Consider the following 57,269-nt stretch of genomic DNA (forward strand, 5'->3'; position numbering starts at 1 on the left):
GTTTAAATCTAGCGGGTTTCTTCAGGTGCAGTGGCTTCGGGGTCGACAGGTGCCTCGGCGGCGCCATCCACGCGATGCAATGCCACTTGGCGGATCGACAGGCGAATCTCCGCCGGCAGCACGCGTTTGGCCGCGCCTTCGGCCAGTTCGCCGAGCAGGTCGTGATAACTCAGTTTGCCGGCCTCGTCGCGGCGCAGCACATCTTGCTCCAGCAAGGTCTGGATGAAATGTCGGAAAAGGCTCTTGTCGAAGAATTCCGGGGCGTTGAGGCCATGCAGGATCGACAGGCGCTGGGCCATGATCGTGCACAGGTCTTCCAGTTCTTCGGCGCTGATGCTGTTCTGGCCGCTGTTGAGCAGCAGCGAAATCGCCATGTAGAAGCGTTGCAGGGTTTGCGCGATGGTTTTGGACAGCAGGGTCAACAGTACAAAATGCCGCGAACTCGGCGCCGGGCGCAGGTACACGTTGTTCTCGAAGCGCAGCAGCCCTTGCTCGACAAAGGCCTCCAGCCATTGGTCGATCACCGTGTCCAGCTCTTCCAGCGACCAGCGAATGAACAGTTCCGATTGCAGGTACGGGTACAGCGCGTGGGTGTAACGCAGGATCTGCTCGCGGCTCATCCGCGAGCTGCTCTGGAAGAAGCTCGCCAGCAGCGCCGGCAGGGCAAAGATGTGCAGCACGTTGTTGCGGTAATAGGTCATCAGGACGGCATTCTGCTCGTCCAGGTACAGAATCTTGCCCAGGGCGTCGCTCTGCTCCGACAGCAGGTCCATGTCCTTGACGTGCTTGATCAGCGCCAGACCATCGCCGTCGGGCAGGGTGGTGTGGGGCGAGTAGGGCACGCGGCGCAGCAGCGCCAGGTACAGGTCCAGTTGGCGCGCCATGGCTTGTTCGTCCAGGGCCAGGCGGGTGGTGGACAGCAATGCCAGGGCCACCAGGTTGACCGGGTTTACCGCCGCGGCTTCGTTCAAGTGGCGTGCCACTTGTTCGCCGAGGCGGTTGGTGGTTTCGTTGAGCCAGGCCGGTTTGTAGTTCGGGCCCAGGTCCTGGGCGCGCCAGCCCGGTTGTTCGCTGTCGAGGAATTCGGCCAGCTTGATGGGTTCGCCGAAGTTGACTGCAACCTGACCAAAACGCTGCTTGAGCGCGCCGACCACCTTGAAGATGTCGAAGATCGACTCTTTCTTCTTGCTCGCACCGCGTAGCTCGCCCAGGTAGGTGCGGCCTTCCAGTACGCGTTCATAACCGATGTAAACCGGCACAAATACGATGGGCATGCGCGAAGAACGCAAGAAGCTGCGCAGGGTGATCGCCAGCATTCCGGTCTTTGGTTGCAGCATGCGCCCGGTGCGCGAACGGCCGCCTTCGACGAAGTACTCCACCGGGAAGCCCTTGGTGAACAAGGTGTGCAGGTATTCGTTGAACACTGAGGTGTACAGCGGGTTGCCCTTGAAGGTGCGGCGCATGAAAAACGCACCGCCACGGCGCAGCAGGCTGCCGATCACCGGCATATTCAGGTTGATGCCGGCGGCGATGTGCGGTGGGGTCAGGCCATTCTTGAACAGCAGGTAGGACAGCAACAGGTAGTCGATGTGGCTGCGGTGGCACGGTACGTAGATCACCTCATAACCCTGGGCAACCTTTTGCACACCCTCGATGTTGTTGACCTTGATGCCGTCGTAGATCTTGTTCCAGAACCAGCTCAGCACCACTTCGAGGAAGCGGATTGCGGTGTAGGTGTAGTCCGAGGCGATCTCGTTGCCGTAGCGCAGGGCCTGGGCCTTGGCTTTTTCCGGGCTGATCTTCTCCCGTTCGGCCTCATCGGCAATGGCCTGGCGCACCAGCGGCATGTTGACCAAGCCCTTCACCAGGTTGCGGCGGTGTGACAAATCGGGACCGATCACCGCCGTCTTCAGGTTACGAAAGTGCACGCGCAGGATGCGTTGGGCCATGCGCACGGTACGTTCGTGGCCTTTATTGTGCTCGATCAATTCACGCAGGTTGATAGGCGCGGAGAATTGCACCCGAGTCTTGCGACCCAGGATCAGGATGCTTAACAAGCGGCGTAGACGCCCGGTGACCGCCCAGCTGTCGGCAAACAACAGCTTCCACGGGCTGGACTCGCTCTCGGGGGATTGGCCCCAGAACACGCTGACCGGAATGATTTGTGCATTCTCTTCGGCGTGCTCGGTGAGGGTGCCGACCAAACGGGTCAGTGTGGGCGGCGCGCCGCGCTTGTCCTGGCGGCCGAGCCAGTCCGGCTCCGGCGTCAGGTAGAAGAACGCCGCGGGTTCCATCAACGGGCCGACCGAGACCGGCAGCACCGGGCGCGGCAGGCCGGCCTTGGTGCACTCGGCATCGACCACGGCCAATTCGGTGAGGGAGGGTGATTGCAGGACATAGAACACCGGCCGGCTGCGGTCCAGGTTAAGGGTCAGGGACGACTGGTTGATCGTCTCCGAGCGGACCCAGAGGTACAACAGTCGGCGCAAGGTGCCGAACACTAGACGGCGAAACGGGGAACGGGTCATAGGCGTGCTGCTTCAAGTGGAAAAAACCGAGCAGGCGCTCGGGCGAGTAGTGTGCCGTATTCGCCGAAAATCGGCAAAAAAGCAGCGATGTAAACTTGAGTTGATCGTTTTTGAGCCTGTCTTATACTCGGCAGTTCAATGCGAGCGGCTCAACAATAAAAATGCATGTGGGAGTAAGACAGATGGCAACGCGTGAAACCGGCAATGTGAAGTGGTTCAACGATGCAAAGGGCTATGGGTTTATCCAGCGCGAAGACGGTAAGGACGTGTTTGTGCACTACCGCGCCATTCGCGGCGAAGGCCACCGCTCCCTGGCCGAGGGCCAGCAGGTGGAATACGCCGTGGTGACCGGCGAGAAGGGGTTGCAGGCGGAGGATGTGGTCGGTCTATAAAGCCCCTGGCTGGGTAACCCAACCAACTGTGGGAGCTGGCTTGCCTGCGATGCAGACACCTCGGTCTATTCAGTAAGACCGTAGTGATGCCATCGCAGGCAAGCCAGCTCCCACAGTTTGATTGGGTTCACCATTCAGGATCAGGCAGTTTTCCAGGTGATCTGTTCTTCACCGTCTTCGCTGATCCGAATCCAGGTGTCAGCGCTTTCCTCACCTTCTTCCTCAACCCAGGTCCCCGGTGCACAACGCACTTCCACGTTCAGCGCAACAAATGCAGCGCGGGCGCAGGCGATGTCGTCATCCCATGGGGTCTGGTCGCTTTCCAGGTACAGACTGTTCCATTTGCCGACAGCTTTCGGCAGCCAGGTGACAGGCACGTTGCCGGCCTTGCATTTGTAGGTCTGGCCTTTCTGGACCCAGTCGGAGCACGGACCCAGGGCGGCGCCCAGCCAGGCGGCGATGGCCTTGTGGTCGACGTCGGCGTCCTTCAGGTAAATCTCGATATCGGGTTGGCGCATGGATGTTCCTCGTTGCGGGATTCGAAAATCCATTCGCGGATACTGGAAAGTTATTTATTGAAGCACGAAATAGTCGTAGCGCATCGACACAGTGACCACCAGCGGCTCGGCCGCCTCGATCACCTGTGCGCGGCGCTCGGCGCTGGCACGCCAGCCGTGCGGGGTCATGGCCAGCAGGTTGGCGCGGTCCTGGGGCTCGGCCAGGCTCAGGGTGAACGCCAACGTCTCGCTGTGCGCCAGGCTCATACCGTCCGGCACCAGGGCCAGGTGCTTGTCGTCGGTGTACTCACGCACTTCGTCGTACAGACGCTCGCGCAGCTCCATCAGGTGGCCGCTGGTCGGGCCGACTTTCATCAAGCCGCCACCGGGGCTGAGCAGGCGCTTGGCCTCTTCCCAGTCCAGTGGGCTGAACACGCTGGCGAGGAACTGGCAACTGCCTGACGCCAACGGCACACGGGCCATGCTGGCGATCAACCAGGTCAGCGCCGGGTTGCGCTTGCAGGCACGCTTGACCGCTTCCTTGGAGATATCCAGTGCATAGCCGTCGGCGTGGGGCAAGGCGTCGGCGATCTGCGCGGTGTAGTAACCCTCGCCACAGCCGATGTCGACCCAGCGCGCCGGCGCACGTTCAGCGGCCAGCTCGGCCAGGCGCTGGGCCACTGGCGCGTAGTGCCCGGCGTTGAGGAAGTCGCGGCGCGCTTCCACCATCGCCAGGTTATCGCCGGGGTCGCGGCTGTTCTTGTGCTGCACCGGCAACAGGTTCAGGTAACCCTGGCGTGCGCGGTCGAAACGATGCCCTGCCGGGCACGCCACACCATTGTCCACCGCGTTCAGCGGTGCGCTGCAAATGGGGCAGGCCAGCATCAGGCGAGCAACTTGATCAGGGTCTGGTAGTAGATTTCGGTCAGCACATCGAGGTCGCTGGCGAGGATGCGTTCATTGACCTGGTGGATCGTCGCGTTGACCGGGCCCAGCTCGACCACTTGGGTGCCCAATGTGGCGATGAATCGCCCATCGGAGGTACCGCCGCTGGTGGACGCCTGGGTTTCGCGACCGGTGATCGCCTTGATGCTGGCCGACACGGCATCCAGTAGCGCACCCGGTTCGGTGAGGAACGGCAGGCCCGACAGCGCCCACTCCACGTGCCAGTCCAGGCCGTGTTTGTCGAGAATCTCGGCAACCCGCTGCTGCAGGCCTTCGACGGTGGATTCGGTGGAGAAGCGGAAGTTGAACACCGCCTTCAGGTCACCGGGGATCACGTTGGTCGCGCCGGTGCCGGAATTGAGGTTGGAGATCTGGAAGCTGGTGGGTGGGAAGAAGGCGTTGCCGTCATCCCAGTGCTCGGCGGCCAATTCGGCCAGGGCCGGCGCCGCCAAGTGGATCGGGTTCTTCGCCAGGTGCGGGTAGGCCACGTGGCCTTGGACACCGCGTACCGTCAGCGTGGCACCGAGGGAACCGCGACGACCGTTCTTGACCACATCGCCCACCAGCGTGGTGCTCGACGGTTCGCCAACGATGCACCAGTCCAGGCGCTCCTTGCGTGCGGCCAGGCGTTCGATCACGGCCTTGGTGCCGTGGTGCGCCGGACCTTCTTCATCGCTGGTGATCAGGAAAGCCACCGAGCCCTTGTGGTCCGGGTAATCGGTGACGAAACGTTCAGCCGCCACCAACATGGCCGCCAGGCTGCCTTTCATGTCCGCCGCGCCGCGCCCGCAGAGCATGCCGTTTTCATCGATCAGCGCGTCGAACGGATCGTTCTGCCACGCCTGCACCGGGCCGGTCGGTACCACGTCGGTGTGGCCGGCAAAACACAGCACCGGGCCATCGTGTTTGCCATGGGTGGCCCAGAAGTTGTCCACGTCCTCGATGCGCATCGGTTCCAGCGCAAAACCGGCGTCGCCCAGGCGCTGCATCATCAGCTTCTGGCAATCGGCGTCGATCGGCGTCACGGAGGGGCGACGGATCAGGTCGATGGCAAGTTGAAGGGTCGGCGAAAGGTCGGCATGGGCCGTCATGGGGAAACTCCGGAAAGCGTGTAATGGGCGCAGGACGAATGTGGAATACAACCTGTGAAGTGGCGCAGAGCCAGGTGGGAGCTGGCTTGCCTGCGATGCAGACACCTCGGTCTATCAGTCAGAACGCGGTGATGCTATCGCGGGCAAGCCCGCTCCCACGTGAAAGCAGTGGTCCAGGCCAAGTCTTGCAAAACGGCCGTTATCTTATAGCAAAACGGCGGCCAGAGGCCGCCGTTTAGTGCATTGCGCAAGTTTTTACGCGGCTGTGACGGGCTCAGCCTTCGCCGAAGGTTTCGGCAGCGACGACAGGAACGCCATGATCAGCGCCGCCACGTACGGCAGCGACTGCACCAGCAGCATCACCACCCAGAAGCGGATGTCATTGCTTGGCAGGCCCTGCACCAGGTAGATCCCCAGTGCCGCGCCCCACAACAGCAGCATGATGAACATCTCTTCGCGGGCTTCGGAGATGGCTACCCAGAAGCCGTGGTTATCCGCGTTTTTCGGTGTGCGGAAGAACGGAATGCTGGTGGTGAAGAAACCGTACAGCACCGCTTTGGCAATGGTGTGCGACAACGCCAGACCGGCCAGGGCCGCACAGAACGCATCCTTCAAGTTCACGCCTACCGCTCGACGGTAGAGGAAGATGATCTTGCCCACCTTGAACACAAACAACGCCAACGGCGGGATTGCGAAAATCAGCAGCGGCGGATCAACCCGCGTCGGCACAATGATCATTGCCGCCGACCATAACAACGCGCCAACGGTGAAGAAAATATTCATGCCATCCGCCACCCACGGCAACCAGCCCGCGAGGAAGTGGTAGCGCTGGCCACGGGTCAGCTCGGTGTCCTTGCCGCGCAGCAGGCTGGCGGTGTGGCGCTTGATGATCTGGATCGCGCCGTAGGCCCAGCGGAAACGCTGTTTTTTGAAGTCGATAAAGGTATCCGGCATCAAGCCTTTGCCGTAGCTGTCGTGGTAATACGCCGCCGACAGACCCTTCTCGAATACGCGTAGGCCCAGTTCGGCATCTTCGCAGATGCACCAGTCAGCCCATCCCAATTCCTCAAGCACCGAGCGACGGGTCATGGTCATGGTGCCGTGCTGGATGATCGCGTCACGGTCGTTGCGGGTGACCATGCCGATATGGAAGAAGCCCTTGTATTCCGCGTAGCAGAGCTTCTTGAAGGTGCTTTCGTTCTGGTCGCGGTAGTCCTGCGGCGATTGCACCACGGCGATTTTCGGATCGGCGAAGTGCGGCACCATGTGCTTGAGCCAGTTTGGCGACACGCAGTAGTCGGAGTCGATCACTGCGATCACTTCGGCATCCTTGGCGGTGTGCGGGATCAGGTAGTTCAGCGCGCCACCCTTGAAGCCAGCCAAAGGCGCGACGTGGAAGAACTTGAAGCGCGGGCCCAGGGTTTCGCAGTAGTCGCGCACCGGTTCCCATACCGCCGGGTCCTTGGTGTTGTTGTCGATGATCAGGACTTCGTAGTCCGGGTAATCGAGGGCGGCCAGGGCGTCGAGGGTCTGTTTGACCATTTCCGGCGGCTCGTTGTAGCACGGCACATGGATCGACACTTTCGGGCGGTAGTCCGAATCCCCTTCAACCGGCAGGAATTCACGCCGACGCTTGTGGGTCCACACCGCTTCCGCCAGTTCATGGGCTTCGGTCAGCAACACGATAAACACACCCAGGGCGCCGAGCGCGAGAAGGATGCCCACGGTGACACTGAACCAGGTGCTGTATTGCTGGCTGTAGTCGTAGCCGATCCACACCAGCACCGAACCGCAGAGGAACGCGATAAAGGTCAGGAAGGTGCGACCACGCTGGCGCAAGGCCGAGCCGTCGATCATCAACAGGGTCAGGGACAGCAGCGCGAGTACTACCGAACCGATGGCCAGCACGCGCCATTGCGGAATCGCGACCACGGGCCCTTCAAAGTTGAATTTCTGCTGGCGTGCAGCGTTGTACACGCCCCAGTAAGCACCCGCCGAGCCTTCGTCGCTGACTTTCCACGGCTGATCGAAGGCCTCGATCACGAAGTAGTTGAAGCCCTGGCGGTTCAGTTTGTTCACCAGCGTACGCAGGTAGATAGCCTGGTCGGCCGGGGAGGTTTCATTGCCTCCGCGCATGCGGCCGTTGCTCGGCCAGCCTACTTCCGAGAGCAGCAGCGGCTTTTTCGGGAACAGTTTCTTCAGGTCCCGGGCGCGGTCGAGTACGTACTGGCCGGCCTTGTCCATCGGGATGTATTCCCAGAACGGCAGGATGTGCGCGGCGATCAGGTCGACGTGCTTGGCCAGTTGTGGGTTCTTCTCCCAGATGTCCCATTGCTCGGAGGTTGTCACCGGCACTTTTACAGCGGCGCGCACTCGATCCAGCAGCACGATCAGCGCTTCTGGCGTGATGTCCTTACGGAACACCGCCTCGTTACCGACCACCACCCGCACTACGCTGCGCGAGGTGTTGGCGATTTCGATGGCTCGCTGGATTTCCCGCTCGTTGCGCTCAAGGTCCGGGCTGATCCAGATCCCGAGGGTCACGCGCAGGCCGAATTCTTCCGCCAACTTGGGGATATCCCCCAGGGTGCCGTCGACCGAATAAGTACGGATGTTGTCCGTCAGCTTGCTCATGATCTCAAGGTCACGACGCATCTGATCGTCGGTCGGGAATTGATTTTTCTGGGGGTACTGGCCTTGCTGGAACGGCGAGTAGGAAAAACCGGAGATCTGTTCAGGCCAGTTGGGGGTGGTGACGGGGCGGTTGATCAGCGCCCAGAAACCGGTGAACAGCGCGGCAATTGCCAGCACGATCACCAGGTTGAGTCCAAATTTACGCGATGCCATGGCTATTTCGGGTTCCAAAGGGTGTGGAACGAAAAGAGGTGTCGGCCTGCGCCGAACGGCGCGCATCCTACACCGGCCCCTCCCTGACCGTACAGCAAGCAGAGAAAAACCGGACATTAGTCAGCGAAAGGCCATCTAAGTTCTTTACTTGTAGCTTGTCGCTTCGAACTTGTCGCTCTGTAGTCCATAATGCGCGCCGGTTTTTGGGGTAATGGTCATGAGTACAGAAGATCCACGGTTTGCAGGCGTCGCCCGCTTGTATGGCATTGAAGGCCTGGAGCGCTTGAAAGCGGCCCATGTGGCGATCGTCGGCGTCGGCGGCGTGGGCTCGTGGGCGGCGGAAGCCATCGCCCGTTGTGGGGTGGGTGAGATCTCGCTGTTTGATTTGGATGATGTCTGCGTCAGCAACAGCAACCGCCAGTTGCACGCGCTGGACAGCACCGTGGGCAAGCCCAAGGTCGAGGTGATGGCAGAACGCCTGCGCGGCATCAATCCGGATTGCACGGTGCATGCGGTGGCGGACTTCGTGACCCGCGACACCATGGCTGAATACATCACGCCCACTATTGATTGCGTGATCGACTGCATCGACGCGGTCAACGCCAAGGCTGCGTTGATCGCCTGGTGCAAGCGCCGCAAGATCCAGATCATCACCACCGGCGGCGCCGGCGGGCAGATCGACCCGACACTGATCCAGGTCTGCGACTTGAACCGTACGTTCAATGATCCGCTGGCCTCGAAAGTGCGTTCCACCTTGCGTCGCGACTATGGGTTCTCACGTACCGTGACCCGCCACTACAGCGTGCCGTGCGTGTTTTCAACCGAACAGCTGCGTTATCCCAAGCCGGACGGCAGCATTTGTTTGCAGAAGAGTTTTGTCGGGGACGGCGTGAAACTGGACTGCGCGGGTGGGTTTGGTGCGGTGATGATGGTGACGGCCACCTTCGGCATGGTCGCGGCCACCAAGGCGGTCGATAAGATCGTGGCCGGTGTGCGCAGGCCATCCGAGCGGGTCAAACCCACTTAAATCTTAATGCCGTGCACCGCTTGAAATGTGGGAGCTGGCTTGCCTGCGATAGCATCACTGCGGTCTGACTGACAGACCGAGTTGCCTGCATCGCAGGCAAGCCAGCTCCCACTTAGTTTGGTGTATGGCTTAGTGCACGCATGCGCTGCAGCACGGCATTCAGGCCATTGCTGCGCGACGGTGAGAGTTGGCGGGACAGGCCCAACTGGTTGAACCAGTCAGGCAGATCCACCGCCTGCAATTCTGTGGCGGACAACCCATTGACCCGCGCCAACAGCAACGCCACCAACCCGCGGATCATGCGTGCCTCGCTGCTGGCGGCGAACTGCCAGTGGCCATCGTGCAAGCGGCCGACCAGCCACACCAGGCTCTCGCAGCCCTGCACGAGATTAGCCTCGACTTTATCCTCATCGGCCATGGCAGGCAGACGCTCGCCCCATTGCATCAGCATCCGCGCGCGTTGCTCCCAACTGCCGACGGCCTGAAAAGCTTCCAGTGCAGCCACTGCATCAACCGGCAGGCTCATCGCAACATATCCAAGGCTTGGTCCAGCGCCTCAAAGAAACGCTCCAGATCGTCGGAATCGTTATACAGCGCCAGGGACACACGGATCGCCCCCGACAAGTGCATCGCTTTGAGCAGCGGCATGGCGCAGTGATGACCGGCGCGCACGGCAATGCCTTGCTCGGTGAGCAGGTGCGCGAGGTCGGCGTTATGCACACCTTCGACGACAAAACTGACCAACGCCACTTGGGGCGAACCCAGCACGTGTACGCCATTGCGGGCTTTCAGCCCGCGCAACAGGTAGTCATGCAACGCCGCCTCATGGGCGATCACTGCCTGCTGATCCAGCGAACTCAGGTAATCCAGGCTGGCGCCCAGGCCAATCACGCTGGCAATCGGCGGTGTGCCGGCCTCAAAACCCAGCGGCGCGGGGCGGAAGCTGGCGCTGTGGTAATCGGCCTGCTGCACCATCTCGCCGCCGAACTGCCAGTGGCGCAGGTGGTGCAGGGCTTCATTGCGCCCAAACAGCACGCCGACGCCGTCCGGGCCGTACAGCTTGTGGCTGGAAAACACATAGAAGTCGCAACCCAGGGCCTGTACGTCATGGCGGCCATGAACGATGCCTTGGGCGCCGTCGATCACGGTCAGGGCACCGTGTGGCTGGGCCAATGCCAGCAGGGCTTCCAGCGGCTGCCAGGCGCCGAGCACGTTGGACAACTGGCTCACTGCCAGCAGGCGCGTGCGCGGGCCGATCAACTCGGCGGCGGCGTGCAGGTCGATGACGCCGTCATCACCCAGTGGCAACACCACCAGCGTCAGTGCGCGTCGCTTGGCCAGTTGCTGCCAGGGCAACAGGTTGGCGTGGTGTTCCAGGGCGCTGATGACAATTTCATCGCCCGCGTTGAATAAGTGCTCAAGGCCATAAGCCAAGAGGTTCAGCGCAGACGTCGCGCCGTGGGTAAACACAATCTGCCCGCTGTCGCCTGCATTCAACCACTGCGCGACCTTGCTGCGGCTGTCTTCGAACGCCTGGGTCGCATGGGCACCTGGCAAATGCTGGGCACGGTGCACATTGGCTGCGCCGTTGGCGTAGTAATGGCTGATGGCATCCAACAAGGCCTGGGGCTTTTGCGTGGTGGCGGCGTTGTCCAGGTAAGTCTGGTCTTGCCGCTGCAGGGTGGCGATGGCCGGGAAGTCGGCGCGCCAGGGGGAGGGCACTAGCATGGTGTTCAAGACTCGTATAAGCGAGCCCCAGGGTCGGGGCCCGCTAGTGGCATCGAGTGGCTGCTTAGTTGTGAGCGTGCAGCGCTTCGTTCAGTTCGATGGCCGATTTGTGGGTTTTGCACTCCACGGCACCGGTCTCGGAGTTGCGACGGAACAGCAGGTCCGACTGGCCGGCCAGCTCGCGAGCCTTGACCACTTTGACCAGTTGGTTCTGCTCGTCCAGCAGCGCAACCTTGGTGCCGGCGGTGACGTAAAGGCCCGACTCCACGGTGTTACGGTCGCCCAACGGGATACCGATACCGGCGTTGGCGCCGATCAGGCAGCCTTCACCGACCTTGATCACGATATTGCCGCCGCCCGACAGCGTGCCCATGGTGGAGCAACCGCCACCCAGGTCCGAACCCTTGCCGACGAACACGCCTGCCGATACACGGCCTTCGATCATGCCCGGGCCTTCGGTGCCGGCGTTGAAGTTGACGAAGCCTTCGTGCATCACGGTAGTGCCTTCGCCCACGTAGGCACCCAGGCGGATACGCGCGGCATCAGCGATACGTACACCGCTCGGCACCACGTAGTCGGTCATTTTCGGGAACTTGTCCACCGAGAACACTTCCAGCAGTTCGCCACGCAGGCGCGCTTCCAGCTGGCGTTCGGCCAGTTCGGCGATGTCGATCGCGCCTTGGCTGGTCCAGGCTACGTTCGGCAACTGCGGGAATACACCGGCCAGGCTCAGGCCATGGGGCTTGACCAGGCGGTGGGACAGCAGGTGCAGCTTGAGGTAAGCCTCAGGCGTGGAGGTCAGTGCGGCGTCTTCGGCCAGCAGGGTGGCGACCAGCGGCGTGTGGCTTTCGGCCAGGCGATTGAGCAACGCGGCTTGGGTAGCGTCGACATTCTTCAGTGCATCAGCCAGTTGCAGCGCTTGGCTGATGGTGAAAGTGATGGCCTGGTTGCCTTCGGTGTAGCCGAGGATCGGCGCAACGGCGGCGACGATTTCTGCCGACGGGTTGAGCAGCGGTTGTGCGTAAAACACTTCCAGCCAAGCACCTTGGCGGTTCTGAGTGCCAACGCCGAAGCCCAGGCTGAACAGGGAATGGGACATGCTGTTACCTCTACAAAAATGGTAAGGGCTGGCCTACTTGAGGGCCGCCGAATAACTATCTGGCTTGAAGCCAATCAGGGTTCTGTCACCGAGATCAAGCACCGGGCGCTTGATCATCGAGGGTTGTGCGAGCATCAATTCAATGGCTTTCGACTGATCGAGATCGGCTTTGCGTTCGTCTTCGAGTTTGCGAAAGGTGGTGCCCGCACGGTTCAAAACCACCTGCCAACCGTGCTCGTTGCACCATTGGGTCAAGTGTTCGCGGTCGATACCGGCCGTTTTGTAATCGTGGAACTCATAGTTGACGCCGTGCTCATCGAGCCAGGTGCGCGCCTTTTTCATGGTGTCGCAGGCTTTGATGCCGAAAAGGTGCAACGTTTTGCTTGAAGCGGTCAAGGAATTGCCCCCCTTTGGACCAAGTGGAAACGAAAGGTCACGGATTATGCCATGACCAGCGGGCCGGTGCCCCTCGTCATGCTGGTGTGCGACGTATGTGCAAATGCCGGCCGGCAGCATGGGCGGTAACATAGCTGGGTAATATGGCACTTCAAAGGCGAGTTGTTGCCTGATGTGTGTCGTTGCAAGTCGATTGTCCGGGAAACCCGCTTTATGCAAACCGCCTACACCGTTCTTATCCTGCTGATGCTGGTCAGCGTTTCGCGTCTTGTCGGGCGTGTCATTCCTCTGCCGTTGCCTCTGGTCCAGATTGCCGCCGGTGCCTTGCTCGCCTGGCCTACGCTTGGCCTGCACGTAGCGCTGGACCCCGAGTTGTTCCTGTTTCTGTTTCTGCCGCCGTTGCTGTTCTCCGATGGCTGGCGCATGCCCAAGCGGGAATTGTGGCGGCTGCGCGGGCCGATCCTGACGTTGGCGGTGGGCCTGGTGCTGTTTACGGTGGTCGGCGCCGGTTACTTCATCCATTGGCTCTTGCCTACGATCCCGCTGCCGGTGGCCTTCGCCCTGGCGGCCGTGTTGTCGCCGACGGATGCCGTGGCAGTGTCGGCCATTTCCCAGAATCGTTTGCCCACGCCGCTGATGCACATGCTCCAGGGCGAGGCCTTGATGAATGATGCATCGGGCCTGGTGACCTTCAAGTTCGCCCTGGCGGCAGCGCTGACAGGTGTGTTTTCCTTGGCGGATGCCAGCCTCACGTTTGTCTTGGTGGCGGTGGGTGGCCTGGCGGTAGGCGTGGCCCTGAGCTGGCTGGTCGGCCGCCTGCGCGCATGGATGATCGCCCGCGGCTGGGACGACCCGGCGACCCACGTGGTGTTCATGTTGTTGTTGCCGTTTGCGGCCTATGTGCTGGCCGAGCGCCTGGGGGCATCGGGCATTTTGTCGGCGGTGGCGGCGGGCATGATGCAAAGCTGGCTTGACCTGCTGCCACGCCAGACCAGTACGCGCTTGCTCAATCGCAGCGTGTGGTCACTGCTGGAGTTTGCTTTCAATGGTTTGATTTTCCTGCTACTGGGCCTGCAACTGCCGGACATCATCAAGGCGGTGGTCAGCCATGAGCCGACGCTGTGGCCGACCTTGTTTTATCGCTGCCTGGATGTGGTCGCGATCTTCCTGGTGCTGGTGGTGTTGCGCTTTATCTGGGTGCAGAGCATCTGGCGGCTGTCGGGCTTGCTGCGCAGGCTGCGTGGGAAAAGTGAATTGACGCTGGTGCCGACGGCCCGTTCCTGCTGGTTGTTGACGGTCGGTGGGGTACGCGGTGCGGTGACGTTGGCGGGTGTGATGTCGGTGCCATTGTTGCTGGCGCCTGGACAGGATTTTCCGGAGCGTGACTTGCTGATCTTTATCGCCGCCGGGGTGATTCTGTTATCGCTGATCGCCGCCTGTATCACCTTGCCATTGTTGCTGCGGGGCATTGAAAAGAGCCCGGACGAGAAGCGCCACAAGGAGGTGCGTGAAGCCTGGAAGAAAACTGCCGTCGCGGCAATTCACGCGCTTGAAGCGGAGGAACCCGCAGAAGTCGAAACCCAGGACGCCGCCCAGGCCGCGCTCGCCACTGAGCTCAAGGCACGGCTGATGTCGGAATATCGCCATCAGTTAGAAGTGTTCAACGACTCCGCCGAAGCCCAGGCGCTGGCGCAGCAGATGGACTTGCTGGAGCGAAAGCTGCGCCTCAAGGCCCTGCGGGCGCAGCGGTTGGAGTTGTACAGCCTGAGCCGTCATCACCAGATTGGTGATGACGTGCTGAGGGAGGTGTTGGCGGAGCTGGATATGAGTGAGGCGAATCTGGGCCAGGTGAAGTGAACCCGGTCAGGTCTTAGCGGCGACGCTGGATGAAATCCCGAATCCGCTCCGCCGCTTCCACACACTCCGCCAACGGCGCGACCAGCGCCAGGCGCACACGGCCGGCGCCAGGGTTGAAGCCGTCCACTTCCCGCGACAGGTACGAACCCGGCACTACGGTCACGTGTTCTTCCACAAACAGGTCACGGCAGAACCCGGCGTCGTCGCCATTCACATTCGGCCACAAGTAGAAGCCGCCATCCGGGCTCTCGACGTCCAGCACCGGTTTGAGAATCGCCAGCACCGCATCGAACTTCTCGCGGTACAGGTCACGATTGGCGAGCACGTGGGCTTCGTCCTGCCAGGCAGCAATACTGGCCAGTTGCGTTTGCACTGGCATCGCACAGCCGTGGTAGGTGCGGTACAGCAGGAAAGCCTTGAGGATGTCTGCGTCGCCGGCCACGAAACCGGAGCGCAGGCCCGGCAGGTTGGAGCGCTTAGACAGGCTGTGAAACACCACGCAGCGTTTGAAGTCCTGGCGGCCCAGTTCGACGCAGGCACTCAACAGGCCCGGCGGCGGGCTTTGTTCGTCGAAGTACAACTCGCTGTAGCACTCGTCGGCGGCGATGACGAAGTCGTATTCGTCGGCCAGGGCGATGAGTTTTTTCAGGGTGTCGACCGGGATCAGCGCGCCGGTCGGGTTGCCGGGCGAGCACAGGAACAGAATCTGGCAGCGTTTCCAGATGTCCGGTGTCACGGCCTCGAAGTCCGGGTTGAAGCCGTTGGCGTCCAGGCACGGCAGGTAGTGCGGTTTGGCCCCGGCCAGGAACGCGGCGCCTTCGTAGATCTGGTAGAACGGGTTCGGGCTCACCACCAATGCGTCGTCGCCACGGTTGACCACGGTCTGGGTGAAGGCGAACAGTGCTTCACGGGTGCCATTGACCGGCAGGATATTGCGCGCCGGGTCGAGCCAGCCCTTGGGCACGTTGAAGCGACGCTCACACCAGGCACCGATGGCTTCGCGCAGGGCCGGGATGCCCAGGGTGGTCGGGTACACGGCCATCTGGTCGAGGTTGTTGCTCAGCGCTTCGGCCACGAAGGTTGGCGATTTATGTTTCGGTTCGCCGATGGAGAGCGCGATAGGGCGCTTGTCCGGGTTGGGCGTGACGCTGCCCAGCAGGGCGCGCAGTTTCTCGAACGGGTAGGGCTGTAGCTGGTTCAGGGCGTTGTTCATGAGGGCCTCGATCAGGAGGAGGACGGCTTTTTGTGGGAGCTGGCTTGCCTGCGATGCGTACACTCGGAGTATCAGCCATACCGAGTCGATGCCATCGCAGGCAAGCCAGCTCCCACAGGGACCGTGCCCACTGGGACGTTAAATTAATTCAAATGGTCAGTCTGGTCAGCTCGACGCCGGGTTCCTGGGTAACGCTCAGCTGCTGGACGATGGCTTCCTGCAAGCGCAGGCACAGTTCCGGGTCGGACAACGGCTGGTTGTCGGCATCGGTGATGAAGAACACGTCTTCCACACGCTCGCCGAGGGTCGCGATCTTGGCGTTCTGCAACGACAGGTCGAACTCCAGGAAAATCCCGCCGATGCGGGCCAGCAGGCCTGGGCGATCCGGGGCGCTGAGCTCCAACACCGTCACCGGTCGTTGGGCGTCGTTGGAAATGGTCACCTGGGGCGCAAACGCAAAGTGCTTGAGTTGGCGCGGCACCCGACGCTGGATGATGGTCGGGTATTCGTCAGGGTTGCGCAGGGCCTCGGTCAGGCCTTCGCGGATCTTTTTCACCCGTGCCGGATTGTCACCAATCGAGTCGCCATCGGTGTCGAGCACGATATAGGTGTCGAGGGTGAACTGGCTGCTGGAGGTGATGACACGGGCGTCATGGATGTTCAGGTTGAGCTGGTCCATGGCTGCCACGGTCACGGCGAAGAAGTCGTGCTGGTCGGGCGCATAGATGAAGATCTGCGTACCGCCTTCGAATTCGCGCTGGGTGGTTTCCTTGATCAGTACCAGCGGGCCGCCATCGGCGGGCTGTTGCAGGATTGCGTCAGTGTGCCAGGCGACATCGCCCGCGGTGTGGCGCAGGAAGTAGTCATCCCCCAACTGCGACCACAACTGCTCGACGTCGTCCGGATCGTTGCCGCCGCGTACCAATATGTCCAGGGCCGCGCTCTGGGTGCGGCGGATCTGCTCTTCGCGGTCCACCGGGTTTTCCAGGCCTCGGCGCAGGGCGCGCTTGGTCTCGGTGTACAGCTGGCGCAACAGGCTGGCGCGCCAGGAGTTCCACAGCGTGGGGTTGGTGGCATTGATATCCGAGACGGTCAGCACGTACAGGTAGTCGAGACGGGTTTCATCGCCGACGGTCTGCGCAAAGTCGTGGATCACCTGGGGATCGGACAAATCCTTGCGCTGGGCTGTGGTCGACATCACCAGGTGGTTCTGCACCAGCCAGACGATCAGGCGGCTGTCCCACACGGGCAACTGGTGGCGTTGGCAGAAAGCCTCGGCGTCAACTGCGCCCACCTCTGAGTGGTCGCCATGCCGGCCCTTGCCGATATCGTGGTAAAGGCCGGCCAGGTAGATCAGCTCGGGCTTGGGCAGTTTGGCCATGAGTTTGCTGGCCAGCGGGAATTTCTCTGACACCTGGGTGTACTGCAGCTTACGCAGGTGCTTGATCAGGTTCAGGGTGTGGGCGTCCACGGTATAGATGTGGAACAGGTCGTGCTGCATCTGCCCGACAATAAAGCCGAACTCTGGGAGGTAGCGCCCGAGGATGCCGTAACGGTTCATGCGCCGCAGGTTGCGGTGGATACCGATCTTGCACTTGAACAGCTCGATAAACAGGCTGGTGTTGCGGATATCGTTGCGGAAATCGTCGTCGATCAGGTGACGGTTCTCCCGCAGCAGGCGAATGGTGTCGGCGCGCACGCCTTTGATTTCCGGCTGCTGGGCCATCAGTACGAAGATTTCCAGCATGGCGAACGGCGTGCGGCGGAACACGTTGTCGTTGCGAGCCTCGATATAGCCGTCATGCAGTTGGAAGCGTGCGTTGATCGGCTGCGGCGGCGCTTCGTCTTCGGGGGCCAGGATCACCTCTTCGAAGTGCTGGATGATCAGGTCGCTGAGCTGGGCAATGCTCATGACCACCCGGTAATACTGCTGCATGAAGCTTTCGATGCTGGTCTTCGCGTCCTCGCCTTCAAAGCCCAGCAGGGTGGCGATGGAGCGCTGGTGGTCGAACAGCAGCCGGTCTTCGGAACGCCCGGCGAGCATGTGCAAGGCGTAGCGCACCTTCCACAGGAATTCCTGGGACGAGGCCAGCAGGGCGTTTTCGCTCTCTACCAGAAAACCTTCGCCAGCCAGGGCGCGCAGGTTAAGGGTGCCGTATTGGCGACGGGCCACCCACAAAATCGTCTGAATATCCCGCAGGCCGCCGGGCGAGCCTTTGACGTTGGGTTCCAGGTTGTATTCGGTGTCGTTGTACTTGTGGTGCCGGGCTTTCTGCTCGGCACGCTTGGCCAGGAAGAAGTCCTTGCTCGGCCACATGTGCGCGGTGCTGGTGACTTCGAGCATGCGCTGGCGCAGGCGCTCGGGGCCGGCGATGGTGCGGCTTTCCATGAGGTTGGTGATGACGGTGAGGTCGGCACGGGCCTCTTCGGCGCACTCGTCGACCGAGCGCACGCTTTGGCCGACTTCCAGGCCAATGTCCCACAACAGTGTCAGAAAACGCTCGATGGAATCGCGAAAGATCTCATGGTCGGCGCTGTCCAGCAGGATCAACAGGTCGATGTCGGAATAGGGGTGCAACTCGCCACGCCCGTAGCCGCCGACCGCTACCAGGGCGATGTCGGCGTCTTCGCTCCAACTGAACTGTTCCCAGGCCTTTTGCAGAATGTTATCGACGAACCAGGCGCGGTCCTCGATCAGTCGGCGGATATCCCGGCCACTGCGAAAACGCTGATCAAGCACCTCGCGGGCCTGGCGGATGGCCTTCTTGAACGCGGCGATAGGGCTCGCCTTCAGGGCCAGTTCGGCCTGGAACTGGCCACGGTCGAAGAGTTCGGGATCCACCTGGGGCATTGATCGGCTTTCCTTTCTATCTATCAGTCAGTCACAACACGGCGTGGGAAAACCAAAGCAACGTTGCCTACACCTAAGCGGCACCCGAGACGCGTGGGATCGTATCGTCGGCGCGCAGGGTGAAGATTTCGTAACCGGTTTCGGTGACCAGCAGGGTGTGTTCCCACTGGGCCGAGAGCTTGCGGTCCTTGGTGATGGCGGTCCAGCCGTCGCCCAGTACCTTGGTGTCGGCCTTGCCCTGGTTGATCATCGGCTCGATGGTAAAGGTCATGCCTGCTTTCAGCTCCATGCCGGTGCCGGCGCGGCCGTAGTGCAGGATCTGCGGCTCTTCGTGGAACACGGTGCCGATACCGTGGCCGCAGAATTCGCGCACCACCGAGAAACCATTCTTTTCAGCATGCTTCTGGATCACTTCACCGATGTCGCCCAGGCGGCAGCCGGGTTTCACGATCTCGATGGCCTTGTACATGCATTCCTGGGTCACCTGGGACAGGCGCTCGGCCCAGACCGGCACGTTGCCGACGTGGAACATGCGGCTGGTGTCGCCGAAGTAGCGGTCCTTGATCACGGTGACATCGATGTTCAGCGTGTCGCCGTCCTTCAATGGCTTGTCACCTGGAATTCCGTGGCAGACCACGTGGTTGACCGAGGTGCAGATCGACTTGGGAAAGCCCTTGTAGTTCAGCGGCGCAGGGATGGCGCCCTGTACGTTGACTATATAGTCGTGGCAGATCTGGTTCAGGGTTTCGGTGGTCACGCCGGGCTTGACGTGTTCGGCGATCATCTCCAGCACGTCGGCAGCCAGTTTGCCGGCGATGCGCATGCCAGCGATGTCTTCGGCGGTTTTCAAACTAACGGTCATACAGGCTCTCTCTAGCGCGACGCGCTGAAATCAATACGGTTTACGGGCGTGCGACAAAAGGTTGCAGAATTCGCACAAGCCACAGAAAACGCGATTCTAACAGACGATGGCATCAAATCATGAGCCTCTGATGATCGCTTCTTTCTATAAGGTAGGGCTATGTTGGCTCTATTCAAGGGGTTACACGAACGCGGACGGCGGCAAATGTGATTGCGTGTTCCGTTTTTGCCGATGCTGTGGTATAAAATGCGCCGCTTTCCGGGGATGCCCCGAAAGGCTTAAATCCACACACGTGTCGACACGATGACCTGGGTGCCGGAGGCTTTGAAGTCGCTGGTTGGTCATTGGGATACGTGGAGGCCAAACCCGACTTATTAAGGAACTATCATGTCCCAAGTCAACATGCGCGATATGCTGAAGGCCGGTGTGCACTTCGGTCACCAGACCCGTTACTGGAACCCGAAAATGGGTAAATACATTTTCGGCGCGCGTAACAAGATCCACATTATCAACCTTGAAAAAACCCTGCCAATGTTCAACGAAGCTCTGACTTTCGTAGAGCGCCTGGCCCAGGGCAAAAACAAGATTCTGTTCGTCGGCACCAAGCGTTCCGCTGGCAAGATCGTTGCTGAAGAAGCAGCACGTTGCGGTTCGCCGTACGTCGATCACCGCTGGTTGGGCGGCATGCTGACCAACTTCAAAACCATCCGTGCTTCCATCAAGCGTCTGCGTGACCTTGAAGTACAAGCCGAAGACGGTACTTTCGCCAAGCTGACCAAGAAAGAAGCGCTGATGCGCTCCCGTGACCTGGAAAAGCTCGATCGTTCCCTGGGTGGTATCAAGGACATGGGCGGTCTGCCTGACGCACTGTTCGTTATCGACGTTGATCACGAGCGCATCGCGATCACCGAAGCCAACAAGCTGGGCATCCCTGTTATCGGCGTAGTCGATACCAACAGCAGCCCGGAAGGCGTTGACTACATCATCCCAGGCAACGATGACGCAATCCGCGCTATCCAGCTGTACATGGGTTCGATGGCTGACGCTGTAATCCGTGGTCGTAACCACGTTGCTGGTGGTACCGAGCAGTTCGTTGAAGAAGCTCCGGTAGCTGCCGCTGAGTAATTGACGCCCTGGCGTTGACTCAGTAAGCAAAAAGGGGGCTTGGCCCCCTTTTTGCCACCTCGAAAACCGTTTGTCGGCGCTCACGTATGATGGCGCAACCTAGCGACTGTAACGTGCAGCAGCCTACAACGGAGATTCGGGAAGAATTGATCGCCCGTTTGATCGGGTGGAATGGTTGAAAACCTATCCAAGAGGATTTTGAAATGGCAGAGATTACTGCAGCGTTGGTTAAAGAACTGCGTGAGCGTACCGGCGAAGGCATGATGGATTGCAAAAAGGCCTTGACCAAGGCCGGCGGCGACATCGAAAAAGCCATCGACGACATGCGTGCCTCGGGCGCCATCAAGGCCGCCAAGAAAGCCGGTAACGTCGCTGCTGAAGGCGCTATCGCCCTGGTAGAAGACGGTAAAGCCGCCGTTCTGCTGGAAGTGAACTCGCAGACCGACTTCCTTGCCCTGCAAGACGACTTCAAGGCATTCGTTGCTTCCAGCGTCAAAAAAGCATTCGACGAGAAGCTGACCACTGTCGAGCCTCTGATCGAAGCTCAAGAAGCTGATCGCCTGGTACTTGTCGGCAAGGTTGGCGAAAACGTCAATATCCGTCGCCTGACTCGCGTTGAAGGTGATGTTGTTGGCGGTTACCTGCACGGCAACAAGATCGGTGTAGCTGTTGTTCTGAAAGGCGGCAACGTTGAGCTGGCCAAAGACATCGCTATGCACGTTGCTGCAAGCAACCCTGAGTTCCTGCTGCCTTCGGAAGTTTCCGAGGAAGCAATCGAGCGCGAAAAAGCTGTGTTCCTGAGCCTGAACGCCGACAAGATCGCCGGCAAGCCAGAAAACATCGTTGAAAACATGATCAAAGGCCGTATCAGCAAGTTCCTGGCTGAAGCGAGCCTGGTTGAGCAGGCGTTCGTCAAGAACCCTGAAGTCAAGGTTGGCGAACTGGCCAAGAAAGCCGGTGCTGAAATCGTTTCCTTCACTTACTACAAAGTAGGCGAAGGCATCGAGAAGCCGGTCGACAACTTTGCTGAAGAAGTTGCTGCCCAGCTGGCTGCCGCCAAGCAATAAGACAGTTTTAAACTGTCGCCCAAGAGAGGCTGCCCGCTCACGCGCGCAGCCTCTTTTCAAATGGGAAGGCCGATTTTAATTGGCTTCCCTTCGGAACTGGCTTACAAAGCCGTGTTCCGATGGCGCTGTAGCAGCGTCCAGCTAGAGTGAACGCAAGCCGTAAACGGCTCGCCAAGAATTTTTGAAAAATACGCCGCAGGAGAGATTCGCAATGGCTCAGCAGGGCAGTGGTTATCAGGCTCGCTATAAACGCATTCTACTCAAGCTTAGCGGCGAGGCCCTGATGGGCTCGGAAGAGTTCGGGATCGATCCCAAAGTCCTCGACCGCATGGCGCTGGAAGTCGGCCAACTGGTCGGTATCGGCGTACAGGTCGGCCTGGTGATCGGCGGCGGCAACCTGTTCCGTGGTGCGGCACTGAGCGCTGCTGGCATGGATCGGGTCACTGGCGACCACATGGGCATGCTGGCCACTGTGATGAACGCCCTGGCCATGCGCGACGCCCTGGAACGCGCCAATATCTCGGCTATCGTGATGTCGGCTATTTCCATGGTCGGCGTGACCGATCACTATGACCGCCGCAAAGCCATGCGCCACCTGAACGCCAAGGAAGTGGTGATCTTCGCCGCTGGCACGGGTAACCCGTTCTTCACCACCGACTCGGCAGCGTGCCTGCGCGCCATTGAGATCGATGCTGACGTGGTGCTCAAGGCGACCAAGGTCGATGGCGTGTACACCGCAGACCCATTCAAAGATCCGCATGCCGAGAAGTTCGATCATCTGACCTACGATGAAGTACTGGATCGCAAGCTGGGCGTGATGGACCTGACGGCTATTTGCCTGTGCCGCGACCACAAGATGCCGCTGCGCGTATTTAACATGAACAAGCCCGGCGCCCTGCTGAACATCGTACACGGCGGCGCAGAAGGGACTCTGATCGAGGAAGGCCAACAATGATCAACGAAATCAAGAAAGACGCCCAGGCGCGTATGCACAAATCCCTGGAATCCCTGAGCCATGCATTCGGCCAGATCCGTACCGGCAAGGCGCACCCAAGCATCCTGGGCAGCGTGATGGTGCCTTACTACGGTTCCGATACCCCTATCAGCAGCGTTGCCAACATTACCGTTAAAGACTCGCGCACCCTGCAAGTCGTAGCGTTCGAGCGCAACATGCTGGGTGCTGTCGACAAGGCCATCCAGAGCGCCGGTTTGAACCTCAACCCGACCAACCTGGGTGAGCTGCTACTGATCTCCATGCCGGCCCTGACCGAAGAAACCCGTAAGGGCTTCACCAAGCAGGCGCGCAGCGCAGCCGAGGACGCGCGTGTTGCCGTGCGCAACATCCGTCGCGATGCCCTGGGTGACCTGAAGAAGCTGGTCAAGGACAAGGAAATCAGCGAAGACGAAGAGCGTCGTGCCGTCGCTGATATCGACAAGCTGACCAAAGATGCCGAGGCCCAGATCACCAAGGCCACGGAAGAAAAAGAAAAGGACCTGATGGCCGTATAAGGGGTCAGGACGCCTTCATGGAAAAGACCAAGCAGACTGTGCCCTCTGTGGTGCCGCGCCACGTCGCGATCATCATGGATGGGAATAATCGCTGGGCGAAGAAACGCTTTATGCCGGGTGTTGCCGGGCATAAAGCGGGTGTCGATGCGGTTCGGGCTGTGATCGAGGTATGCGCCGAGGCCAAGGTCGAAGTGTTGACCTTGTTCGCCTTCTCCAGTGAGAACTGGCAGCGGCCCGCCGAAGAAGTCAGTGCCTTGATGGACCTGTTCTTCAAGGCCTTGCGTCGTGAAGCCAAGCGGCTCAACGACAATAACATCAGCCTGCGCATCATCGGCGATCGCTCCCGCTTCCACCCCGAACTGCAAACCGCCATGCGCGAAGCCGAGGCGATTACAGCGGGTGCCAACCGATTCGTGCTGCAGATCGCCGCCAACTACGGTGGCCAGTGGGATATCGCCCAGGCTGCACAGCGTCTGGCGCGCGAAGTGCAGGCCGGTCATCTACGGCCGGACGACATTACGCCCGAACTGTTGCAAACCTGCCTGGTGACTGGCGACCTGCCGCTGCCTGACTTGTGCATCCGTACCGGGGGTGAGCACCGCATCAGCAATTTCCTGTTGTGGCAGCTAGCCTATACCGAATTGTACTTCTCCGACCTGTTCTGGCCGGACTTCAAACACGATGCCATGCGTAAAGCACTGGCCGATTTCGCTTCCCGTCAGCGTCGCTTTGGTAAAACGAGCGAGCAGATCGAAGCTGGAGCCCGGGTTTAAATGCTTAAACAACGAATCATCACAGCACTGATCCTGTTGCCGATCGCCTTGTGTGGGTTTTTTCTGCTCGACGGTTCTGCCTTTGCGCTGTTTATCGGCCTGGTGGTCACCCTGGGGGCCTGGGAGTGGGCGCGCCTGGCGGGTTTCAACACGCAATTGCCGCGCGTTGTGTATGCCGCTGTGGTGGCTGCCTTGGCATTCCTCCTGTACATCCTGCCGGACATTGCGCCGTGGGTGTTGGGGGCGGCGGTGCTGTGGTGGGCGCTGGCGACATTCCTGGTGTTGACCTATCCAGGCACCAGTGGGAAGTGGTCCAGTGTGGCCTGCAAGCTGGTGATTGGTTTGCTGATCTTGTTGCCGGCGTGGCAAGGGTTGGTGGAGATCAAGCGTTATCCAATGGGTAACTGGTTGATCCTGGCGGTCATGGTGCTGGTATGGGGTGCTGATATCGGTGCCTACTTCTCCGGCCGGGCCTTCGGCAAGCGCAAGCTGGCGCCGGCGGTCAGTCCGGGCAAGAGCTGGGAAGGCGTCTATGGCGGGTTGGCGTTGACGCTGGTGATCGCGCTGGTGGTCGGTGTGGTGCGTGGCTGGTCGGTGAAGGACATCTTCCTGGCGCTGCTGGCCACTGCCATTGTGGTATTTATTTCGGTGGTGGGTGACCTCACCGAGAGCATGTTCAAGCGTCAGGCCGGGATCAAGGACAGCAGCAACCTGCTGCCGGGTCACGGCGGCGTGCTGGACCGTATCGACAGCCTGACCGCTGCCATTCCGATCTTCGCCGTACTGTTGTGGATGACTGCTTCGTGAGCCGCCTGCAGCAAGTCACCGTGCTGGGTGCAACCGGCTCGGTGGGGTTGAGCACCCTGGACGTGATTGCTCGTCACCCTGATCGCTATCAAGTCTTTGCCCTGACCGGGTTTACCCGTCTGAGTGAGTTGCTGGCCTTGTGTGTGCGTCACGCGCCGCGCTTCGCCGTGGTGCCTGAGGGCGCAGCGGCCCGTGGCCTGCAGGATGATCTGCGGGCTGCCGGGCTTGCCACTCAAGTGCTGGTAGGGGAGCAGGGGTTGTGCCAGGTCTCGGCCGACGCCGAGGTGGATACCGTGGTCGCCGCTATTGTCGGCGCTGCGGGCCTGCGCCCAACCTTGGCTGCCGTGGATGCTGGCAAGAAGATCCTGTTGGCCAATAAAGAAGCACTGGTCATGTCCGGTGCGCTCTTCATGCAGGCGGTGCGCAAGAGCGGTGCGGTGTTGTTGCCACTGGACAGCGAGCACAATGCAATTTTCCAATGCATGCCCGGCGATTTTGCGCGTGGCCTGAGCCAGGTGGGGGTGCGTCGGATCCTGCTGACCGCCTCCGGTGGCCCATTCCGGCAGACTCCACTGGCCGAGCTGGAGCATGTATCGCCCGACCAGGCGTGCGCTCATCCGAACTGGTCCATGGGGCGTAAAATCTCCGTGGATTCGGCAAGCATGATGAACAAGGGGCTGGAGCTGATCGAGGCGTGCTGGTTGTTCGATGCGCGCCCGGATCAGGTCGAGGTGGTGATTCACCCGCAAAGTGTGATTCATTCCCTGGTCGACTACGTGGACGGGTCGGTCCTGGCGCAGTTGGGTAACCCCGATATGCGCACGCCGATTGCCAATGCCCTGGCCTGGCCGGAGCGGATCGACTCGGGCGTAGCGCCATTGGATCTGTTTGCGGTGGCCCGGCTGGACTTTGAGGCCCCGGATGAACAGCGCTTTCCTTGCCTGCGCCTGGCGCGGCAAGCGGCTGAAGCGGGTAACAGCGCACCGGCGATGTTGAACGCGGCCAATGAAGTGGCTGTGGCAGCGTTTCTCGAACGGCGCATCCGCTTTCCGCAGATCGCGAGTATCATCGAAGACGTCCTGGCGCTTGAGCCTGTTGTGGCGGTCAATGAACTGGCGGCGGTATTCGAGGCTGACACCAAGGCCCGAGCCTTGGCAGAACAATGGTTGAACCGCAACGCGCGTTAGTCTGTGGGCAGGTTTGAGCCTTCAGGCACTGGATTGGAATGCGGAGAAATTAGATGAGTGCGCTTTACATGATTGTCGGCACCCTGGTTGCTCTGGGTGTTCTGGTTACCTTCCACGAATTCGGCCACTTCTGGGTGGCGCGTCGTTGCGGCGTCAAGGTACTGCGCTTTTCCGTCGGTTTCGGCATGCCGCTGGTGCGCTGGCACGACCGTCACGGCACCGAGTTCGTGATTGCGGCCATTCCTTTGGGCGGCTACGTCAAGATGCTCGACGAGCGCGAAGGCGAAGTGCCGGCAGATCAGTTAGACCAATCGTTCAATCGCAAGACCGTTCGTCAGCGCATTGCCATCGTCGCCGCCGGCCCGATCGCCAACTTTCTGTTGGCGATGGTGTTTTTCTGGGTCTTGGCCATGCTGGGCAGCCAGCAGGTGCGTCCGGTCATCGGTGCGGTCGAGTCGGACAGTATTGCCGCCAAGGCAGGGTTGGTTGCCGGGCAGGAAATTGTATCTATTGATGGCGAACCCACCACGGGCTGGGGTGCGGTCAATTTGCAGTTGGTGCGTCGCCTGGGTGAAAGCGGCATCGTCAAGGTGGTGGTGCGCGAGCAGGATTCCACCCGCGAAACCCCGCGTGAGCTGGCCCTCGACCATTGGCTCAAGGGCGCTGATGAGCCTGATCCGATCAAGTCTCTGGGCATACGTCCATGGCGTCCGGCCTTGCCGCCGGTCCTCGCGGAGCTGGACCCGAAAGGTCCGGCCCAGGCTGCCGGCCTGAAAACCGGTGATCGCCTGTTGGCCCTCGATGGTCAGCCGCTGGGCGACTGGCAGCAGGTGGTCGACCTGGTCCGTGTACGTCCTGATACTAAAATTATGCTGAAAGTTGAGCGCGACGGTGCTCAAATCGACGTCCCCGTGACCTTGTCGGTTCGTGGGGAGGCCAAGGCGGCCGGGGGTTACCTGGGTGCCGGGGTCAAAGGTGTCGATTGGCCGCCATCGATGGTGCGTGAGGTGAGTTACGGGCCGTTGGCTGCAATTGGCGAAGGTGCAAAACGCACTTGGACCATGAGTGTGCTGACCCTCGAATCCCTCAAGAAAATGTTGTTCGGCGAGCTCTCGGTAAAAAACTTGAGTGGACCGATAACCATTGCTAAAGTGGCGGGCGCTTCTGCCCAGTCGGGTGTCGCGGATTTCCTGAATTTCTTGGCTTATCTGAGTATTAGCCTGGGTGTTCTGAATTTGTTGCCCATTCCTGTACTGGATGGGGGGCATCTGTTGTTTTATCTGGTCGAGTGGGTGCGTGGTCGCCCCTTGTCGGATCGGGTGCAGGGTTGGGGGATACAGATCGGTATCAGTTTGGTGGTCGGGGTGATGTTATTAGCCTTGGTCAACGATCTGGGTCGACTGTAACGCTTCGCTGAATTGCGAATCTGCCGCATTTTGCGGCAGTTTGTTTATTGCCAGTTGGAATAAGAAAGGACTTCATGAAACGTCTGCTGCTAACTGCGGTTCTCACCGTATTGATGATCGCCGAAGTTCACGCCGAGTCCTTCACCATCTCCGATATTCGCGTCAATGGCCTCCAGCGGGTTTCCGCGGGTAGCGTCTTTGGTGCATTACCGTTGAACGTCGGTGAACAGGCTGATGACCGTCGCCTGGTGGAATCCACTCGTGCGCTGTTCAAAACCGGTTTCTTTCAAGACATCCAACTGGGTCGCGAAGGCAACGTCCTGGTCATCACCGTGGTCGAGCGACCTTCCGTCGCCAGTATCGAGATCGAAGGTAACAAGGCGATCTCTACTGAAGACCTGATGAAAGGCCTGAAACAGTCTGGCCTGGCCGAAGGCGAGATCTTCCAGCGCGCCACCCTCGAAGGTGTGCGTAACGAACTGCAACGCCAGTACGTTGCCCAGGGTCGCTACTCCGCAACCGTGGAAACGGAAGTGGTCCCGCAACCGCGTAACCGTGTCGGCCTCAAGGTCAACATCAACGAAGGCACCGTGGCGGCGATTCAGCACATCAACGTGGTGGGTAACACCAAGTTCGCTGATGAAGACCTGATCGACCTGTTCGAGCTCAAGACCACCAACTGGTTGTCGTTCTTCAAGAACGATGACAAGTACGCCCGTGAAAAGCTGTCCGGTGACCTGGAGCGCCTGCGTTCCTACTACCTGGACCGTGGCTATATCAACATGGATATCGCTTCGACCCAGGTGTCCATCACCCCGGACAAGAAGCACGTCTACATCACGGTCAACGTCAACGAAGGCGAGAAGTACAAGGTTCGTGACGTAAAACTGAGCGGTGACCTTAAAGTACCTGAAGACCAGGTCAAGGCGCTGCTGCTGGTGCAGAAGGACCAGGTGTTCTCGCGCAAGCTGATGACGACCACCTCTGAACTGATTACCCGCCGCCTGGGCAACGAAGGCTACACCTTCGCCAACGTCAATGGCGTGCCGACGCCTCATGATGATGACCACACCGTGGACATCACTTTCGTGGTCGACCCCGGCAAGCGTGCTTATGTGAACCGTATCAACTTCCGCGGCAACACCAAGTCTGCGGACGAAGTGTTGCGTCGTGAAATGCGTCAGATGGAGGGCGGCTGGGCGTCGACTTACTTGATCGACCAGTCCAAGACCCGTCTTGAGCGCCTGGGCTTCTTCAAGGAAGTCAACGTCGAAACCCCGGCCGTACCGGGTGTGGATGACCAGGTTGACGTGAACTACGCCGTGGAAGAGCAGGCATCGGGTTCGATCACCGCCAGCGTCGGCTTCGCACAGAGCGCCGGTCTGATCCTCGGTGGTTCGATCACCCAGAACAACTTCCTGGGTACCGGTAACCGCGTCTCCATCGGCCTGACCCGAAGCGAATACCAGAGCCGATACAACTTCGGCTATACCGACCCCTACTGGACTGCTGATGGTGTGAGCCTGGGCTACAACGCCTTCTACCGCACCACCGACTACAAAGACCTCGACGTTGACGTTGCAAGCTATGCGATCGACAGCCTCGGTGCCGGTGTCAACGTGGGTTACCCGATCAGCGAAACGTCGCGCCTGACCTTCGGCCTCACTGCACAGCAGGATGAGATCAAGACCGGTGTGTACACCGTGGACGAAATCTTTGACTTCACCCGTCGTGAAGGTGACAAGTTCCTGAACTTCAAGGCGTCTGCCGGCTGGTCCGAGTCGACCCTGAACAAGGGCGTACTGGCGACCCGTGGCCATTCCCAGAGCCTGACCCTGGAAACCACCACGCCGGGCAGCGACCTGTCGTTCTTCAAGCTCGACTACCGTGGCCAGTTGTTCACGCCGTTGAGCGACAACTACACCATGCGCCTGCACACTGAGCTGGGTTATGGCGATGGTTATGGCTCCACCAATGGTCTACCGTTCTACGAGAACTACTATGCGGGTGGCTTCAACTCCGTACGTGGTTTCAAAGACAGCACCTTGGGCCCACGTGGTACTCCAAGTCGTGGTGTTGGCGTAACCGGTAACCAGGGCACTGTGGCTGACTCGGACAATGACCCGCTGCCATTCGGTGGTAACGTCTTGATCCAGGGCGGTGCGGAAATCCTGTTCCCGCTGCCGTTCGTGAAGGATCAGCGTTCCCTACGGACTTCGGTCTTCTGGGATGTGGGTAACGTGTTCGATTCCAAGTGCGAGCAGATCAAAAACCCGAGTGGTGTGAAGTCCAACACCCAGTGCAACGATGTGAGCCTGAGCAACCTGGCAAGCTCCGTGGGTGTGGGTGTGACCTGGGTGACTGCGCTTGGCCCATTGAGCTTTGCTCTGGCCATGCCGATCAAGAAACCGGATAACGCTGAAACCCAGATTTTCCAATTCTCCCTCGGCCAGACGTTCTAAGCGTCTGACCCAAGATAACGACAACGGATTCTGTAGGAGTACATCGTGCGTAAGTTGACTCAATTGGTGCTGCTGGCAACTGTGTTGGTAGCGACCCCGGCCTTCGCCGAAATGAAAATCGCCGTCCTGAACTATCAGATGGCCCTCTTGGAATCCGATGCGGCCAAGAAATACGCCGTGGATGCCGAGAAGAAATTCGGCCCGCAACTGACGAAGCTCAAGACCCTGGAAAGCAGCGCCAAGGGCATCCAGGATCGTCTGGTGGCCGGTGGCGACAAGATGCAGCAAGGCGAACGCGAGCGTCTGGAGCTTGAGTTCAAGCAAAAGGCCCGTGACTACCAGTTCCAATCCAAGGAACTGAACGAAGCCAAGGCTGTTGCTGACCGTGAAATGCTGAAACAACTGAAGCCGAAGCTCGATAGCGCTGTGGAAGAAGTCATCAAGAAAGGTGCCTTTGACCTGGTGTTCGAGCGTGGCGCTGTGATCGACGTCAAGCCTCAATACGACATCACCCGTCAGGTGATCGAGCGCATGAACCAGCTGAAGTAAGCCATGACCGCGACTATCAAGCTCGGCGAGTTGGCCGAGTTCCTGGGGGCCACCTTGCGTGGCTCCCCGGAGAAGGAAATCACTGGGCTAGCCACCTTGCAGGAGGCTGGCCCAGCTCAGTTGAGCTTCCTCGCAAACCCCCAATACCGTAAATACCTGGTCGACAGCCAAGCTGCAGCCGTGTTGCTGAAAGACGCTGACGCCGAAGGGTTTGCCGGGGATGCACTGGTGGTGCCCGATCCGTACCTCGCGTATGCGCGGGTTTCGCATCTGTTCGATCCCAAACCCAAGGCTGCCGCCGGTATTCATCCGTCTGCGGTGGTTGCCGACGATGCCCAGGTTGATCCTGCGGCCAGCATCGGTGCCTTTGCGGTGATTGAGAGCGGTGCACGCATCGCGGCCGGTGTCACGGTCGGTGCCCATTGCTTTATCGGTGCGCGCTGCGAAATCGGCGCCGGCGGTTGGCTGGCTCCCCGCGTGACCCTGTACCACGATGTGCGTATCGGTGAGCGCGTGGTCATTCAGTCGGGTGCCGTAATTGGCGGTGAAGGCTTCGGCTTTGCCAACGCCAAGGGTATCTGGAACAAGATCGCCCAGGTCGGTGGCGTATTGATCGGCGACGACGTGGAGATTGGCGTGAACACCGCTGTCGATCGCGGGGCCCTGGCCGATACCGTGATCGGCAACGGCGTGAAGCTCGACAACCAGATCCAGATCGCCCACAACGTGCAGATTGGCGATCACACCGCCATGGCGGCCTGCGTGGGTATCTCCGGCAGTACCAAGATCGGCAAGCATTGCATGCTCGCCGGTGGCGTCGGGTTGGTCGGGCATATCGATATTTGCGACAACGTCTTCATCACCGGCATGACCATGGTCACTCACTCGATTACCGAGCCTGGGGCCTACTCTTCCGGTACCGCCATGCAGCCCGCGGCTGAATGGCGCAAGAGTGCAGCTCGGTTGAGGCAGCTTGACGACATGGCTCGACGTCTCAAACAGCTGGAAAAGCGTGTTGGGGACGTGACCCCTGGCGGTAATGCTTCATCAGAAGGCTGATACCATTTCCATATCAAGTGTGCACAGCCGCTAGACTGCCTCCTTGATTTGCTAGCGGGGCGTGCTTTTAGTTCGCCCGCCCCCAATCTTTATTACAGGCTTCCCCCCGAAATGATGGACATCAACGAGATTCGCGAATACCTGCCTCACCGTTACCCGTTCCTGCTGGTGGATCGCGTAGTGGACCTCAACGTCGAGGAAAAGCGCATTCGTGCCTACAAGAATGTCAGCATCAACGAACCGTTCTTCAACGGTCACTTTCCCGCGCATCCCATCATGCCGGGTGTGTTGATCATCGAAGCGATGGCCCAGGCTGCCGGTATCCTTGGTTTCAAAATGCTCGACCTCAAGCCTGCCGACGGCACGCTTTACTATTTCGTGGGCTCCGACAAGTTGCGTTTCCGCAATCCGGTGACCCCTGGCGACCAGTTGATCCTGGAAGCCAAGTTCATCAGCTGCAAGCGCCAGATCTGGAAGTTCGAATGCCAGGCCTCGGTGGACGGCAAGCCGGTGTGCTCCGCTGAGATCATCTGTGCGGAACGCAAACTATGAGTTTGATTGACCCTCGCGCAATCATCGATCCGTCGGCCGTTCTGGCCGCCGACGTTGAGGTCGGCCCCTGGTCGATCATCGGCGCAGGTGTGGAAATCGGCGAGGGGACTGTCATCGGGCCGCACGTGATCCTCAAAGGTCCGACCCGCATTGGCAAACACAATCGCATCTACCAGTTCTCCTCGGTAGGCGAAGACACCCCGGACATGAAGTACAAGGGCGAAGAGACTCGCCTGGTCATCGGTGATCACAACATCATCCGTGAAGGCGTGACCATTCACCGTGGCACCGTTCAGGATCGGGCCGAAACCACCCTGGGTGATCACAACCTGGTCATGGCTTACGCGCACATCGGTCACGACAGCGTCATCGGCAACCACTGCATCCTGGTCAACAACACCGCGTTGGCCGGGCATGTGCACGTTGACGATTGGGCGATCCTGTCCGGGTTCACCCTGGTGCATCAGTACTGCCATATCGGCGCCCATAGCTTTTCCGGCATGGGCACGGCCATTGGCAAAGATGTTCCGGCATTCGTCACGGTATTCGGTAACCCGGCGGAAGCGCGCAGCATGAACTTCGAAGGCATGCGCCGTCGCGGGTTCAGCGAAGACGCCATCCATGCCCTGCGACGTGCCTACAAGGTGGTTTACCGCCAAGGGCTCACCGTTGAGCAGGCATTGACCCAACTGGCCGAGCCGGCAGCGCTGTTCCCGGAAGTCGCGGTGTTCCGTGACTCAATCCAGGCGTCGACTCGCGGCATCACCCGCTAATCATGGCCAATCTGCGTATCGCACTGGTGGCCGGGGAAGCTTCCGGCGACATTCTGGGCGCAGGTCTCATGCGGGCCCTCAAGGCCCAGCATCCGGCGGTGGAGTTCATTGGCGTCGGCGGGCCGCTGATGCAGGCTGAAGGGCTTACGTCCTACTTTCCCATGGAACGTTTGTCGGTCATGGGGCTGGTCGAGGTGCTGGGTCGCCTGCGCGAGCTGCTGGCCCGTCGCAAGCTGCTGATCCAGACGCTGATCGAAGAAAAACCCGACGTGTTCATCGGCATCGACGCGCCGGACTTCACCCTCAATATCGAACTCAAGTTACGTCAGGCCGGGATCAAGACCGTGCACTACGTCAGCCCGTCTGTGTGGGCGTGGCGGCAGAAACGCGTGCTGAAGATCCGCGAAGGTTGTGATCTGATGCTGACTCTGCTGCCGTTTGAGGCCCGGTTCTATGAAGAGAAGGGCGTGCCGGTGCGGTTTGTCGGGCATACCCTGGCCGACGCGATTCCGCTGCAGGCTGATCGCGCCGCTGCGCGTGCCGAGTTGGGCTTGCCCGATGGCCCGCTGGTCGCGCTGATGCCTGGCAGCCGTGGTGGCGAAGTCGGCCGTCTGGCCTCGGTGTTTTTTGACGCTGCCGAACGCCTGCTGGCCTTGAAGCCGGGTGTACGTTTCGTGCTGCCTTGCGCTAGCCCGCAACGGCGTGCGCAGATCGAAACACTGCTGGAAGGCCGCAACCTGCCGTTGACCTTGCTCGACGGCCAGTCACACCTGGCCCTGGCGGCCTGTGATGCGGTGCTGATCGCTTCGGGCACCGCTACCCTGGAGGCCTTGCTGTACAAGCGCCCAATGGTAGTGGCCTACCGCCTGGCGCCGCTGACGTTCTGGATTCTCAAGCGCATGGTCAAAAGTCCTTACATCTCCCTGCCCAATCTGCTGGCCCAGCGCCTGTTGGTGCCGGAGTTGTTGCAGGACGATGCAACGCCCGAGGCGCTCGCACAAACGCTATTACCCTTGATCGACGGTGGCGAAGAACAGACCCGTGGTTTCGACGACATTCACCGCATACTGCGCCGTGATGCCTCAAACCAGGCGGCCGACGCCGTGCTGACCCTGATCGGCCATAAACAGGAAAGCCTATGACGATGCAAATGGGCCTGGATTTCAGCCTGGTCGCACAAGCCCATGAGCTGGTGGCCGGCGTTGACGAAGTCGGGCGTGGGCCTTTGTGCGGTGCGGTGGTCACGGCGGCGGTGATCCTCGATCCGAACCGCCCGATCCTCGGCCTCAACGACTCGAAGAAACTCACCGAAGCGCGCCGTGAAAAGCTTTACGACGAGATCATTGAGAAAGCCCTGAGCTGGCATATCGCCCGGGCTGAAGTCGAAGAAATCGACGAACTGAACATTCTCCACGCCACCATGCTCGCGATGCAGCGTGCGGTTGAAGGCCTGCATATCACGCCAAAAATGGCGATGATCGATGGTAACCGTTGCCCCAAGCTGGCCATGCCTTCTGAGGCGGTGGTGAAGGGGGATAGCAAGGTGCCTGCTATCGCGGCCGCCTCGATCCTGGCCAAAGTCAGCCGTGATCGTGAAATGGCCGCGTTCGAACTGATCTATCCAGGCTACGGCATTGGCGGCCATAAAGGCTATCCGACGCCCGTTCATCTGGAAGCCCTGGCTCGCCTGGGTCCGACGCCGATTCACCGCCGCTCGTTCGCCCCGGTTCGCCAGGCCTACGAGTTGCGCGAGAGCCTCAACGAGGTGTAGTCGCAAGGCTGATGTTTTGCTCAAGGCCCGGTACAATCCGGGCCTTGTTGTTTTCCACGTATAAGAGATCACTATGCCGGCTTCATTCGTTCACCTACGCCTGCACACTGAATACTCCCTGGTCGACGGCCTGGTACGGATCAAACCGCTGGTCAAAACCCTGGTGGGTATGAACATGCCTGCGGTCGCGGTGACCGATCAGAACAACATGTGTTCCCTGGTCAAGTTCTACAAGAACGCCATGGGCGCCGGTATCAAGCCGATCTGCGGCGCTGACCTGTGGCTGTCCAACAAAGACCCGGATAACCCCCTGAGCCGTATCAGCCTGTTGGCGATGAACGGCGTGGGTTATCGCAACCTTACCGAACTGATTTCCCGCGGTTTCATCGATGGCCAGCGCAATGGTTCGATCATCATCGAGCGCGAATGGGTTGCCGAGGCCAGCGAAGGCCTGATCATGCTGTCGGCCGCCAAAGAGGGCGAGATCGGTATCGCGCTGCTGGGTGGCAACCCCCAGGAAGCTGAAGTACTGGCCAAGGAGTGGATGCAGGTCTTCCCCGATCGCTTTTACCTGGAAGTCCAGCGCACCAATCGCCCCAACGATGAAGAGCACCTGCACGCCGCCGTGGCCCTGGCCGACAAGCTGGGGGCGCCACTGGTCGCCACCAACGACGTGCGCTTTATCAAGAAGGAAGATTTCGAGGCCCACGAAACCCGCGTGTGCATCGGTGAAGGCCGGGCCCTGGATGACCCGCGCCGCTCCAAGAACTACAGCGAAGAGCAGTACCTCAAGAGCGCGGAGGAGATGGCCGAGCTGTTCAGCGACCTGCCCGAGGCCCTGGAAAACTCCGTCGAAATCGCCAAACGCTGCAATATCGAAGTGAAGCTGGGCAAACACTTTTTGCCCAACTTCCCGATTCCCGATGGCATGACCATCGATGAGTACTTCCGCAAGGTGTCGTTTGATGGTCTGGAGGAGCGTCTTTCCGTCCTGCTGCCCAAGGACACCACCGAAGATTACGAGGCCAAGCGCCAGGTTTATGTCGATCGGCTGAATTTCGAGCTGGATATCATCATCCAGATGGGCTTCCCCGGTTACTTCCTGATCGTAATGGACTTTATCCAGTGGGCCAAAAACAACGGCGTACCGGTAGGGCCGGGCCGGGGGTCGGGTGCCGGCTCGCTGGTGGCCTACGTGCAGAAGATTACCGACCTGGATCCGCTGGAATATGACCTGCTGTTCGAGCGGTTCCTGAACCCGGAACGGGTTTCCATGCCCGACTTCGACGTCGACTTCTGCATGGACGGCCGTGACCGCGTGATCGAATACGTGGCCGAGAAATACGGCCGCAACGCGGTAAGCCAGATCATCACCTTCGGTTCCATGGCGGCGAAGGCTGTAATTCGCGACGTGGCGCGCGTTCAGGGCAAGTCCTACGGCCTGGCGGATCGTCTGTCGAAGATGATCCCGTTCGAAGTCGGCATGACCCTGGAAAAAGCCTACGAGCAGGAAGAGATCCTGCGCGACTTCATCAAGATCGATGAAGAGGCCGCCGAAATCTGGGACATGGCCCGCAAGCTTGAAGGCGTGGTGCGTAACGTCGGTAAACACGCCGGCGGTGTGGTGATCGCGCCTACAAAACTCACCGACTTTTCGCCGATTTATTGCGATGAGGAAGGCGGCGGCCTGGTCACCCAGTTCGACAAGGACGACGTGGAGGCGGCCGGCCTGGTGAAGTTCGACTTCCTTGGCCTGCGAACCCTGACGATCATCGACTGGGCGCTCAAGACCATCAACCGCGACCGCGCCAAGGTCAATGAAGAGCCGCTGGATATCGCGTTTATCCCGCTGGACGACAAACCGACTTACACCTTGCTGCAAAAAGCCGAAACCACGGCGGTGTTCCAGCTTGAGTCGCGGGGCATGAAAGAGCTGATCAAAAAGCTCAAGCCCGACTGCCTGGAAGACTTGATCGCACTGGTGGCCCTGTTCCGTCCGGGTCCGCTGCAGTCCGGCATGGTGGACGACTTCATCAACCGTAAGCACGGTCGCGCGGAGCTGGCGTATCCGCACTCCGACTACCAGTACGAAGGCCTCAAGCCAGTACTGGCGCCGACCTACGGCATCATCCTGTATCAGGAACAGGTGATGCAGATCGCCCAGGTGATGGCCGGCTATACCCTCGGCGGCGCGGACATGCTGCGTCGAGCCATGGGTAAGAAAAAACCCGAAGAGATGGCCAAGCAGCGCGGCGGTTTCATCGAGGGTTGCGCGACCAACAATATCGACGCGGACCTGGCCGGTAACATTTTCGACCTGGTGGAAAAATTCGCCGGTTATGGCTTCAACAAATCCCACTCCGCCGCGTACGGCCTGGTGTCGTACCAGACCGCCTGGCTGAAAGCGCACTACCCGGCGCCGTTCATGGCGGCGGTACTCTCGGCGGATATGCACAACACCGACAAGGTCGTGACCTTGATCGAGGAAGTGCGCACCATGAAGCTGCGTCTCGACGCACCGGACGTGAACGCCTCGGAGTTCAAGTTCACGGTAAACGACGAAGGCCGCATTATTTATGGGTTGGGCGCGATCAAGGGGGTGGGTGAAGGCCCGGTGGAAGCCATCACCGAAGCGCGCCAGGACGGACCCTTCAAGGATCTGTTCGACTTCTGCGCGCGGGTTGACCTCAAGCGCATCAACAAACGGACCCTCGATGGTCTGATCCGTAGCGGTGCGCTCGACCGTCTCGGCCCGTATTTTCACGACGAGCCCAAGGCTTACCAGGCGAATATCGACCGGAACCGTGCGGTATTGCTCACCGCCATGGAAGAAGCGATCAAGGCCGCCGAACAAACCGCCCGTACCCACGACAGCGGCCACGCCGATCTGTTTGGCGGTTTGTTCGTCGAAGAGGATGCCGATGTATATGGCAACCATCGCAAGGCCAAGGAGCTGACGCTCAAGGAGCGCCTCAAGGGTGAGAAAGACACCCTGGGCCTGTACCTCACCGGCCACCCGATTGACGAATACGAAGGTGAAATCCGCCGTTTCGCCCGTCAGCGAATCATCGACCTGAAACCTGCGCGGGATACCCAGACCGTCGCCGGCATGATCATCGCCCTGCGGGTGATGAAGAATAAAAAGGGCGACAAGATGGGGTTCATCACCCTCGACGACCGTTCGGGGCGCATCGAAGCCTCGCTGTTCGCCGACGCGTTCCACTCCGCGCAGTCGCTGTTGCAGACCGACGCCATGGTGGTAGTGGAAGGGGAGGTCAGCAACGATGACTTCTCCGGCGGCCTGCGCCTGCGGATCAAGCGGGTGATGAGCATGGAAGACGCGCGCACCAATCTGGCCGAAAGCCTGCGCTTGAAGGTGAAAACCGAGGCGCTCAAGGGCGATCAGCTACGCTGGTTGGGTGAGTTGCTCAAACGCCACCGTGGCGCGTGCCCGGTGACCATGGAGTACACCGGCAGTGACGCCAAGGCCATGTTGCAGTTTGGGGAGACCTGGCGAATCGATCCGGCTGATGGCTTGATTCAAGCATTGCGTGACCAGTTCGGCCGTGACAACGTCTTCCTCCAATACCGTTGACGGCCAGGCACCGCAATTCGCCTGTTCTCGACGAAACATTTAATCTCGACCTGGACGCGCCTCTCCCTTAAGGTAGGGCGCGAACAGACAACCGGCTGGCCAGGCACTCCCTGGCCGTCGACCCAAGACGGACGCTTATGAACCCGAATTTTCTTGATTTCGAACAGCCGATCGCTGACCTGCAAGCCAAGATCGAAGAGCTGCGCCTGGTCGGCAATGACAATTCGCTGAATATCGGCGATGAGATCGCTCGCCTGCAAGACAAGAGCAGCTCGCTCACCGAAGACATCTTCGGCAAGCTGACCAGTTGGCAGATCGCGCGCCTGGCTCGCCACCCGCGCCGTCCGTACACGCTGGACTATATTCAGCACATCTTCACCGAGTTCGACGAGTTGCACGGCGACCGCCACTTCTCCGACGACGCGGCCATCGTGGGCGGTATCGCTCGCCTGGACGACCAGCCGGTGATGGTGATCGGTCACCAGAAAGGCCGTGAAGTGCGCGAGAAGGTCCGCCGCAACTTCGGCATGCCGCGTCCTGAAGGCTACCGCAAGGCGTGCCGCCTGATGGAAATGGCCGAGCGCTTCAAGATGCCGATCCTGACCTTCATCGACACCCCGGGTGCCTACCCAGGTATTGACGCTGAAGAGCGCAACCAGAGCGAGGCTATCGCCTGGAACCTGCGCGTCATGGCCCGCCTGAAAACCCCGATCATCGCCACCGTGATTGGTGAAGGGGGATCCGGCGGCGCTCTGGCCATCGGCGTCTGCGACCAGCTGAACATGCTGCAATACTCGACCTACGCGGTGATTTCGCCGGAAGGTTGCGCCTCGATCCTGTGGAAAACCGCCGAAAAAGCGCCGGACGCTGCCGAAGCCATGGGCATCACCGCCGATCGCCTCAAAGGCCTGGGTATCGTGGACAAAGTGATCGCCGAGCCTTTGGGCGGTGCCCATCGTGACCCGGCTGCGGCTGCCGCGACTATCCGCGCTGAACTGGGTTCGCAGTTGGCGATGCTCAAGAAGCTGGATAACGAAGCGCTGCTGGCTCGTCGTTACGAGCGTCTGATGAGCTACGGTCTCTAAGCCGACGCTGTACCCAATGTGGGAGTCGGCTTGTGTGGGAGCTGGCTTGCCTGCGATAGCATCACCTTGGTATCACTGATAGACCGAGGTGCCTGCATCGCGGGCAAGCCCGGCTCCCACATTTGTTTTGTGTATGCTGACGAACGTATTCCAGCTTTGCAGCGGTGACGTGTGATGAAACCAACCCTGCCGGCCACACTCCTGCGTACCCTGGCCCCCTGGCGTAACGCGCCGGCCTGGCATATCGCATTCTCCGGCGGTCTCGACTCCACCGTCCTGTTGCACCTTCTGGCCTCGCTGGCCAAACTTGAAAATCTGCCTGTTCTCAGTGCCGTCCATATCCACCATGGCCTGCAAGCTGCTGCCGATGCGTGGCCCGCGCATTGCCAATCGGTCTGCGACAGCCTGGGCGTGCCCTTGCGGGTCATGCGCGTGCAAGTCAGTCCTGGTGCGAGCCTTGAACGTGCGGCCCGCGATGCGCGTTACCAGGCGTTCATGCAGGTAATAGGGGCAGGGGAGGTGCTTTTCACCGGCCAGCATCGCGACGATCAGGCCGAAACCCTGATCTTTCGTCTCTTGCGCGGGGCAGGGGTGCGAGGGTTGGCGGCCATGCCTGGGTATCGCCCATTGTCGGGCGGGCATGTGGTACGGCCATTGTTGAATGCCTCCCGTGGTGAATTGGAGGCCTACGCCCACCAGCATCAATTGAAGTGGATCGAAGATCCCTCCAACGCCGATCCACGTTTTTCCCGCAATTACCTGCGCCATCATGTATTCCCGACCCTGACGCAACGCTGGCCCCAGGCAGTCTCCAGCCTGGCGCGCACGGCCGAACACTTGGCCGAGGCACAGGGTCTGCTTGACGAGTTGGCGCAGATGGACCTGCGGGCCGCCGATCAGCCTTCAGCGTTTGCCTGGTTGCCTTTGCCTTCATTGGCGCTTGCGCCATTACGAGAACTTTCCGATGCCCGCCAGTGCAATGCCTTGCGGCATTGGTTGGCTCCGCTGACTCGAATGCCTGACACCGACCACTGGGCCAGTTGGTATGCCCTGCGTGATGCCAAAGGCGATGCACAACCCGTGTGGCACCTGGCCGACGGACAACTGCATCGTTGTGGTGAGCGCATCTGGTGGTTACCTTCAGCGTGGTCGGCGTTTTCTGACGCATCGGTGCGCTGGCCCGATCCGCAAAACCCACTAGAGTTACCGGGCAACGGTCAGCTGAGATTTATCGGCAACGTCCCCGAATGCCCATTGGTGATCCGCTATCGCCAGGGGGGCGAAATCGTCGAAGTGCCAGGTCGAGGCCGGCGCGACCTGAAGCGCCTGCTGAATGAAAGTGGTTTGCCGGGCTTCGTCCGTGGCAGATTGCCGCTGGTCTATCGGGGCGAGCAATTACTGGCTGTCCCAACCGTCGCGGGGGCATGGGCCAGCTCAACGGATGACCGGCAATTACATTGGATGCCACAGACCTGCGATCAAGGTTTGAGCTGATAGAGCCTTTCCGGTAGACTACGCTCCCTTCTTGATACAACTTCTGTGGATTCAACTGAATCGCAGCAGTTGCCGATTACCAAGCAGTCTTTGCTGGGCGATTCCAAAAAATGTGTAGCGATCAACGTACCGGTGTTCCATTGCTGGTCTGTCACAACGCGGCGGTTTTTTTGAAAGGTGCACTGTGATTAATGCAGGTGATCGGGGGCTTCGGCCTTCCTTCGCTTTCCCCGGCGGCTCGGACCGCTTTAACGCAGACTTCTAGGGTTTTTCATGACGCGCTACATATTCGTCACGGGCGGTGTTGTTTCTTCATTGGGGAAAGGCATTGCCTCCGCTTCATTGGCGGCCATCCTGGAGGCGCGGGGACTTAAGGTCACCATGCTCAAGCTGGACCCGTACATCAACGTTGACCCGGGCACCATGAGCCCGTTCCAGCACGGTGAAGTGTTCGTCACCCACGACGGCGCCGAGACCGACCTGGACCTGGGCCACTACGAGCGGTTCATCCGCACGACCATGACCCAGAACAACAACTTCACCACCGGCCGTGTCTACGAGCACGTGCTGCGCAAGGAGCGCCGTGGTGACTACCTGGGTGCAACCATCCAGGTGATCCCGCACATCACCGACGAAATCAAACGCCGCATCATCAAGGGTGCAGGCGATGCCGACGTGGCGATGGTCGAGATCGGTGGCACCGTGGGTGACATCGAATCCCAACCGTTCCTCGAAGCCATCCGCCAGCTGCGTTTCGAAGTCGGCGCCAAGCGCGCGATGCTGATGCACCTGACGTTGGTGCCGTACATCGCCACGGCCGGCGAAACCAAAACCAAGCCTACCCAGCACTCGGTCAAGGAACTGCGTTCCATCGGCCTGCAGCCGGACGTGCTGGTATGCCGCTCCGATCACCCGATCGACATTTCCTCGCGTCGCAAGATCGCGCAATTCACCAACGTTGAAGAACGTGCGGTGATCGCGCTGGAAGACGCCGACACCATCTACAAAATCCCGGGCATCCTGCACTCCCAAGGCCTGGACGATTTTGTGGTCGAGCGTTTCGGCCTGCAATGCAATGGCGCGGACCTGTCCGAGTGGGAAGCCGTGGTCGACGCCAAGCTCAACCCTGAGCATGAAGTCACCATCGCCATGGTCGGCAAGTACATGGAGCTGCTGGACGCTTACAAGTCGCTGATCGAAGCGATGAGCCACGCCGGTATCAGCAACCGTACCAAGGTCAACCTGCGCTATATCGACTCTGAAGACATCGAGAACCAGGGCACTGCGCTGCTCGAAGGTGTGGACGCTATCCTCGTGCCAGGCGGTTTCGGCCTGCGCGGCGTGGAAGGCAAGATCACGGCTGTTCAATATGCTCGCGAGAACAAGGTGCCGTACCTGGGTATCTGCCTGGGCATGCAAGTGGCCGTCATCGAGTTCGCCCGAAACGTGCTGGGCTGGAAAGACGCCAACTCCACCGAGTTCGACAGCAAGAGCGGCCACCCGGTCGTGGGCCTGATCACCGAGTGGGAAGATGCCACCGGCGCAGTCGAAACCCGTACCGAAGCCTCCGACCTGGGCGGCACCATGCGCCTCGGCGCGCAAGACTGCCTGCTGGAGCCGGGCTCGCTGGTTCACGACTGCTACGGCAAGGACGTGATCGTCGAGCGTCACCGTCACCGCTACGAAGTGAACAACAACCTGTTGCCGCAGATCAAAGAGGCTGGCCTGAAAATCTCCGGTCGCTCCGGTGATGGCGCGCTGGTTGAAGTGGTTGAGGCGCCGGATCATCCGTGGTTCGTGGCGTGCCAGTTCCACCCTGAGTTCACCTCGACGCCGCGCGACGGTCACCCGTTGTTCAGCGGTTTCGTCAAAGCAGCACTGACGCAACATCAGAAGAAGGCGTAACCCTGATGGCCCAGAAGATCATTCGCGTAGGCGACATCGAGATTGCCAACGACAAGCCCATGGTGCTGTTTGGCGGCATGAACGTGCTGGAAAGCCGCGACATGGCGATGCAGGTCTGTGAAGAGTACGTAAAGGTCACCGAGAAACTCGGTATCCCTTACGTATTCAAGGCCAGCTTCGACAAGGCCAACCGTTCGTCCGTGACCTCCTATCGCGGCCCGGGCCTTGAAGAAGGCATGCGGATCTTCCAGGACATCAAGCAAGCCTTCGGCGTGCCAATCATCACCGACGTCCACGAGCCTGAACAGGCTGCCGTGGTCGCCGAGGTGTGCGACATCATCCAGTTGCCGGCCTTCCTGTCGCGCCAGACCGACCTGGTCGTTGCGATGGCCAAGACCGGCGCTGTGATCAATATCAAGAAAGCCCAGTTCCTCGCGCCCCAGGAGATGAAACACATCCTGAACAAGTGCGTGGAAGCGGGTAACGACCAGTTGATCCTCTGCGAGCGGGGTTCGAGCTTCGGCTACAACAACCTCGTGGTGGACATGCTCGGTTTCGGCATCATGAAACAGTTCGAATACCCGGTGTTCTTCGACGTGACCCATGCATTGCAAATGCCCGGTGGTCGCGCCGACTCCGCTGGCGGGCGTCGTGCCCAGGTACTGGACCTAGCCAAGGCGGGCATCAGCCAGTCTCTGGCAGGCCTGTTCCTGGAAGCCCACCCGGATCCGGACAACGCCAAATGCGACGGCCCATGCGCCCTGCGCCTGGACAAGCTGGAGCCATTCCTGGCCCAGCTCAAGCAGTTGGACGAACTGGTCAAGAGTTTTCCGACGGTAGAGACCGCGTAAGCGTCGTTTCTCCGGTAGACTTTCCCACGCTTTACGCTCAGGCCTGCGGGCCTGAGCCTTGTCGCCTGCAAGCCTGCCCCGTTGTTCCACCCTTGCGGTCGGTCAAAAGATTCCCTTCAGCTGCGTCGTTTTCGTCAACTTTGGAGTGTTTACAACAATGGCAAAAATCGTCGACATCAAAGGTCGTGAAGTTCTCGACTCCCGTGGCAACCCCACCGTCGAAGCCGACGTGCTTCTCGATAACGGCATCATCGGCAGCGCCTGCGCGCCGTCCGGTGCTTCTACCGGTTCGCGCGAAGCGCTGGAACTGCGTGATGGCGACAAGAGCCGTTACCTGGGCAAGGGTGTACTCAAGGCGGTAGCCAACATCAATGGCCCGATCCGTGACCTGCTGCTGGGCAAGGACCCGCTGGACCAGAAAGCCCTGGACCACGCGATGATCAAGCTCGACGGCACCGAAAACAAAGGCAGCCTGGGCGCCAACGCTATCCTCGCTGTGTCCCTGGCCGCTGCCAAGGCCGCTGCCCAGGACCAGGACCTGCCGCTGTACGCGCACATTGCCAACCTGAACGGTACTCCGGGTGTGTACTCGATGCCGGTGCCGATGATGAACATCATCAACGGTGGCGAGCACGCCGATAACAACGTCGACATCCAGGAATTCATGGTGCAGCCGGTGGGTGCCAAGTCCTTCTCCGAAGGCCTGCGCATGGGCACCGAGATTTTCCATCACCTCAAAGCCGTACTGAAGGCCCGTGGCCTGAGCACTGCCGTGGGTGACGAAGGTGGTTTCGCACCGAACCTGGCGTCCAACGAAGATGCACTGAAAGTGATCTCCGAAGCCGTGGCCAACGCTGGCTACAAGCTGGGCACCGACGTGACCCTGGCCCTGGACTGCGCGGCCAGCGAATTCTACGAGGACGGTAAATACAACCTGTCCGGCGAAGGCCAAGTGTTCAACTCCGAAGGTTTTGCGGAATACCTGAAGGGCCTGACCCAGCGCTACCCGATCATCTCGATCGAGGACGGCCTGGACGAGTCCGACTGGGACGGCTGGAAAATCCTCACCGACAAGATCGGCGAGAAAATCCAACTGGTGGGCGACGACCTGTTCGTGACCAACACCAAGATCCTGAAAGAAGGCATCGATAAAAAGATCGCCAACTCGATCCTGATCAAGTTCAACCAGATCGGCACCCTGACCGAAACCCTGGAAGCGATCCAGATGGCCAAGGCTGCGGGCTACACCGCCGTGATCTCCCACCGCTCCGGCGAAACCGAAGATTCGACCATTGCCGACCTGGCCGTGGGCACCTCGGCGGGCCAGATCAAGACCGGTTCCCTGTGCCGTTCCGACCGTGTTTCCAAGTACAACCAATTGCTGCGTATCGAAGAGCAACTGGCAGGCAAGGCCAAGTACAACGGTCGCGGCGAGTTTCGCGGCTGATCGCTACTTGATGGTAAAACATGCTAAAAAGTCGGCGGATTGCGTCGGAAAACTCACGACAGTGTGTATTTCGACGCTAATCTGATGGCTATCAAGCACAAGCCTGGTTCTTCCAGGCTTCGTGCTATCAGTTGTTTCAAAAGTTTTGCATGGCTGTCTTTTTTCACTGGATACCCGATATTCGATGCGCAGTCCCAATTGGTTGTTCCTCGTCTTGCTCTTGTTGCTGGCTGGCCTGCAGTACCGCCTATGGGTGGGTAATGGCAGCTTTGCGCAGGTAAAAGACCTGACCGAGCAAATTGCTGCACAGCACGCCGAAAACGAGATCTTGCTGGAGCGCAACCGCGTCCTCGATGCCGAAGTGCTTGAGCTGAAAAAAGGTACGGAGACCGTTGAAGAGCGGGCCCGTCATGAACTGGGCATGGTCAAGGAGGGCGAAACCCTCTACCAGTTGGCCCAATGAATCGCAGTTTGCCGGCCTTCTGGGCCGTGATTCCTGCCGCGGGCGTCGGTGCCCGTATGGCCGCGGACCGTCCCAAGCAATATTTGCAGTTGGGCGGGCGCACTATTCTCGAACACAGCCTTGGCTGCTTTCTTGATCATCCAGACCTTAAAGGGTTGGTGGTCAGTCTTGCTGTAGATGATCCTTATTGGCCAAACCTGCCTTGCGCCAACGACCCACGCATTGTGCGTGCGGACGGAGGCGACGAGCGTTCGGGGTCTGTGCTCAATGCGTTGCTGCAGCTCAATGCCCTAGGTGCCAGCGATGACGATTGGGTGTTGGTGCACGATGCTGCGCGCCCCAATTTGAGTCGTGAAGACCTCGACAAACTTCTGTTTGATCTGGCGGATGACCCGGTGGGCGGCTTGCTGGCCGTGCCGGCCCGCGACACGCTCAAGCGCGTCGACAAGCACGGTCGTGTGGTCGAGACCGTCGATCGCAGCCTGATCTGGCAGGCTTATACACCGCAGATGTTCCGCCTGGGTGCTTTGCATCGTGCTTTGGCTGACAGCCTGGTGGCCGATGCCGTGATTACCGATGAAGCCTCTGCCATGGAATGGTCCGGCCAGGCCCCGCGCCTGATTGAAGGGCGCTCGGACAATATCAAGGTGACCCGGCCGGAGGATTTGGAGTGGTTACGGTTGCGGTGGGCGAACCGGCGGTAGGCAGTGATATCGAGTCGACCCCTTCGCGAGCAAGCCCGCTCCCACCTCTGACCGTGTTACCACTGGGGAAACGCGGCCAAGTGTGGGAGCGGGCTTGCTCGCGAAGAGGCCAGTGCAAACACTGAGTAATCAACCGCTGTACTCCGGCTTTTCAGCCAACCCTACCTTCAAAAAATCCACCAGCTTGCGAACTTTCGGCGACAAATGCCGCTGCTGCGGATACAACGCCCATACCGCCGTATTCGGCGGCTGATGCGCCTCCAGCAACGACACCAACGCGCCACTGTGCAGATGTTCCAGCACGTAATAGTCCGGCAGCTGACACAACCCCACGCCCTGCAACGCCGCATCCAACACAGCCTGCCCGCTGTTGCAGCGCCAGTTTCCCTGCACGCGCTGGGAAAATTCCCGCCCGTCCTGGGCCAGTTGCCAGATATCCGAGCTGCCGATCAGGCAGTTATGCCGGCTCAATTCCGACAAGCTATGCGGCCGACCGTACCGAGCGAGGTAGGACGGTGATGCACACAAGTACATGCGCCGAGGTGCGAGGCGGCTGGCAACCATGCGCGAATCCTGTAGACGCCCCAGGCGGATCGCCAGGTCGAGGCCCTCGTGTACCAGGTCCAGCTGGCGGTTGCTCAGCTCGATATCCACCCGCAACTGCGGATAGAGCCCCATGAACCGCGTGACCAGCGGCACGATAAAGCGCTCGCCGTAAGCCACGGCGCAGGTCATGCGCAACATGCCCTTGGGTTCGCTGGTGAGGTCGCCGACCGCGCGCAAGGCTTCCTCGCGACCGTCCTGCAGGCGCTGGCAATGTTGCAGGAAGGTCTGGCCCGCTTCAGTCAGGGTCACCTTGCGCGTACTGCGGTACAGCAAACGTGTTTGCAGGCGTTCTTCCAGGCGCGCCACCTGCCGGCTGATGTGAGACGACGACACTCCCAGTCGCTCTGCCGCGGCCGTGAATTGGCTGCATTCGGCCACGGCGACAAACTCATCGATACCTTCCCAGCGGTTCTCAAGCACGTCGATTGTCCCTGTACAGCAATAAAGTTTTGCTTTTGTCTGGATTATTCATCAGTCAGCCATGTTTTACACTCACCTTCTCAGTTTTCAACTCCCTGGAGAAACCCGGATGATCAAGTCCCGCGCCGCCGTAGCTTTCGAAGCCAAAAAGCCCCTTGAGATCGTCGAAGTGGATGTCGCCATGCCCAAGGCGGGTGAAGTGCTGTTGCGCGTGGTCGCATCCGGCGTGTGCCATACCGACGCGTATACCCTGTCGGGCGCCGACCCGGAAGGCATCTTCCCATCGATCCTCGGCCATGAAGGCGGTGCGGTGGTTGAAGCGATTGGCGAGGGCGTAACGTCGGTGGCCGTGGGCGATCACGTGATCCCGCTGTACACCCCGGAATGTGGCAAGTGCAAATTCTGCCTGTCGGGCAAGACCAACCTGTGCCAGGCCATTCGCTCCACGCAGGGCAAAGGCCTGATGCCGGACGGCACCACGCGTTTTTCCTACAAAGGCCAGCCAATTTTCCACTACATGGGCACCTCGACCTTCTCCGAGTACACCGTGCTGCCGGAAATTTCCGTGGCCAAGATTCCTAAAGAAGCGCCGCTGGAAAAAGTCTGCCTGCTCGGCTGCGGCGTCACCACCGGTATCGGCGCGGTGATCAACACCGCCAAGGTCAAGCCGGGCGACACCGTGGCGATCTTCGGCCTTGGCGGCATCGGCCTGTCGGCGGTGATCGGCGCGGTCAAGGCCAAGGCTGGCCGCATCATTGCTATCGACATCAACCCAGCCAAGTTCGAAATCGCCAAGCAACTGGGCGCCACCGACTGCATCAACCCGAAAGACTACGATCGCCCAATCCAGGACGTGATCGTCGACCTCACCGACGGCGGCGTGGACTTCTCCTTCGAATGCATCGGCAACGTGCAACTGATGCGCGCCGCCCTTGAGTGCTGCCATAAAGGCTGGGGCGAGTCGGTGATCATTGGCGTGGCCGGTGCAGGCCAGGAAATCGCCACCCGTCCCTTCCAGCTGGTGACCGGTCGCGTCTGGCGCGGTTCGGCATTCGGCGGCGTGCGCGGCCGCAGCGAACTGCCGAGCTACGTGGAAATGGCCCAGACCGGCGAGATCCCGCTGGACACCTTCATCACCCACACCATGGGCCTGGAAGACATCAACAAAGCGTTTGACCTGATGCATGAAGGCAAGAGCATTCGTACCGTCATCCACTTCTGAGGTCGGCCATGAGTCTGGAAAACCTGTCGTGCCAGAAAAGCTTCGGCGGCTGGCACAAACGCTACAAGCATCATTCCGATGTGCTCGGTTGCGACATGACGTTCGCCGTCTACCTGCCGCCGCAAGCGGAGCAGGGCAGCAAGTTGCCGGTGCTGTACTGGCTGTCCGGTCTCACCTGCACCGATGAGAACTTCATGCAGAAGGCCGGCGCCCAGCGCATGGCTGCCGAACTGGGGTTGATCATCGTTGCGCCGGACACCAGCCCGCGTGGGCCGGGTGTGCCGGGCGATCCGGATAATGCTTGGGATTTCGGCCTCGGTGCCGGCTTCTATCTGAATGCCACGCAGGAGCCGTGGGCCAAGCACTATCGGATGCATGACTACGTGGTGCAGGAATTGCCTGCATTGGTTGAAGCGCATTTTCCGGCTTCGGACAAACGCGGCATCAGCGGCCACTCCATGGGCGGCCACGGGGCGCTGGTGTGCGCATTGCGCAACCCAGGACGTTACCTGTCGGTGTCGGCCTTTTCGCCGATCAACAACCCGATGGATTGCCCGTGGGGTCAGAAAGCCTTCTCGCGTTATTTGGGCGAAGAGCGTTCGAAGTGGCGTGAGTGGGACGCCTGCGTGCTGATCAGCGAAGCCTCGGAAAAGCTGCCGCTGCTGGTGGACCAGGGCGATCGCGACGATTTTCTCGCCGTGCAACTCAAGCCTGAAGCCCTGCAGCAAGCGGCCAAGGCGGCCAACCATCCGCTGGAGCTGCGCCTGCAACCTGGCTATGACCACAGCTACTTCTTTATCGCCAGCTTCATCGAAGACCATTTGCGACACCATGGCCGCGCTTTGCTCGGTTAATGTGAGGCAAAAGTAGGTAGAATCACGCCCTGAATTAAATCGGGGCGTTTTTTTATGCGTATTGGCCACGGCTACGATGTGCACCGTTTCGCTGAAGGCGATTTCATCACCCTGGGCGGTGTGCGCATTGCACATCACCAGGGTTTGCTGGCTCATTCCGACGGCGACGTTGTGTTGCACGCCTTGAGCGATGCCTTGCTCGGTGCCGCGGCGTTGGGCGATATCGGCAAGCACTTTCCGGACACCGACCCGACCTTCAAGGGCGCGGATAGCCGCGTACTGCTGCGTCATGTGGTCGGCCTGATCCACGCCAAAGGCTGGAAGGTCGGCAACGTCGACAACACCATCGTGGCCCAGGCGCCGAAGATGGCCCCCCATATCGAGTCGATGCGCGCGCTGATTGCCGCCGACCTGCACATTGAACTGGACCAAGTGAACGTGAAAGCCACCACTACCGAAAAGCTCGGCTTCACCGGTCGTGAAGAGGGCATTGCCGTGCACTCTGTCGCCTTGTTGCTGCGCGCATGAATGACTTGCAACTATTGGGTCCACGGGCCTATGGCGAGGCCTTGGGCCGTGCGGTGCTGAAGGCAACGGCCGAAGACTTCCAGGTCGACGAGGTGCTGGATATCCCGCTGACCGGCGAGGGTGAACACCTGTGGTTGTGGGTGGAGAAGCGCGGGCTCAACACCGAGGAAGCTGCGCGGCGGATTGCCAAGGCGGCTGGCGTGCCGTTGCGCACCGTCAGCTATGCCGGGCTCAAGGACCGCCAGGCGTTGACCCGCCAATGGTTCAGCGTGCAGCTGCCCGGCAAGGCCGATCCGGACATGAGCGCGGCGGAGAATGACACGCTCAAGATCCTCAAGACCGCCCGCCACAAGCGCAAGCTGCAGCGCGGTGCACACTCAGCCAATGGTTTCACCTTGCGCCTGACCCAGTTGGCCGGTGATACCGCAGCCATCGACGCGCGGTTGCAACTGATTGCACAGCACGGCATTCCCAACTATTTCGGCGCCCAGCGTTTTGGCCACAACGGCGGCAACGTGGTGGACGCCCGTGAGTGGGCCGCGCGCAAGGCGTTGCCAGAGCAGCGCAACGTGCGTTCGCGGTTGCTCTCCACGGCGCGCAGCTTCCTGTTCAACAAAGTGTTGGCGGCGCGTGTGGCCGATGGATCTTGGCAGCGTGCCCAGGTCGGCGATTTGCTCGCCTTTACCGACAGCCGCAGTTTTTTCCCGGCGGGGGAGGCCGAATGCAGCGACCCACGCCTGGCGATCCTGGACCTGCACCCGACCGGGCCACAGTGGGGTGAGGGCGATTCGCCGGCCAGTGGTGCAACCTTTGAGCTTGAACAGGCCGTTGCCGCCGGTGAAGCCGACCTGCGCGATTGGCTGGTGAATGCCGGTATGAGCCAGGAACGTCGCATTCTGCGACTGCCCATTGGCGGTTTGACGTGGCATTATCCCTCGCTGGACATTCTGCAATTGGAATTCGTCCTGCCGGCCGGATGCTTCGCCACTGTCTTGGTGCGCGAGCTTGTGGATCTGGTGCCGGTGGGGCAGACGGACAACCCATGCGTATTCTGATATCAAACGATGACGGTGCCACCGCACCCGGTCTTGCCGCGCTCTATGCTGCGCTGGAAGATTACGCCGAGTGCGTGGTGGTTGCCCCCGACCAGGACAAGAGCGGCGCCAGCAGTTCGCTGACGCTCGACCGTCCGTTGCACCCGCACGTCCTGGCCAATGGCTTTATCAGCGTGAACGGCACCCCCACCGACTGCGTCCACCTGGCGATCAACAGCCTGCTGGATCAGGAGCCGGACCTGGTGGTGTCGGGTATCAACCTCGGTGCCAACCTGGGCGATGACGTGCTGTATTCCGGCACCGTGGCGGCGGCTCTCGAAGGCCGTTTCCTGGGGCGTACGGCGTTCGCCTTTTCGTTTGCTTCGCGCCAACTGGATAACTTGCCGACTGCTGCGTATTTTGCGCGCAAGCTGGTGCAAGCCCATGGCTCCTTGAACCTGCCTCCGCGCACCGTGCTCAACGTCAATATCCCCAACTTGCCCCTCGACCATATCCGCGGCATCCAGCTGACACGCCTGGGCCATCGTGCCCGTGCGGCGGCGCCGTTGAAGGTGGTCGACCCGCGTGGCAAGGAAGGTTATTGGATTGCTGCAGCGGGAGATGCCGAAGATGGCGGGGAAGGCACGGACTTTCATGCAGTGATGCAAGGCTATGTGTCGATTACTCCGTTGCAGTTCGATCGCACCTTCAGCGATGCCTTCAGTGGTCTCGATGGCTGGCTGGAGGGGCTGCGCTGATGGGCCGTGAACAAGACGACTTGCTGCGTCGGGGTATCGGGATGACCTCCCAGCGTACCCGCGAACGCTTGATCCAGCGCCTTTACGAAGAGGGCTTGTCCAACGCCCAGGTGCTGGAAGTGATCCGGCGCACGCCTCGGCACCTGTTTGTCGATGAAGCCCTGGCTCATCGTGCCTACGAAGACACGGCGCTGCCCATCGGCCACAACCAGACCATCTCCCAGCCTTACATGGTGGCGCGCATGAGCGAGCTATTGCTGGCGGCGGGTCCATTGGACAAGGTGCTGGAAATCGGCACCGGCTCCGGCTATCAGACCGCCGTGCTGGCACAACTGGTGGAGCGGGTGTTCTCGGTCGAGCGCATCAAGGTGCTGCAAGACCGTGCCAAGGAGCGTCTGGTGGAGTTGAACCTGCGCAACGTGGTGTTCCGCTGGGGTGATGGCTGGGAAGGCTGGCCGGCGCTGGCGCCGTACAACGGCATCATCGTGACCGCCGTGGCCACCGATGTGCCCCAGGCGTTGCTCGATCAACTCGCTCCGGGTGGGCGTCTGGTCATCCCGGTGGGCTCCGGTGAAGTGCAACAATTGATGCTCATTATCCGTGAGGAAGAAGGCTTTTCCCGGCACGTACTGGGCGCCGTGCGCTTCGTGCCGCTGCTCAATGGCCCGCTGGCCTGATCATTTGTTCGCAGGCAGTGAATTCTGTTGGCGTGGATGTGTCTTACGGCGGGGTCTATCGAGTCAACATGATCGGGCGCCGGCATTAAACACGATGAATGTTTCGTTTCAGTCGTATGCCGGTAAAAAGCCAATGCCCAGTTATACTTGCGTCATATTTCAAGCCTGATACAGGCGTTCATATTCAGCCACCACAAAGGGAGCGGCGGGTGAGTCTCACAGGTCTTGCGCAGCGTATGAGTAAAACAAGCTTTCATCGACTGGTGCTTGGCCTCGTCTTCAGTTCCGTGTTGGTCGGGTGCTCCAGCTCGCCAAGCAGCGGCGCACGGGTGGTTGACCGTAACAATGCGGTACCGCAAAAGCCGACGGTGACCACCGGGCAATACGTGGTGCGCAAGGGCGATACGATGTTCTCGATCGCCTTCCGTTATGGCTGGGATTACAAGGCGCTTGCAGCTCGTAACAATATTCCCGTGCCCTACACGATACATCCGGGTCAGACGATTCGTTTCGACGGCCGCACCGGTTCGACCCCTACGACAGTTGTGACAAACACCGGATCTTCGCCGTCGTCTTCGAGCAAAACCACCATTATCACTAGGCCTGCAGGTACCGCCAAACCGGCGTCTGCGGCCAAGCCGGCACCCGCGCCGTTGCCGCCTGCCGGGCCTGCGCCGACCGGTTGGGGATGGCCCTCGAACGGCGTGTTGATTGGAAAATTCTCTTCAAACGGTAGTTTGAATAAAGGCATTGATATCGCCGGGGATTTGGGACAGCCTGTTTTAGCTGCGTCTGATGGGACAGTGGTGTACGCCGGGAGTGGTTTACGGGGCTACGGCGAGCTGGTCATCATCAAACACAGTGATACCTACGTCAGTGCTTACGGCCACAACCGTAGGCTGTTGGTTCGGGAGGGGCAGCAGGTCAAGGTCGGACAGACAATTGCTGAAATGGGGTCAACTGGTACAGACCGGGTGAAACTGCACTTTGAGATTCGCCGCCAAGGGAAGCCTGTAGATCCTCTGCAATTCCTACCCCGTCGTTGATGTGTTGCACAGCCTGTTCCCTCACGTAGAAGGAACAGGCTCCAGCGTTGCCAAGGATAAAGGCGCCGCTTGAGCTTGAGGTCGAACTCACCAAAGGACTATAACAATGGCTCTCAGTAAAGAAGCGCCGGAGTTTGACATCGACGATGAGGTTCTCCTTATGGAGGCCGGTATCGATACGGAATCGATGTCGAATGAGGGACCAGCTGTACCTTCAGTTCGCACCAAATCCAAGAACTCCACCGCATTAAAGCAACACAAGTACATTGACTACACGCGGGCGCTCGATGCGACCCAGCTGTACCTCAATGAAATCGGTTTTTCCCCTCTGCTTACCCCCGAAGAAGAAGTCCATTTTGCGCGCTTGTCGCAAAAGGGCGATCCGGCTGGGCGCAAGCGCATGATTGAAAGCAACCTGCGCCTGGTGGTGAAAATCGCCCGACGCTATGTCAATCGTGGGCTGTCCCTGTTGGACTTGATCGAGGAAGGCAACCTGGGCTTGATCCGGGCAGTGGAGAAGTTCGACCCCGAGCGGGGCTTCCGCTTTTCAACCTATGCCACCTGGTGGATTCGCCAGACCATCGAACGGGCGATCATGAATCAGACCCGCACGATCCGGTTGCCGATCCATGTGGTCAAGGAGCTCAACGTCTACCTGCGGGCGGCACGTGAGCTTACCCAAAAACTCGATCATGAACCTTCGCCCGAAGAAATCGCCAACCTGCTGGAAAAACCGGTAGGGGAGGTCAAGCGCATGCTGGGTCTCAATGAGCGGGTGTCTTCGGTCGATGTCTCGCTGGGTCCGGATTCGGATAAAACCCTGCTGGACACCCTGACGGATGATCGTCCTACCGATCCTTGCGAGCTGTTGCAGGACGATGATCTTTCCCAAAGCATTGACCAGTGGCTGTCGGAACTCACGGACAAGCAGCGTGAGGTGGTGATTCGCCGCTTCGGCCTGCGCGGCCATGAGAGCAGCACCCTGGAAGACGTAGGCCTGGAGATCGGCCTGACCCGTGAGCGGGTGCGGCAGATCCAGGTGGAGGGGCTCAAGCGTCTGCGTGAGATCCTCGAGAAGAATGGCTTGTCGAGTGAGTCGTTGTTTCAATAGACGACGCAGGACGCAATGTGGGAGCGGGCTTGCTCGCGAAGGCGATGGATCAGTCAGTACATCTGTGACTGACGCACCGCATTCGCGAGCAAGCCCGCTCCCACATTTTTTTGTGCTCGGCCATTACATCGCAAGCAGCACCGAATGACAGGCATAAAAAAACCCCGCTTTTAAGGGCGGGGTCTTTTCGACTAAGTCAGTACAAGTTAGATAACTTGAACTTCTTCAGCTTGCATGCCTTTCTGACCGCGGGTAGCGATGAAAGAAACCTGTTGGCCTTCTTTCAGGCTTTTGAAGCCGTCGGATTGGATAGCTTTGAAGTGAACGAACAGGTCGTCACCGGATTGTGGAGTGATGAAGCCGAAGCCTTTTTCATCGTTGAACCACTTAACGGTACCAGTTTGGCGATTAGACATGGTGTATCTCCTTGGACAAAGTTAACTGCGACTCAGGAAAAGCCCTGGCCGAGACTGAGTGCAAAGAGCAGGAAAAATTCTTGGAGATGGTTGGATCGAAATTCAACATATCGTGTAGAGATTCTCAGTGACACAAGCAGCACAGTGGCGCCACCTTAACCCTTTTTCCGGGACGTGCCAATGATATTTCCGAAGGTTTCTCCAAATTCGTGACTGGCGGTGGTATTTCTGCTCACTGGCATGCCCATACATATCCCGGCCCCGCTAGCTGCGGCTTATGGCAGGCGGCGCATTCGTCAAGAAAAGGCCCGCGGCCTTTGAACCCCAACGCCGGCCCCGGTAAGATGCCCCACAGAATTTTTCCACCTCGCTATTCAGGACACACGCCATGAGCATCAAATCGGACAAGTGGATTCGCCGCATGGCGCAGGAACACGGCATGATCGAACCGTTCGTCGAGCGCCAGATCCGTGGCCAAGGCGATGCACCGGTGATTTCCTACGGCGTTTCCAGCTACGGCTACGATGTGCGCTGCGCCGATGAGTTCAAGGTGTTCACCAACATCAATTCAGCGATTGTCGATCCAAAGAACTTCGACGAAAAGAGCTTCGTCGACGTCAAGAGCGACGTGTGCATCATTCCGCCGAACTCCTTCGCCCTGGCGCGCACCGTGGAATTCTTCCGTATTCCCCGCGACGTGCTGACCATCTGCCTGGGTAAAAGCACTTATGCGCGTTGCGGCATCATCGTCAACGTGACTCCGCTTGAACCCGAGTGGGAGGGCCACGTGACCCTGGAATTCTCCAACACCACCACGCTGCCGGCGAAAATCTACGCCAACGAAGGCGTGGCACAGATGCTGTTCCTGCAGTCCGATGAAGCCTGTGAAGTGTCCTACAAAGACCGTGCAGGCAAGTATCAGGGCCAGCGCGGCGTCACCCTCCCACGCGCTTGATCGAAAGCTCCTACGCGCAAAGGGAATTAGTCTGCATAAAGTGACTCTATCTAGGTGTACTGCCTCGGCACGTGTAAAACGCGCCGAGCCACGCTTGAGGAGTACCTTATGAAGATCGACCCGCGAATCAGCGCAGAACTTGCCCGGCTTGAACCCAATCAGATTGGCGTTCTGGCCTGGTCCCTGATGGCCGATCCTGCTTATGCGGGCGGCATCCCCGGCCAACCCGAGCCGGATTACCCACAACCTACCGAACCTGGTGAGCCGACATTGCCGGACGAGCCACCACCCGCACCGGTTGCGTGATCCCTAGCCCACTGGCCTGACGTCATGATCGCCAATCACATAGATTTGGCGGTCATTGTCCTGTTCCACCCCATGCCCGCCGGTAAATGCGCCGAACGCCGGCAGCAGGCTGACTCGGACGCCGATCACAAAACACGGCAAACGTAAGCTCTGCCGACCCTTGCCGCGTAATCGATACACCGGATGCACATGCCCCGCCAGCACGTGGTGGCTGGGATGGGCGTCAGGCTCGTGCTGCAGGGCAAAAGGGCCCATCAGCAGCGGCTCTGTGACCACGTTTATGTTCAGGTCCTCGGGCGGGTCGCCTGCGCGTTTATCGTGATTGCCGCGAATCAAGGTCATGGGCAGGTCAGGATTGAGGGCTCGCCAGCTTCTCAATGCGCCCAGCGTGCCGCTGGCGTGCGAGCCCGGGCCGTGCAGGAAGTCGCCAAGAAAGATCACCTGCGTGCAGGGCAGCGCCGAGAGCAACCGATCCAGGCGCTGCAAGTTCTCCGTGGTGGTCCCTTGCGGCACCGGTTGTCCCAGGCTGCGATACGCCGAGGCCTTACCGAAATGTGCATCGGCGATCATCAGGCATTGGCGCGCTGGCCAGTAGACAGCCTTGTCCGCCAGCAGCCACAGCTCCTCACCCTCTAGCTTCACCGTGCACAGCATCAGCGTTTCCCGTTGTCCGCGACTTTTTCCAGGTCCTTGACCATCCGTGCGATGCGCTCCGAGAGTTTTTCCGAACTCATGCTTTCGCGCATCCGTTCAACCAGCAATGGGAAGGCCAGGGGCGTGGGCCGCTGGATCCGATGCAACTCCAGTTTCAGCGCGCAAAGATGACGTAACGTTTGTTCCAGTCGACGAATGTCCAGCTCATCGCGCAGGACTTCTTCGCCGGCCTGGGTCAGCAACAGGTTTTGCGGGTCATATTGCTTGAACACCTCAAAGAACAACCCACTGGACGCCTGCACCTGCCGGGTACTTTTGGGGGCGCCCGGATACCCGGCAAACACCAGCCCGGCGATCCGTGCGATCTCGCGAAAACGACGCAGGGCCAGTTCCCCGGCATTCAGGCTGGCCACCACGTCTTCCAGCAAATGTTCAGGGCTCAGTAGTGCTTCATTCAGCAATGCCGGCCAATTCACTTCAGTGGCACTCAACAGCTCCAGTCCATAATCATTGACTGCAATCGAGAAGGTGACGGCCTGCCCCTGGCTCACACGCCACGCCAACAGGCTCGCCAGCCCCAAATGCACCTGGCGTCCGGCAAAGGGATAGAGAAACAGGTGCCAGCCTTCCCGTGACTTCAGCGCTTCGGCCAGCAGGTGTTCGCGCGTCGGCAAGCCGGACCAGCGCACCTGCGTCTGCAACAAAGGGCGTACCGCCTGCATCTCCGGCCCCTCGAAGTGCCCCTGAGCCGCTGCATCAAAGCGC

52 protein-coding genes (1 of these 52 running past the window's edge) are annotated in these 57,269 nt (G+C 60.0%); 36 read left to right on the forward strand and 16 right to left on the reverse strand.

Annotation, left to right across the window (positions count from 1 at the left end; all coding sequences use genetic code 11):
* Positions 1–8: 8 nt before the first annotated feature.
* Positions 9–2,528: a glycerol-3-phosphate 1-O-acyltransferase PlsB gene (gene plsB, locus AC4PS7_RS02855; protein ID WP_010212597.1), complete on the reverse strand. Its 2,520-nt coding sequence runs from the start codon at positions 2,526–2,528 to the stop codon at positions 9–11.
* Between the two features lie 182 nt (positions 2,529–2,710).
* On the opposite strand from plsB, the gene AC4PS7_RS02860 reads away from it, so the two are divergent.
* Entirely contained in the window at positions 2,711–2,920 is a 210-nt protein-coding gene (locus AC4PS7_RS02860; protein WP_003219353.1) for a cold-shock protein, read from the forward strand.
* A gap of 140 nt (positions 2,921–3,060) precedes the next feature.
* Here AC4PS7_RS02860 and AC4PS7_RS02865 read toward each other — a convergent pair whose 3' ends face one another.
* The 4 genes from AC4PS7_RS02865 to AC4PS7_RS02880 form a co-directional block, all read right to left on the reverse strand.
* On the reverse strand, positions 3,061–3,438 hold the full coding sequence (locus tag AC4PS7_RS02865) for a hypothetical protein (protein WP_010212596.1): 378 nt from the start codon (positions 3,436–3,438) through the stop codon (positions 3,061–3,063).
* Between the two features lie 54 nt (positions 3,439–3,492).
* Positions 3,493–4,302 carry a putative RNA methyltransferase gene (locus AC4PS7_RS02870; RefSeq protein ID WP_010212595.1) on the reverse strand — a complete coding sequence of 270 codons (810 nt, stop codon included), beginning with the start codon at positions 4,300–4,302 and terminating at the stop codon, positions 3,493–3,495.
* Positions 4,302–5,453 carry a succinyl-diaminopimelate desuccinylase gene (gene dapE, locus AC4PS7_RS02875; RefSeq protein ID WP_021492435.1) on the reverse strand — a complete coding sequence of 384 codons (1,152 nt, stop codon included), beginning with the start codon at positions 5,451–5,453 and terminating at the stop codon, positions 4,302–4,304. The genes AC4PS7_RS02870 and dapE overlap by 1 nt, the downstream gene beginning before the upstream one ends.
* A gap of 255 nt (positions 5,454–5,708) precedes the next feature.
* Positions 5,709–8,300 (reverse strand): glycosyltransferase, encoded by a 2,592-nt coding sequence (locus tag AC4PS7_RS02880; protein ID WP_010212591.1) that lies wholly within the window; start codon positions 8,298–8,300, stop codon positions 5,709–5,711.
* Between the two features lie 217 nt (positions 8,301–8,517).
* On the opposite strand from AC4PS7_RS02880, the gene tcdA reads away from it, so the two are divergent.
* Positions 8,518–9,327, forward strand: coding sequence for a tRNA cyclic N6-threonylcarbamoyladenosine(37) synthase TcdA (gene tcdA, locus AC4PS7_RS02885; protein ID WP_010212589.1), 810 nt, complete (start codon positions 8,518–8,520; stop codon positions 9,325–9,327).
* Between the two features lie 112 nt (positions 9,328–9,439).
* Here the strand turns inward: tcdA and AC4PS7_RS02890 are convergent, their stop codons facing one another.
* The 4 genes from AC4PS7_RS02890 to AC4PS7_RS02905 form a co-directional block, all read right to left on the reverse strand.
* Entirely contained in the window at positions 9,440–9,853 is a 414-nt protein-coding gene (locus AC4PS7_RS02890) for a SufE family protein (protein ID WP_021492433.1), read from the reverse strand.
* Positions 9,850–11,055, reverse strand: a complete 1,206-nt coding sequence (locus AC4PS7_RS02895; protein ID WP_010212587.1) for an aminotransferase class V-fold PLP-dependent enzyme — start codon at positions 11,053–11,055, stop codon at positions 9,850–9,852. Before AC4PS7_RS02895 ends, AC4PS7_RS02890 begins: the two co-directional genes overlap by 4 nt.
* Positions 11,056–11,119: 64 nt before the next feature.
* Positions 11,120–12,154 (reverse strand): 2,3,4,5-tetrahydropyridine-2,6-dicarboxylate N-succinyltransferase, encoded by a 1,035-nt coding sequence (dapD, locus tag AC4PS7_RS02900; RefSeq protein ID WP_010212585.1) that lies wholly within the window; start codon positions 12,152–12,154, stop codon positions 11,120–11,122.
* A 33-nt stretch (positions 12,155–12,187) separates the two neighbouring features.
* Positions 12,188–12,496, reverse strand: a complete 309-nt coding sequence (locus tag AC4PS7_RS02905; protein WP_231501198.1) for an arsenate reductase — start codon at positions 12,494–12,496, stop codon at positions 12,188–12,190.
* Positions 12,497–12,763: 267 nt separating this feature from the next.
* Between AC4PS7_RS02905 and AC4PS7_RS02910 the strand changes: the two genes are divergently transcribed.
* On the forward strand, positions 12,764–14,407 hold the full coding sequence (locus AC4PS7_RS02910) for a Na+/H+ antiporter (RefSeq protein ID WP_021492431.1): 1,644 nt from the start codon (positions 12,764–12,766) through the stop codon (positions 14,405–14,407).
* Positions 14,408–14,420: 13 nt separating this feature from the next.
* Here the strand turns inward: AC4PS7_RS02910 and dapC are convergent, their stop codons facing one another.
* The 3 genes from dapC to map all read right to left on the reverse strand — a co-directional run bounded on the left by dapC (position 14,421) and on the right by map (position 19,333).
* On the reverse strand, positions 14,421–15,620 hold the full coding sequence (gene dapC, locus AC4PS7_RS02915) for a succinyldiaminopimelate transaminase (RefSeq protein WP_010212472.1): 1,200 nt from the start codon (positions 15,618–15,620) through the stop codon (positions 14,421–14,423).
* Between the two features lie 148 nt (positions 15,621–15,768).
* Positions 15,769–18,471: a [protein-PII] uridylyltransferase gene (locus AC4PS7_RS02920; protein ID WP_021492430.1), complete on the reverse strand. Its 2,703-nt coding sequence runs from the start codon at positions 18,469–18,471 to the stop codon at positions 15,769–15,771.
* A gap of 73 nt (positions 18,472–18,544) precedes the next feature.
* Positions 18,545–19,333 carry a type I methionyl aminopeptidase gene (gene map / locus AC4PS7_RS02925; RefSeq protein ID WP_010212469.1) on the reverse strand — a complete coding sequence of 263 codons (789 nt, stop codon included), beginning with the start codon at positions 19,331–19,333 and terminating at the stop codon, positions 18,545–18,547.
* A gap of 387 nt (positions 19,334–19,720) precedes the next feature.
* Here map and rpsB point away from each other — a divergent pair, with 387 nt between their 5' ends.
* From rpsB to ispD, 23 genes are all read left to right on the forward strand, one after another.
* Positions 19,721–20,458 carry a 30S ribosomal protein S2 gene (rpsB, locus tag AC4PS7_RS02930; RefSeq protein WP_003189158.1) on the forward strand — a complete coding sequence of 246 codons (738 nt, stop codon included), beginning with the start codon at positions 19,721–19,723 and terminating at the stop codon, positions 20,456–20,458.
* 203 nt (positions 20,459–20,661) lie between these two features.
* A complete protein-coding gene (gene tsf, locus AC4PS7_RS02935; RefSeq protein ID WP_010212467.1) occupies positions 20,662–21,525 on the forward strand; it encodes a translation elongation factor Ts in 864 nt (287 codons plus the stop codon).
* 211 nt (positions 21,526–21,736) lie between these two features.
* On the forward strand, positions 21,737–22,480 hold the full coding sequence (pyrH, locus tag AC4PS7_RS02940; RefSeq protein ID WP_003172271.1) for a UMP kinase: 744 nt from the start codon (positions 21,737–21,739) through the stop codon (positions 22,478–22,480).
* Entirely contained in the window at positions 22,477–23,034 is a 558-nt protein-coding gene (gene frr / locus AC4PS7_RS02945) for a ribosome recycling factor (RefSeq protein WP_010212461.1), read from the forward strand. Before pyrH ends, frr begins: the two co-directional genes overlap by 4 nt.
* A gap of 17 nt (positions 23,035–23,051) precedes the next feature.
* A complete protein-coding gene (gene uppS, locus AC4PS7_RS02950) occupies positions 23,052–23,807 on the forward strand; it encodes a polyprenyl diphosphate synthase (RefSeq protein WP_010212460.1) in 756 nt (251 codons plus the stop codon).
* The gene (locus AC4PS7_RS02955; protein WP_137206099.1) at positions 23,808–24,614 is read left to right on the forward strand and encodes a phosphatidate cytidylyltransferase; all 807 of its coding nucleotides are present in this window, start codon (positions 23,808–23,810) and stop codon (positions 24,612–24,614) included.
* The gene (ispC, locus tag AC4PS7_RS02960) at positions 24,611–25,801 is read left to right on the forward strand and encodes a 1-deoxy-D-xylulose-5-phosphate reductoisomerase (protein WP_021492428.1); all 1,191 of its coding nucleotides are present in this window, start codon (positions 24,611–24,613) and stop codon (positions 25,799–25,801) included. Before AC4PS7_RS02955 ends, ispC begins: the two co-directional genes overlap by 4 nt.
* Before the next feature lie 53 nt (positions 25,802–25,854).
* Positions 25,855–27,207, forward strand: coding sequence for a sigma E protease regulator RseP (gene rseP, locus AC4PS7_RS02965; RefSeq protein ID WP_010212455.1), 1,353 nt, complete (start codon positions 25,855–25,857; stop codon positions 27,205–27,207).
* 74 nt (positions 27,208–27,281) lie between these two features.
* Positions 27,282–29,669 (forward strand): outer membrane protein assembly factor BamA, encoded by a 2,388-nt coding sequence (gene bamA / locus AC4PS7_RS02970; RefSeq protein ID WP_021492426.1) that lies wholly within the window; start codon positions 27,282–27,284, stop codon positions 29,667–29,669.
* Positions 29,670–29,714: 45 nt separating this feature from the next.
* Entirely contained in the window at positions 29,715–30,218 is a 504-nt protein-coding gene (locus AC4PS7_RS02975) for an OmpH/Skp family outer membrane protein (protein ID WP_003219314.1), read from the forward strand.
* 3 nt (positions 30,219–30,221) lie between these two features.
* Positions 30,222–31,277: a UDP-3-O-(3-hydroxymyristoyl)glucosamine N-acyltransferase gene (gene lpxD, locus AC4PS7_RS02980; protein WP_042570666.1), complete on the forward strand. Its 1,056-nt coding sequence runs from the start codon at positions 30,222–30,224 to the stop codon at positions 31,275–31,277.
* 111 nt (positions 31,278–31,388) lie between these two features.
* Positions 31,389–31,829: a 3-hydroxyacyl-ACP dehydratase FabZ gene (gene fabZ / locus AC4PS7_RS02985; RefSeq protein WP_003172281.1), complete on the forward strand. Its 441-nt coding sequence runs from the start codon at positions 31,389–31,391 to the stop codon at positions 31,827–31,829.
* On the forward strand, positions 31,826–32,602 hold the full coding sequence (lpxA, locus tag AC4PS7_RS02990) for an acyl-ACP--UDP-N-acetylglucosamine O-acyltransferase (protein ID WP_010212450.1): 777 nt from the start codon (positions 31,826–31,828) through the stop codon (positions 32,600–32,602). Before fabZ ends, lpxA begins: the two co-directional genes overlap by 4 nt.
* A gap of 2 nt (positions 32,603–32,604) precedes the next feature.
* Positions 32,605–33,744: a lipid-A-disaccharide synthase gene (lpxB, locus tag AC4PS7_RS02995; protein ID WP_021492425.1), complete on the forward strand. Its 1,140-nt coding sequence runs from the start codon at positions 32,605–32,607 to the stop codon at positions 33,742–33,744.
* A gap of 2 nt (positions 33,745–33,746) precedes the next feature.
* Positions 33,747–34,373 (forward strand): ribonuclease HII, encoded by a 627-nt coding sequence (gene rnhB, locus AC4PS7_RS03000; protein ID WP_031290979.1) that lies wholly within the window; start codon positions 33,747–33,749, stop codon positions 34,371–34,373.
* A 73-nt stretch (positions 34,374–34,446) separates the two neighbouring features.
* Complete coding sequence (gene dnaE, locus AC4PS7_RS03005; RefSeq protein WP_010212447.1) at positions 34,447–37,968, forward strand: DNA polymerase III subunit alpha; 3,522 nt, start codon at positions 34,447–34,449, stop codon at positions 37,966–37,968.
* A 137-nt stretch (positions 37,969–38,105) separates the two neighbouring features.
* The gene (locus tag AC4PS7_RS03010; RefSeq protein ID WP_010212445.1) at positions 38,106–39,053 is read left to right on the forward strand and encodes an acetyl-CoA carboxylase carboxyltransferase subunit alpha; all 948 of its coding nucleotides are present in this window, start codon (positions 38,106–38,108) and stop codon (positions 39,051–39,053) included.
* A gap of 174 nt (positions 39,054–39,227) precedes the next feature.
* Positions 39,228–40,547, forward strand: coding sequence for a tRNA lysidine(34) synthetase TilS (tilS, locus tag AC4PS7_RS03015; RefSeq protein ID WP_457244165.1), 1,320 nt, complete (start codon positions 39,228–39,230; stop codon positions 40,545–40,547).
* Positions 40,548–40,820: 273 nt separating this feature from the next.
* A complete protein-coding gene (gene pyrG, locus AC4PS7_RS03020) occupies positions 40,821–42,452 on the forward strand; it encodes a CTP synthase (protein ID WP_010212443.1) in 1,632 nt (543 codons plus the stop codon).
* 5 nt (positions 42,453–42,457) lie between these two features.
* A complete protein-coding gene (gene kdsA, locus AC4PS7_RS03025) occupies positions 42,458–43,303 on the forward strand; it encodes a 3-deoxy-8-phosphooctulonate synthase (protein ID WP_010212442.1) in 846 nt (281 codons plus the stop codon).
* A 157-nt stretch (positions 43,304–43,460) separates the two neighbouring features.
* Positions 43,461–44,750 carry a phosphopyruvate hydratase gene (gene eno / locus AC4PS7_RS03030; protein ID WP_003189193.1) on the forward strand — a complete coding sequence of 430 codons (1,290 nt, stop codon included), beginning with the start codon at positions 43,461–43,463 and terminating at the stop codon, positions 44,748–44,750.
* 184 nt (positions 44,751–44,934) lie between these two features.
* Positions 44,935–45,213 (forward strand): cell division protein FtsB, encoded by a 279-nt coding sequence (gene ftsB, locus AC4PS7_RS03035; RefSeq protein WP_003231201.1) that lies wholly within the window; start codon positions 44,935–44,937, stop codon positions 45,211–45,213.
* Entirely contained in the window at positions 45,210–45,917 is a 708-nt protein-coding gene (gene ispD / locus AC4PS7_RS03040; protein ID WP_010212439.1) for a 2-C-methyl-D-erythritol 4-phosphate cytidylyltransferase, read from the forward strand. The genes ftsB and ispD overlap by 4 nt, the downstream gene beginning before the upstream one ends.
* Positions 45,918–46,046: 129 nt before the next feature.
* Here ispD and AC4PS7_RS03045 read toward each other — a convergent pair whose 3' ends face one another.
* The gene (locus AC4PS7_RS03045; protein ID WP_010212436.1) at positions 46,047–46,943 is read right to left on the reverse strand and encodes a LysR substrate-binding domain-containing protein; all 897 of its coding nucleotides are present in this window, start codon (positions 46,941–46,943) and stop codon (positions 46,047–46,049) included.
* A 109-nt stretch (positions 46,944–47,052) separates the two neighbouring features.
* On the opposite strand from AC4PS7_RS03045, the gene AC4PS7_RS03050 reads away from it, so the two are divergent.
* The 8 genes from AC4PS7_RS03050 to rpoS all read left to right on the forward strand — a co-directional run bounded on the left by AC4PS7_RS03050 (position 47,053) and on the right by rpoS (position 54,173).
* On the forward strand, positions 47,053–48,165 hold the full coding sequence (locus tag AC4PS7_RS03050; RefSeq protein ID WP_010212435.1) for an S-(hydroxymethyl)glutathione dehydrogenase/class III alcohol dehydrogenase: 1,113 nt from the start codon (positions 47,053–47,055) through the stop codon (positions 48,163–48,165).
* Between the two features lie 8 nt (positions 48,166–48,173).
* Positions 48,174–49,019, forward strand: coding sequence for an S-formylglutathione hydrolase (fghA, locus tag AC4PS7_RS03055; RefSeq protein ID WP_010212433.1), 846 nt, complete (start codon positions 48,174–48,176; stop codon positions 49,017–49,019).
* Positions 49,020–49,073: 54 nt separating this feature from the next.
* Positions 49,074–49,547, forward strand: a complete 474-nt coding sequence (gene ispF, locus AC4PS7_RS03060) for a 2-C-methyl-D-erythritol 2,4-cyclodiphosphate synthase (protein ID WP_010212431.1) — start codon at positions 49,074–49,076, stop codon at positions 49,545–49,547.
* Entirely contained in the window at positions 49,544–50,602 is a 1,059-nt protein-coding gene (gene truD / locus AC4PS7_RS03065) for a tRNA pseudouridine(13) synthase TruD (protein WP_042570669.1), read from the forward strand. Before ispF ends, truD begins: the two co-directional genes overlap by 4 nt.
* Complete coding sequence (gene surE, locus AC4PS7_RS03070; protein WP_021492421.1) at positions 50,590–51,339, forward strand: 5'/3'-nucleotidase SurE; 750 nt, start codon at positions 50,590–50,592, stop codon at positions 51,337–51,339. The genes truD and surE overlap by 13 nt, the downstream gene beginning before the upstream one ends.
* 41 nt (positions 51,340–51,380) lie before the next feature.
* The gene (locus tag AC4PS7_RS03075) at positions 51,381–52,016 is read left to right on the forward strand and encodes a protein-L-isoaspartate(D-aspartate) O-methyltransferase (RefSeq protein WP_010212427.1); all 636 of its coding nucleotides are present in this window, start codon (positions 51,381–51,383) and stop codon (positions 52,014–52,016) included.
* Positions 52,017–52,225: 209 nt separating this feature from the next.
* Complete coding sequence (locus AC4PS7_RS03080; RefSeq protein WP_021492420.1) at positions 52,226–53,062, forward strand: peptidoglycan DD-metalloendopeptidase family protein; 837 nt, start codon at positions 52,226–52,228, stop codon at positions 53,060–53,062.
* 106 nt (positions 53,063–53,168) lie between these two features.
* Complete coding sequence (rpoS, locus tag AC4PS7_RS03085; protein ID WP_010212423.1) at positions 53,169–54,173, forward strand: RNA polymerase sigma factor RpoS; 1,005 nt, start codon at positions 53,169–53,171, stop codon at positions 54,171–54,173.
* 206 nt (positions 54,174–54,379) lie between these two features.
* On the opposite strand, the gene AC4PS7_RS03090 is transcribed toward rpoS, so the two are convergent.
* Positions 54,380–54,589 (reverse strand): cold-shock protein, encoded by a 210-nt coding sequence (locus tag AC4PS7_RS03090; RefSeq protein ID WP_002554837.1) that lies wholly within the window; start codon positions 54,587–54,589, stop codon positions 54,380–54,382.
* A 388-nt stretch (positions 54,590–54,977) separates the two neighbouring features.
* Here AC4PS7_RS03090 and dcd point away from each other — a divergent pair, with 388 nt between their 5' ends.
* Positions 54,978–55,544, forward strand: coding sequence for a dCTP deaminase (dcd, locus tag AC4PS7_RS03095; RefSeq protein WP_010212421.1), 567 nt, complete (start codon positions 54,978–54,980; stop codon positions 55,542–55,544).
* Positions 55,545–55,652: 108 nt separating this feature from the next.
* The gene (locus tag AC4PS7_RS03100; RefSeq protein ID WP_010212420.1) at positions 55,653–55,850 is read left to right on the forward strand and encodes a hypothetical protein; all 198 of its coding nucleotides are present in this window, start codon (positions 55,653–55,655) and stop codon (positions 55,848–55,850) included.
* A gap of 3 nt (positions 55,851–55,853) precedes the next feature.
* On the opposite strand, the gene pdeM is transcribed toward AC4PS7_RS03100, so the two are convergent.
* Together pdeM and AC4PS7_RS03110 are read right to left on the reverse strand one after the other, a co-directional pair.
* Positions 55,854–56,504, reverse strand: a complete 651-nt coding sequence (gene pdeM / locus AC4PS7_RS03105) for a ligase-associated DNA damage response endonuclease PdeM (protein WP_256454767.1) — start codon at positions 56,502–56,504, stop codon at positions 55,854–55,856.
* Positions 56,504–57,269: the 3' portion of a ligase-associated DNA damage response DEXH box helicase gene (locus tag AC4PS7_RS03110; RefSeq protein ID WP_010212417.1), read on the reverse strand. 1,715 nt of this gene lie beyond the right edge of the window; the window shows 766 of its 2,481 coding nt (coding positions 1,716–2,481); the start codon falls outside the window, past its right edge; the stop codon is at positions 56,504–56,506. The genes pdeM and AC4PS7_RS03110 overlap by 1 nt, the downstream gene beginning before the upstream one ends.

The organism is Pseudomonas sp. DW-iso3, from assembly GCF_058725305.1.

Bases quoted from the DNA above. Each gene is read 5' to 3' on its own strand.
- plsB (WP_010212597.1), bottom strand. From the start codon at position 2,528: ATGACCCGTTCCCCGTTTCGCCGTCTAGTGTTCGGCACCTTGCGCCGA.
- AC4PS7_RS02860 (WP_003219353.1), top strand. From the start codon at position 2,711: ATGGCAACGCGTGAAACCGGCAATGTGAAGTGGTTCAACGATGCAAAG.
- AC4PS7_RS02865 (WP_010212596.1), bottom strand. From the start codon at position 3,438: ATGCGCCAACCCGATATCGAGATTTACCTGAAGGACGCCGACGTCGAC.
- AC4PS7_RS02870 (WP_010212595.1), bottom strand. From the start codon at position 4,302: ATGCTGGCCTGCCCCATTTGCAGCGCACCGCTGAACGCGGTGGACAAT.
- dapE (WP_021492435.1), bottom strand. From the start codon at position 5,453: ATGACGGCCCATGCCGACCTTTCGCCGACCCTTCAACTTGCCATCGAC.
- AC4PS7_RS02880 (WP_010212591.1), bottom strand. From the start codon at position 8,300: ATGGCATCGCGTAAATTTGGACTCAACCTGGTGATCGTGCTGGCAATT.
- tcdA (WP_010212589.1), top strand. From the start codon at position 8,518: ATGAGTACAGAAGATCCACGGTTTGCAGGCGTCGCCCGCTTGTATGGC.
- AC4PS7_RS02890 (WP_021492433.1), bottom strand. From the start codon at position 9,853: ATGAGCCTGCCGGTTGATGCAGTGGCTGCACTGGAAGCTTTTCAGGCC.
- AC4PS7_RS02895 (WP_010212587.1), bottom strand. From the start codon at position 11,055: ATGCTAGTGCCCTCCCCCTGGCGCGCCGACTTCCCGGCCATCGCCACC.
- dapD (WP_010212585.1), bottom strand. From the start codon at position 12,154: ATGTCCCATTCCCTGTTCAGCCTGGGCTTCGGCGTTGGCACTCAGAAC.
- AC4PS7_RS02905 (WP_231501198.1), bottom strand. From the start codon at position 12,496: ATGAAAAAGGCGCGCACCTGGCTCGATGAGCACGGCGTCAACTATGAG.
- AC4PS7_RS02910 (WP_021492431.1), top strand. From the start codon at position 12,764: ATGCAAACCGCCTACACCGTTCTTATCCTGCTGATGCTGGTCAGCGTT.
- dapC (WP_010212472.1), bottom strand. From the start codon at position 15,620: ATGAACAACGCCCTGAACCAGCTACAGCCCTACCCGTTCGAGAAACTG.
- AC4PS7_RS02920 (WP_021492430.1), bottom strand. From the start codon at position 18,471: ATGCCCCAGGTGGATCCCGAACTCTTCGACCGTGGCCAGTTCCAGGCC.
- map (WP_010212469.1), bottom strand. From the start codon at position 19,333: ATGACCGTTAGTTTGAAAACCGCCGAAGACATCGCTGGCATGCGCATC.
- rpsB (WP_003189158.1), top strand. From the start codon at position 19,721: ATGTCCCAAGTCAACATGCGCGATATGCTGAAGGCCGGTGTGCACTTC.
- tsf (WP_010212467.1), top strand. From the start codon at position 20,662: ATGGCAGAGATTACTGCAGCGTTGGTTAAAGAACTGCGTGAGCGTACC.
- pyrH (WP_003172271.1), top strand. From the start codon at position 21,737: ATGGCTCAGCAGGGCAGTGGTTATCAGGCTCGCTATAAACGCATTCTA.
- frr (WP_010212461.1), top strand. From the start codon at position 22,477: ATGATCAACGAAATCAAGAAAGACGCCCAGGCGCGTATGCACAAATCC.
- uppS (WP_010212460.1), top strand. From the start codon at position 23,052: ATGGAAAAGACCAAGCAGACTGTGCCCTCTGTGGTGCCGCGCCACGTC.
- AC4PS7_RS02955 (WP_137206099.1), top strand. From the start codon at position 23,808: ATGCTTAAACAACGAATCATCACAGCACTGATCCTGTTGCCGATCGCC.
- rseP (WP_010212455.1), top strand. From the start codon at position 25,855: ATGAGTGCGCTTTACATGATTGTCGGCACCCTGGTTGCTCTGGGTGTT.
- bamA (WP_021492426.1), top strand. From the start codon at position 27,282: ATGAAACGTCTGCTGCTAACTGCGGTTCTCACCGTATTGATGATCGCC.
- lpxD (WP_042570666.1), top strand. From the start codon at position 30,222: ATGACCGCGACTATCAAGCTCGGCGAGTTGGCCGAGTTCCTGGGGGCC.
- fabZ (WP_003172281.1), top strand. From the start codon at position 31,389: ATGATGGACATCAACGAGATTCGCGAATACCTGCCTCACCGTTACCCG.
- lpxA (WP_010212450.1), top strand. From the start codon at position 31,826: ATGAGTTTGATTGACCCTCGCGCAATCATCGATCCGTCGGCCGTTCTG.
- lpxB (WP_021492425.1), top strand. From the start codon at position 32,605: ATGGCCAATCTGCGTATCGCACTGGTGGCCGGGGAAGCTTCCGGCGAC.
- rnhB (WP_031290979.1), top strand. From the start codon at position 33,747: ATGCAAATGGGCCTGGATTTCAGCCTGGTCGCACAAGCCCATGAGCTG.
- dnaE (WP_010212447.1), top strand. From the start codon at position 34,447: ATGCCGGCTTCATTCGTTCACCTACGCCTGCACACTGAATACTCCCTG.
- AC4PS7_RS03010 (WP_010212445.1), top strand. From the start codon at position 38,106: ATGAACCCGAATTTTCTTGATTTCGAACAGCCGATCGCTGACCTGCAA.
- tilS (WP_457244165.1), top strand. From the start codon at position 39,228: ATGAAACCAACCCTGCCGGCCACACTCCTGCGTACCCTGGCCCCCTGG.
- pyrG (WP_010212443.1), top strand. From the start codon at position 40,821: ATGACGCGCTACATATTCGTCACGGGCGGTGTTGTTTCTTCATTGGGG.
- kdsA (WP_010212442.1), top strand. From the start codon at position 42,458: ATGGCCCAGAAGATCATTCGCGTAGGCGACATCGAGATTGCCAACGAC.
- eno (WP_003189193.1), top strand. From the start codon at position 43,461: ATGGCAAAAATCGTCGACATCAAAGGTCGTGAAGTTCTCGACTCCCGT.
- ftsB (WP_003231201.1), top strand. From the start codon at position 44,935: ATGCGCAGTCCCAATTGGTTGTTCCTCGTCTTGCTCTTGTTGCTGGCT.
- ispD (WP_010212439.1), top strand. From the start codon at position 45,210: ATGAATCGCAGTTTGCCGGCCTTCTGGGCCGTGATTCCTGCCGCGGGC.
- AC4PS7_RS03050 (WP_010212435.1), top strand. From the start codon at position 47,053: ATGATCAAGTCCCGCGCCGCCGTAGCTTTCGAAGCCAAAAAGCCCCTT.
- fghA (WP_010212433.1), top strand. From the start codon at position 48,174: ATGAGTCTGGAAAACCTGTCGTGCCAGAAAAGCTTCGGCGGCTGGCAC.
- ispF (WP_010212431.1), top strand. From the start codon at position 49,074: ATGCGTATTGGCCACGGCTACGATGTGCACCGTTTCGCTGAAGGCGAT.
- truD (WP_042570669.1), top strand. From the start codon at position 49,544: ATGAATGACTTGCAACTATTGGGTCCACGGGCCTATGGCGAGGCCTTG.
- surE (WP_021492421.1), top strand. From the start codon at position 50,590: ATGCGTATTCTGATATCAAACGATGACGGTGCCACCGCACCCGGTCTT.
- AC4PS7_RS03075 (WP_010212427.1), top strand. From the start codon at position 51,381: ATGACCTCCCAGCGTACCCGCGAACGCTTGATCCAGCGCCTTTACGAA.
- rpoS (WP_010212423.1), top strand. From the start codon at position 53,169: ATGGCTCTCAGTAAAGAAGCGCCGGAGTTTGACATCGACGATGAGGTT.
- AC4PS7_RS03090 (WP_002554837.1), bottom strand. From the start codon at position 54,589: ATGTCTAATCGCCAAACTGGTACCGTTAAGTGGTTCAACGATGAAAAA.
- dcd (WP_010212421.1), top strand. From the start codon at position 54,978: ATGAGCATCAAATCGGACAAGTGGATTCGCCGCATGGCGCAGGAACAC.
- AC4PS7_RS03100 (WP_010212420.1), top strand. From the start codon at position 55,653: ATGAAGATCGACCCGCGAATCAGCGCAGAACTTGCCCGGCTTGAACCC.
- pdeM (WP_256454767.1), bottom strand. From the start codon at position 56,504: ATGCTGTGCACGGTGAAGCTAGAGGGTGAGGAGCTGTGGCTGCTGGCG.